Source organism: Marinoscillum luteum, from assembly GCF_044005705.1.
Lineage (GTDB): Bacteria > Bacteroidota > Bacteroidia > Cytophagales > Cyclobacteriaceae > Marinoscillum > Marinoscillum luteum.
In genome coordinates, this window is record NZ_JBIPKE010000018.1 from 288,358 (window position 1) to 346,028 (window position 57,671).

The 57,671-nt window shown below is 45.1% G+C and carries 54 protein-coding genes (2 of these 54 only partly in view); 38 read left to right on the top strand and 16 right to left on the bottom strand.

What is annotated here, in order from left to right; genetic code table 11:
• The 4 genes from ACHKAR_RS14765 to ACHKAR_RS14780 all read right to left on the bottom strand — a co-directional run.
• Positions 1-311, bottom strand: partial view of a hypothetical protein gene (locus tag ACHKAR_RS14765; protein WP_395418130.1) — the start only. The gene continues 1,048 nt to the left of window position 1, outside the view; 311 of the gene's 1,359 nt are visible here — the first part of the coding sequence; it begins with the start codon at positions 309-311; the stop codon falls past the left edge of the window.
• Between the two features lie 61 nt (positions 312-372).
• Entirely contained in the window at positions 373-861 is a 489-nt protein-coding gene (locus ACHKAR_RS14770) for a YkgJ family cysteine cluster protein (RefSeq protein WP_395418131.1), read from the bottom strand.
• A gap of 8 nt (positions 862-869) precedes the next feature.
• On the bottom strand, positions 870-1,466 hold the full coding sequence (locus ACHKAR_RS14775; protein ID WP_395418132.1) for a hypothetical protein: 597 nt from the start codon (positions 1,464-1,466) through the stop codon (positions 870-872).
• On the bottom strand, positions 1,387-1,842 hold the full coding sequence (locus ACHKAR_RS14780; RefSeq protein WP_395418134.1) for a DinB family protein: 456 nt from the start codon (positions 1,840-1,842) through the stop codon (positions 1,387-1,389). The genes ACHKAR_RS14775 and ACHKAR_RS14780 overlap by 80 nt, the downstream gene beginning before the upstream one ends.
• A gap of 520 nt (positions 1,843-2,362) precedes the next feature.
• On the opposite strand from ACHKAR_RS14780, the gene ACHKAR_RS14785 reads away from it, so the two are divergent.
• The 4 genes from ACHKAR_RS14785 (at position 2,363) to ACHKAR_RS14800 (ending at position 9,275) form a co-directional block, all read left to right on the top strand.
• Positions 2,363-5,401: a SusC/RagA family TonB-linked outer membrane protein gene (locus tag ACHKAR_RS14785; RefSeq protein WP_395418136.1), complete on the top strand. Its 3,039-nt coding sequence runs from the start codon at positions 2,363-2,365 to the stop codon at positions 5,399-5,401.
• Between the two features lie 12 nt (positions 5,402-5,413).
• Entirely contained in the window at positions 5,414-7,003 is a 1,590-nt protein-coding gene (locus tag ACHKAR_RS14790) for a RagB/SusD family nutrient uptake outer membrane protein (RefSeq protein ID WP_395418137.1), read from the top strand.
• 19 nt (positions 7,004-7,022) lie between these two features.
• On the top strand, positions 7,023-8,969 hold the full coding sequence (locus ACHKAR_RS14795) for a carbohydrate binding domain-containing protein (protein WP_395418139.1): 1,947 nt from the start codon (positions 7,023-7,025) through the stop codon (positions 8,967-8,969).
• Positions 8,970-9,086: 117 nt separating this feature from the next.
• Complete coding sequence (locus ACHKAR_RS14800; RefSeq protein ID WP_395418140.1) at positions 9,087-9,275, top strand: hypothetical protein; 189 nt, start codon at positions 9,087-9,089, stop codon at positions 9,273-9,275.
• 144 nt (positions 9,276-9,419) lie between these two features.
• On the opposite strand, the gene ACHKAR_RS14805 is transcribed toward ACHKAR_RS14800, so the two are convergent.
• The 5 genes from ACHKAR_RS14805 to ACHKAR_RS14825 form a co-directional block, all read right to left on the bottom strand.
• Positions 9,420-10,544 carry an endo-1,4-beta-xylanase gene (locus ACHKAR_RS14805; RefSeq protein WP_395418142.1) on the bottom strand — a complete coding sequence of 375 codons (1,125 nt, stop codon included), beginning with the start codon at positions 10,542-10,544 and terminating at the stop codon, positions 9,420-9,422.
• A gap of 80 nt (positions 10,545-10,624) precedes the next feature.
• Positions 10,625-13,375 carry a beta-galactosidase GalB gene (gene galB / locus ACHKAR_RS14810; RefSeq protein WP_395418143.1) on the bottom strand — a complete coding sequence of 917 codons (2,751 nt, stop codon included), beginning with the start codon at positions 13,373-13,375 and terminating at the stop codon, positions 10,625-10,627.
• Positions 13,376-13,633: 258 nt separating this feature from the next.
• Positions 13,634-14,239: a superoxide dismutase gene (locus tag ACHKAR_RS14815; RefSeq protein ID WP_395418144.1), complete on the bottom strand. Its 606-nt coding sequence runs from the start codon at positions 14,237-14,239 to the stop codon at positions 13,634-13,636.
• A gap of 59 nt (positions 14,240-14,298) precedes the next feature.
• Positions 14,299-14,760: a nucleoside deaminase gene (locus ACHKAR_RS14820; RefSeq protein ID WP_395418146.1), complete on the bottom strand. Its 462-nt coding sequence runs from the start codon at positions 14,758-14,760 to the stop codon at positions 14,299-14,301.
• Positions 14,757-15,326: a hypothetical protein gene (locus ACHKAR_RS14825; protein ID WP_395418148.1), complete on the bottom strand. Its 570-nt coding sequence runs from the start codon at positions 15,324-15,326 to the stop codon at positions 14,757-14,759. Before ACHKAR_RS14825 ends, ACHKAR_RS14820 begins: the two co-directional genes overlap by 4 nt.
• 86 nt (positions 15,327-15,412) lie before the next feature.
• Between ACHKAR_RS14825 and aspS the strand changes: the two genes are divergently transcribed.
• Together aspS and ACHKAR_RS14835 are read left to right on the top strand one after the other, a co-directional pair.
• A complete protein-coding gene (gene aspS, locus ACHKAR_RS14830) occupies positions 15,413-17,176 on the top strand; it encodes an aspartate--tRNA ligase (protein ID WP_395418150.1) in 1,764 nt (587 codons plus the stop codon).
• A 57-nt stretch (positions 17,177-17,233) separates the two neighbouring features.
• The gene (locus ACHKAR_RS14835) at positions 17,234-18,136 is read left to right on the top strand and encodes a glycerophosphodiester phosphodiesterase (RefSeq protein ID WP_395418151.1); all 903 of its coding nucleotides are present in this window, start codon (positions 17,234-17,236) and stop codon (positions 18,134-18,136) included.
• On the opposite strand, the gene ACHKAR_RS14840 is transcribed toward ACHKAR_RS14835, so the two are convergent.
• Both ACHKAR_RS14840 and ACHKAR_RS14845 read right to left on the bottom strand, forming a co-directional pair.
• A complete protein-coding gene (locus ACHKAR_RS14840) occupies positions 18,133-19,116 on the bottom strand; it encodes a tetratricopeptide repeat protein (RefSeq protein WP_395418153.1) in 984 nt (327 codons plus the stop codon). The two genes, ACHKAR_RS14835 and ACHKAR_RS14840, sit on opposite strands and share 4 nt — an antisense overlap.
• A 40-nt stretch (positions 19,117-19,156) precedes the next feature.
• Complete coding sequence (locus ACHKAR_RS14845) at positions 19,157-20,731, bottom strand: amidohydrolase family protein (protein WP_395418155.1); 1,575 nt, start codon at positions 20,729-20,731, stop codon at positions 19,157-19,159.
• 68 nt (positions 20,732-20,799) lie between these two features.
• Between ACHKAR_RS14845 and ACHKAR_RS14850 the strand changes: the two genes are divergently transcribed.
• The 4 genes from ACHKAR_RS14850 (at position 20,800) to ACHKAR_RS14865 (ending at position 25,426) form a co-directional block, all read left to right on the top strand.
• Complete coding sequence (locus ACHKAR_RS14850) at positions 20,800-21,354, top strand: thioredoxin family protein (protein WP_395418157.1); 555 nt, start codon at positions 20,800-20,802, stop codon at positions 21,352-21,354.
• A 94-nt stretch (positions 21,355-21,448) separates the two neighbouring features.
• A complete protein-coding gene (gene panB / locus ACHKAR_RS14855; protein WP_159583949.1) occupies positions 21,449-22,267 on the top strand; it encodes a 3-methyl-2-oxobutanoate hydroxymethyltransferase in 819 nt (272 codons plus the stop codon).
• 63 nt (positions 22,268-22,330) lie between these two features.
• A complete protein-coding gene (locus tag ACHKAR_RS14860) occupies positions 22,331-24,559 on the top strand; it encodes an NADP-dependent isocitrate dehydrogenase (RefSeq protein WP_395418159.1) in 2,229 nt (742 codons plus the stop codon).
• A gap of 12 nt (positions 24,560-24,571) precedes the next feature.
• The gene (locus ACHKAR_RS14865; protein WP_395418161.1) at positions 24,572-25,426 is read left to right on the top strand and encodes a sulfurtransferase; all 855 of its coding nucleotides are present in this window, start codon (positions 24,572-24,574) and stop codon (positions 25,424-25,426) included.
• Here ACHKAR_RS14865 and ACHKAR_RS14870 read toward each other — a convergent pair.
• Positions 25,423-26,289 carry a hydroxypyruvate isomerase family protein gene (locus tag ACHKAR_RS14870; RefSeq protein WP_395418163.1) on the bottom strand — a complete coding sequence of 289 codons (867 nt, stop codon included), beginning with the start codon at positions 26,287-26,289 and terminating at the stop codon, positions 25,423-25,425. The two genes, ACHKAR_RS14865 and ACHKAR_RS14870, sit on opposite strands and share 4 nt — an antisense overlap.
• Positions 26,290-26,426: 137 nt before the next feature.
• On the opposite strand from ACHKAR_RS14870, the gene ACHKAR_RS14875 reads away from it, so the two are divergent.
• Positions 26,427-28,127, top strand: coding sequence for a GMC oxidoreductase (locus ACHKAR_RS14875; protein WP_159583943.1), 1,701 nt, complete (start codon positions 26,427-26,429; stop codon positions 28,125-28,127).
• 2 nt (positions 28,128-28,129) lie between these two features.
• Positions 28,130-28,705 carry a gluconate 2-dehydrogenase subunit 3 family protein gene (locus ACHKAR_RS14880; RefSeq protein WP_395418164.1) on the top strand — a complete coding sequence of 192 codons (576 nt, stop codon included), beginning with the start codon at positions 28,130-28,132 and terminating at the stop codon, positions 28,703-28,705.
• Positions 28,706-28,737: 32 nt separating this feature from the next.
• On the opposite strand, the gene ACHKAR_RS14885 is transcribed toward ACHKAR_RS14880, so the two are convergent.
• Positions 28,738-29,232, bottom strand: a complete 495-nt coding sequence (locus ACHKAR_RS14885) for a hypothetical protein (protein ID WP_395418165.1) — start codon at positions 29,230-29,232, stop codon at positions 28,738-28,740.
• Positions 29,233-29,319: 87 nt separating this feature from the next.
• Between ACHKAR_RS14885 and ACHKAR_RS14890 the strand changes: the two genes are divergently transcribed.
• The 10 genes from ACHKAR_RS14890 (at position 29,320) to ACHKAR_RS14935 (ending at position 37,853) form a co-directional block, all read left to right on the top strand.
• On the top strand, positions 29,320-29,949 hold the full coding sequence (locus ACHKAR_RS14890; RefSeq protein WP_395418166.1) for an LON peptidase substrate-binding domain-containing protein: 630 nt from the start codon (positions 29,320-29,322) through the stop codon (positions 29,947-29,949).
• Between the two features lie 20 nt (positions 29,950-29,969).
• The gene (locus tag ACHKAR_RS14895; RefSeq protein ID WP_395418167.1) at positions 29,970-30,467 is read left to right on the top strand and encodes an NADH-quinone oxidoreductase subunit A; all 498 of its coding nucleotides are present in this window, start codon (positions 29,970-29,972) and stop codon (positions 30,465-30,467) included.
• The gene (nuoB, locus tag ACHKAR_RS14900) at positions 30,454-30,987 is read left to right on the top strand and encodes an NADH-quinone oxidoreductase subunit NuoB (protein WP_159583933.1); all 534 of its coding nucleotides are present in this window, start codon (positions 30,454-30,456) and stop codon (positions 30,985-30,987) included. Before ACHKAR_RS14895 ends, nuoB begins: the two co-directional genes overlap by 14 nt.
• Positions 30,984-31,487 carry an NADH-quinone oxidoreductase subunit C gene (locus ACHKAR_RS14905; protein ID WP_395418169.1) on the top strand — a complete coding sequence of 168 codons (504 nt, stop codon included), beginning with the start codon at positions 30,984-30,986 and terminating at the stop codon, positions 31,485-31,487. The genes nuoB and ACHKAR_RS14905 overlap by 4 nt, the downstream gene beginning before the upstream one ends.
• Before the next feature lie 52 nt (positions 31,488-31,539).
• Positions 31,540-32,751 (top strand): NADH-quinone oxidoreductase subunit D, encoded by a 1,212-nt coding sequence (locus ACHKAR_RS14910; RefSeq protein WP_395418170.1) that lies wholly within the window; start codon positions 31,540-31,542, stop codon positions 32,749-32,751.
• Between the two features lie 63 nt (positions 32,752-32,814).
• Positions 32,815-34,077, top strand: a complete 1,263-nt coding sequence (locus ACHKAR_RS14915; protein ID WP_395418171.1) for a hypothetical protein — start codon at positions 32,815-32,817, stop codon at positions 34,075-34,077.
• A gap of 41 nt (positions 34,078-34,118) precedes the next feature.
• Positions 34,119-34,685, top strand: a complete 567-nt coding sequence (locus tag ACHKAR_RS14920; protein WP_395418172.1) for an RNA polymerase sigma factor — start codon at positions 34,119-34,121, stop codon at positions 34,683-34,685.
• Positions 34,669-35,832: a hypothetical protein gene (locus ACHKAR_RS14925; protein WP_395418174.1), complete on the top strand. Its 1,164-nt coding sequence runs from the start codon at positions 34,669-34,671 to the stop codon at positions 35,830-35,832. The genes ACHKAR_RS14920 and ACHKAR_RS14925 overlap by 17 nt, the downstream gene beginning before the upstream one ends.
• Before the next feature lie 28 nt (positions 35,833-35,860).
• Positions 35,861-37,357 (top strand): NAD(P)H-hydrate dehydratase, encoded by a 1,497-nt coding sequence (locus tag ACHKAR_RS14930; protein ID WP_395418176.1) that lies wholly within the window; start codon positions 35,861-35,863, stop codon positions 37,355-37,357.
• Positions 37,358-37,478: 121 nt separating this feature from the next.
• Complete coding sequence (locus tag ACHKAR_RS14935; protein ID WP_395418177.1) at positions 37,479-37,853, top strand: T9SS type A sorting domain-containing protein; 375 nt, start codon at positions 37,479-37,481, stop codon at positions 37,851-37,853.
• Positions 37,854-38,113: 260 nt separating this feature from the next.
• Here the strand turns inward: ACHKAR_RS14935 and ACHKAR_RS14940 are convergent, their stop codons facing one another.
• Both ACHKAR_RS14940 and ACHKAR_RS14945 read right to left on the bottom strand, forming a co-directional pair.
• Positions 38,114-41,080, bottom strand: coding sequence for a glycosyltransferase family 117 protein (locus ACHKAR_RS14940; RefSeq protein WP_395418178.1), 2,967 nt, complete (start codon positions 41,078-41,080; stop codon positions 38,114-38,116).
• Positions 41,081-41,261: 181 nt separating this feature from the next.
• A complete protein-coding gene (locus ACHKAR_RS14945) occupies positions 41,262-41,909 on the bottom strand; it encodes a hypothetical protein (protein ID WP_395418179.1) in 648 nt (215 codons plus the stop codon).
• Positions 41,910-41,995: 86 nt separating this feature from the next.
• On the opposite strand from ACHKAR_RS14945, the gene ACHKAR_RS14950 reads away from it, so the two are divergent.
• Positions 41,996-43,168, top strand: a complete 1,173-nt coding sequence (locus ACHKAR_RS14950) for a tetratricopeptide repeat protein (RefSeq protein ID WP_159583915.1) — start codon at positions 41,996-41,998, stop codon at positions 43,166-43,168.
• A 3-nt stretch (positions 43,169-43,171) separates the two neighbouring features.
• Positions 43,172-44,128: an SDR family NAD(P)-dependent oxidoreductase gene (locus ACHKAR_RS14955; protein ID WP_395418180.1), complete on the top strand. Its 957-nt coding sequence runs from the start codon at positions 43,172-43,174 to the stop codon at positions 44,126-44,128.
• Here ACHKAR_RS14955 and ACHKAR_RS14960 read toward each other — a convergent pair.
• A complete protein-coding gene (locus ACHKAR_RS14960) occupies positions 44,112-45,182 on the bottom strand; it encodes a glycosyltransferase family 4 protein (RefSeq protein ID WP_395418181.1) in 1,071 nt (356 codons plus the stop codon). The genes ACHKAR_RS14955 and ACHKAR_RS14960 overlap by 17 nt on opposite strands.
• Positions 45,183-45,458: 276 nt before the next feature.
• Between ACHKAR_RS14960 and ACHKAR_RS14965 the strand changes: the two genes are divergently transcribed.
• The 14 genes from ACHKAR_RS14965 to ACHKAR_RS15030 form a co-directional block, all read left to right on the top strand.
• The gene (locus ACHKAR_RS14965) at positions 45,459-46,574 is read left to right on the top strand and encodes a hypothetical protein (protein ID WP_395418183.1); all 1,116 of its coding nucleotides are present in this window, start codon (positions 45,459-45,461) and stop codon (positions 46,572-46,574) included.
• A complete protein-coding gene (locus tag ACHKAR_RS14970; protein WP_395418185.1) occupies positions 46,567-47,415 on the top strand; it encodes a glycosyltransferase family 2 protein in 849 nt (282 codons plus the stop codon). The genes ACHKAR_RS14965 and ACHKAR_RS14970 overlap by 8 nt, the downstream gene beginning before the upstream one ends.
• The gene (locus ACHKAR_RS14975; RefSeq protein ID WP_395418186.1) at positions 47,412-48,368 is read left to right on the top strand and encodes a glycosyltransferase family 2 protein; all 957 of its coding nucleotides are present in this window, start codon (positions 47,412-47,414) and stop codon (positions 48,366-48,368) included. Before ACHKAR_RS14970 ends, ACHKAR_RS14975 begins: the two co-directional genes overlap by 4 nt.
• Before the next feature lie 26 nt (positions 48,369-48,394).
• Complete coding sequence (locus tag ACHKAR_RS14980) at positions 48,395-49,543, top strand: glycosyltransferase family 4 protein (RefSeq protein WP_255465492.1); 1,149 nt, start codon at positions 48,395-48,397, stop codon at positions 49,541-49,543.
• Positions 49,544-49,685: 142 nt separating this feature from the next.
• A complete protein-coding gene (locus ACHKAR_RS14985) occupies positions 49,686-50,288 on the top strand; it encodes a class I SAM-dependent methyltransferase (RefSeq protein ID WP_159583899.1) in 603 nt (200 codons plus the stop codon).
• On the top strand, positions 50,281-51,228 hold the full coding sequence (locus ACHKAR_RS14990; protein ID WP_395418187.1) for a glycosyltransferase family 2 protein: 948 nt from the start codon (positions 50,281-50,283) through the stop codon (positions 51,226-51,228). The genes ACHKAR_RS14985 and ACHKAR_RS14990 overlap by 8 nt, the downstream gene beginning before the upstream one ends.
• Positions 51,229-51,437: 209 nt before the next feature.
• Positions 51,438-52,076 (top strand): alpha-1,2-fucosyltransferase, encoded by a 639-nt coding sequence (locus tag ACHKAR_RS14995; protein WP_395418208.1) that lies wholly within the window; start codon positions 51,438-51,440, stop codon positions 52,074-52,076.
• A complete protein-coding gene (locus ACHKAR_RS15000; RefSeq protein ID WP_395418189.1) occupies positions 52,069-52,869 on the top strand; it encodes a sulfotransferase domain-containing protein in 801 nt (266 codons plus the stop codon). Before ACHKAR_RS14995 ends, ACHKAR_RS15000 begins: the two co-directional genes overlap by 8 nt.
• Before the next feature lie 14 nt (positions 52,870-52,883).
• On the top strand, positions 52,884-53,783 hold the full coding sequence (locus ACHKAR_RS15005) for a hypothetical protein (RefSeq protein ID WP_395418190.1): 900 nt from the start codon (positions 52,884-52,886) through the stop codon (positions 53,781-53,783).
• Positions 53,783-54,607, top strand: a complete 825-nt coding sequence (locus ACHKAR_RS15010; RefSeq protein ID WP_395418192.1) for a glycosyltransferase family 2 protein — start codon at positions 53,783-53,785, stop codon at positions 54,605-54,607. The genes ACHKAR_RS15005 and ACHKAR_RS15010 overlap by 1 nt, the downstream gene beginning before the upstream one ends.
• A gap of 1 nt (position 54,608) precedes the next feature.
• Entirely contained in the window at positions 54,609-55,502 is an 894-nt protein-coding gene (locus tag ACHKAR_RS15015) for a glycosyltransferase family 2 protein (protein WP_395418194.1), read from the top strand.
• On the top strand, positions 55,499-56,632 hold the full coding sequence (locus ACHKAR_RS15020; RefSeq protein ID WP_395418195.1) for a glycosyltransferase family 4 protein: 1,134 nt from the start codon (positions 55,499-55,501) through the stop codon (positions 56,630-56,632). The genes ACHKAR_RS15015 and ACHKAR_RS15020 overlap by 4 nt, the downstream gene beginning before the upstream one ends.
• The gene (locus tag ACHKAR_RS15025; protein WP_395418197.1) at positions 56,629-57,504 is read left to right on the top strand and encodes a glycosyltransferase; all 876 of its coding nucleotides are present in this window, start codon (positions 56,629-56,631) and stop codon (positions 57,502-57,504) included. Before ACHKAR_RS15020 ends, ACHKAR_RS15025 begins: the two co-directional genes overlap by 4 nt.
• A 7-nt stretch (positions 57,505-57,511) precedes the next feature.
• Positions 57,512-57,671, top strand: the 5' portion of a protein-coding gene (locus ACHKAR_RS15030; RefSeq protein ID WP_395418198.1) for a class I SAM-dependent methyltransferase. 800 nt of this gene lie beyond the right edge of the window; 160 of the gene's 960 nt are visible here — the first part of the coding sequence; its start codon is at positions 57,512-57,514; its stop codon lies beyond the right edge, outside the window.

A 57,671-nucleotide genomic window follows, 5' to 3' on the forward strand; every position in this document is an offset into this window, starting at 1 on the left:
AAACTTTCGTAAAGACTTTCCAGTCCCTTATCGCCTACGAGCATCAGGCCATCCTCTAGTGCCGCGGTGTTTTTAGGAGGGCGATTGATGAGCTGAGCGTAGGATACATCGGCAGTGAGGATCAGATCGGATTGTCGTGCAAAGGAAGATCCTGATACGTGGCAGCTGATACAGGTTTGGTCCCATATTTCCCCTTGAATGATCTCATAGCTGGAAGCATACGCTTTCAATGGATCCTCGGGCTTGTTTTCTTTTTCGCTACAACTGGCCAGTAGGAGGATAAGGAGTGTGAGGTATGCTTGAGCGCGCATCGTTTTTGGGGTTACGTGGACTTAATTTAAGCAATTTACCTCTAAGGATGCAGCAGAAGGACTATTGGTTGTACGATTCGCTTAGTTTCCTTACGATCTGACTTACGGCGGGACAAACCAGGGTGTTTTTGAAGGTGAGGTCTGTGATCTGATACATGCGTTTTCTGTCGGTATGGGGGTATTCACGGCAGGCCTTTGGACGGTTTTCGTAGACAATGCATTTATTGTCGGCACCCAGAAACGGACAGGGTGAGGATTTGAGGACATAATCCTTTTCTTCGTCCAGGTAAAGATATGTATCGATGAAAACCGGTACTTTCATTTTTACTGTGCGGGCGAGTCGCTCTATGTCTGCCATCTGAAAGATGGGCGAGGTGGTTTTGCAGCAGTTGGCACATTCGAGGCAATCTATCTCTTCGAAGGCTTCTTCGTGAAGGGTGTGAAATTGATTGTCCAGATTTTTAGGTTTAAGCCTTTTCAGGGTCTTCAGAAAAGCTTTATTGGCTTTTTGTTGGTCACGTGCCTGCTTCAGTGCTTCTTCATAGATCATGGTCAAAATTACCACTTAATCATTGGAAATGGCCTCAGGGGATGTCTGATGGCATGATTAAGGGCTTTGGATGAGATCATACGGGTGAAATTTTCCCTGGGGAAAGTGCGCTCAGTTTCTGAGATAATGCTTTCGGGGATATTGTACCGGATAAATCCGCTGGTCAGGTCTATCAGATCAGCTTTTCTAAAAGCCTCAGCTTCTATGTTTCCCTTGATGGGCCACAGTTTGTGATGGTTTTTGATGAAAAACGCTACCTCATCTGGCAGGTAATCAAAGTCGCTGTTTTTTAGGTAATCTCTGGCCAACTGCTCGGACCCTGGCAGGTAGTCCATACCATTAGATATCCATATATCCAGATCGTGAAATGCCGCGGCGATCGCCAGTTTTTTATTTTCCCGCATCAGCAGGAGGGTGGTGGCATAGGTGTACACTCTTTGTGCGTGATTGTGGTAGGCATGGTAGTCTGGTCCCAGTGCGTCCCGATATTTGTGGAGTATTTGCCCGATCAGTTTCAGAAAGAGATTATTTAGAAGATTTGAGCAAATAGATCTGACCCAGATGATAGATGTCGTGCTGAATGATGCCGCATAGTAGCTTTTCAAAGGTGATGGTGTGGTTTGGGACGGTCTTGCCCAGGAGTTCATCTGTATGCTCCGAGAGCAGGGCGTTCAGCCTTTTTTGTGTGGATTTAAACTTCGAATAAAGTTCGGTTTTATCAGCTGCTTCGAATTGCCGGGACTCCCAGTCATTCTCTCCACCCACCTCTATCTTGAGGTCTACCCCGGTTAGTTTTCCAATCACATATTCCCTCCAGGCAATCATATGAGAGATGATCTGGCCGATCGAATGTCCGGTACCCAGGTGTTTGCTGAGGAGCTCGGGTTCTATTTCCTGGAGGTAGGTCGAAATAGAGTTGCCAAACCATGGTTCCCCATCATATACTTCATTTAGCTGATCGATGATTTCCCTTAAGTTCATGAGTTGAATTTAAGAAATATTTCTGATTAGCAGCTTTTTGTAGAACAATCCGCTGCGCTATCAGGCCAGGGCGTCTGCTACTTGTGAGAAGTCTTTTCAGTTCATACCAGGCACCTGAGAATTTCCGGAATTCGAAGAGAAGCGAATGAGATTGGTGTTGGTCGGGTGTGAGCATATGCACCCGGTATTTCGTGAGCATTCAATTCCCTTTTTTTCTATGAGACCATGCGTTTTAGTAGTTATAAGGGACCACGTGAAATGCGCTGAATTTGGCTTTTTTTCGCAACCGATTTCAACCATATAAAGCTATCCCTATTGAAAATATGCTAATTTTTTCAAGAAATTAACACAATCGATTGCGTTTATTGAATATTACTACTACTTTCATTGTATGATTTGCCGATTTGCAGATTAAAGGGGATTTGAAGTGACTTCTTTTTGAAGGTGCTTTTTGACCTGATGAAAATGTGAAACCTAACAAAATGATGTATGTATTATGTGTACTAAAAAAATGAAAGTCATGGCTCACCAAACGGCGCGGTGGTCGTGGATAATGATGCTTCTGTTGACCTACTCATCCTATGCACAGATGACGGTCAGTGGTAGAGTTACAGATAACGAAACTGAGGAAGGACTTCCTGGTGTTACCGTTCTGATCAAAGGCAGTTCCACAGGAACGGTTACGGACATTGAGGGCAATTATCGCTTTTCGGTACCCGAAGCGAATGCCACCCTTGTATTTAGTTTTGTAGGCTTTGCTCCGCAGGAAGTGGAAATAAATGGTCGACAAATAGTGGATGTGGCATTATCTACTGATGTTCAGGCACTTAATGAAGTAGTGGTGGTGGGCTATGGTACGATGGAGCGGGCTAACGTTACGGGTGCGATCAGCACCGTAGATGTGCAGGAAATCACCAAGGCTTCCGTACCCAATGTAGTAGAAGCTATGAGGGGGCAAGTGGCTGGCCTCCAGATCGTGAGGACAGGTGGTCAACCGGGTTCAGGAGTGACTTTCAAAATACGAGGGAACAACTCCCTTGGCGCTTCGGCGAGTGGAGGTAGCAATATAGATGATGTGAACCAACCCATTATTGTGATTGACGGTGTACCTCTGGTTGGTGGAAATCTGGCAGAGCTCAATCCAGCGGATATAGAAAGCATTAACGTGCTGAAGGATGCAGCTTCGGCTTCCATTTATGGTTCGAGTGGTGCCAACGGAGTGATACTGATCACCACAAAAAACGGGCGGCCTGGTAGAACTCAAATCAAAGCCTCTGCGTCCACAGGTATTGTTAATATCGCTCAAAGACCTAATATTATGAATGGAGATGAATTTCTTCAATTCAAGTTTGACGCGTTTAAGGCTGGCGATGGGACAGTACCAGACCCTACTGTAACCAGTTTGTTGGACATGGTAGAGGAGCAAAACTACATCGCAGGGAATGAGGTGAACTGGTTGGATGAGGTACTGCGAACCGGAATTCAGAACAATATGGGAGTGGAAGTTTCAGGTGGATCTGCTCAGGGCAATTTCTACCTGAGTGGTAATTACTATGGTGAGAAGGGCCCCATTGAGGCCTCGGACTACAAGAGGTTTTCCACTCGATTTAATGCCAACTGGAACATCAATGATCGAATCACTGTGGGAGCAAATGTTCAGCTTTCAAAGAGCTTCTCGGATCAGCGAACACGTATTGTGGGATTTGAAAACAATGCCGTGCCATCACTTTCAGCACTCGTAGGCACCAGCCCTTTCGGAAATCTATATGATGCAGAGGGCAATTACAGCAAATTTGCTACAGAAGACTTGTTTGCCGTAAATCCATTGCACAAGTTCAATGAAAGTGAATTTGACGTCAATGTGACCAGAGCATATATCAATCCCAACATCAACATTGAGATTATAGATGGACTGACTTACACTTTGAACACTTTCGCGCAAACGAGAATGGAGTTTTTCGGCAGATACCAATCTGATAACTTCACAGATGATGCTCTCAACCTGGCGCAAGTCAGAGAGTCTGAGGAAGTGAACTATTTGTTGGACAACATCCTCAACTATACCAGAGAGTTTGGCGACCATGGAGTGAACGCCACCGTGATCTATGGGGGGCAGGTAAATAAATGGACAAGGTTTGAGATGAATGCTCGTAACATTGCCGCTGATGAGCTCGGTTATTACGGAATACACTCAGCACCTGCGGCCCAGCAAACCATAGGCACCAACACAAGTGATTGGGCGAAGTACTATGTGGCCACTAGACTTGGCTACAACTATCAGGGCAAGTATAGTGCAACATTTACGGTACGACGCGACGCTTCTTCGAGGTTTCTGGGGGATAATCGCTACGGAATATTCCCGTCTGCTTCATTGGCATGGAATGCTCAGGAGGAGAGTTGGTGGTTTGGTGGAAATAATTTCAACATGTTCAAGATGAGACTGAGCTACGGGGTAATGGGTAATGACAATATCAATCCATTCTCCTATCAGGCGGGCACTTACCCTACTTCTATACCTGGTACAGAGAACACAGGGTTTAGACCTGGAACCACGGCCGGGAACAAGAACTTGAAATGGGAAACGAGTAAGCAGTTCAACGTTGGAGCCGACTTTGGTTTATTGGCTAGTCGTATTACGGGATCGATAGAGGTATACAATACTGCCACTAAGGACGTATTACTTTATCAGCAGATACCAGCTCCTCTCAATAATGGCTACAGCCAGTTTCCATCTAACATTGGAGAAACAGCCAATAAGGGAATTGAATTGTCTCTAAAGGCTGTTGCCATGGAGTCAAATGATTTTAGCTGGACACCTAGTCTTAATCTGGCTGCTAATCGTAGCACAATCGAAAAGCTAAATGAGACTGGCCCTGACGGAGAGCCACTTGATGACATCTCAAATGGATGGTTCATAGGTCAGGATTTTAGAGAAATCTACGATTTTAAATACCTGGGCGTTTGGCAGGCTGATGAAGTGGCTGATGCTACTGTCACCACGTTCGGAAATGCTCCACAAGCCGGTGATGCCAAGATAGATGATGTAAATGGAGATGGAAATATCGATTTTGATGACAGAACATTCATTGGAAACCCTACTCCAAGCTGGTATGGTGGGATCAATAACGTGATTACCTACAAAGGATTTACGCTATCGGTGCTATTTGAGGCAGTGATGGGTGTAAAGCGATACAACAGTATATACGGCGGTTACAACTCTGCACGGGGCAATACTATCGCAATCAACTACTGGACTCCTGATAACCCTTCCAACGATTACCCAAGAGTGGGAGAGGGTTCCCCAATGTCCGGACCATTTGGGGCAGCTATCTTCACAGAGGATGCCAGTTTTGTTTCATTGCGGAACATTTCATTCTCCTATAACCTTCCGTCCAAGTGGGTTAAAAAGGCCTCATTGAAAGGGGTAACCTTATCTATCAGGGGAAATAACCTCAAGTACTGGACTGATTACACCAACGCTTATTCTCCGGAGATCACAAACACAGATCAGTACCCTGTGACTAAAAATTGGACAGCAGGATTAAATGTCACATTCTAAAAAACACTAAACATGAAAAAATATAGATATTTATTCATAGCACTGCTCCTTACTTTTACTACTTCATTTTGGGGTTGTGATAAGCTCCTTGATGATATAGAGCTAAGACATTCACTTTCTGCAGAGGAAGCAGCGCGGACGGCAAAAGGTAGTGATGCGATTCTTTCCGGGGCCCTGCTGGCAGTCAGGTCCACATTCAGGAATCCAGGAATCTCAGTGTACAAAGCCTGTGGTACCGATATAGTGAGAGATGGAACCAATCTGTCTGACGAGCCAGCCTCAGGTATGCCTGGGATGAATTCATACAATGGTTCATTTGCAGCTAATAGCACTCAGGTTTTATCCATTTGGGACACCTACTATAGCGGTATTACCTTTGCAAATACAGCAATAAACGGACTTGTTTCTTCCGGGTCAGTGGATGACTTGGATCCGGAAATCAAAGACAAACTCGGACAAGCCTATACCATGCGGGCATATTTGTATCTGGAGTTGGTTCGCCGGTTTGGCAATATTCCGATTATAGCAGCTGCGGATTTGGATCAGGGGCCGGTGTTCGAGGCAGAGCAGCGACAGGAATCAGAAGTATATGACCTGATCATTTCTGATCTGGAGACAGCTGTCCCGTTGATGTTTACCAGAAGTGAGATTGGTGACAGAGGAGTACTGATCCCTTCGAAAGGTTTGGCCAATCTTCTGTTGGCGGAAGCAGCGCTAGACAGGGGTTTGTATGAAAAAGCCGCCACTGCTGCAGAGGCAGTCATCACCGATCCTTCCTATTCATTGCAGCCACTGGATGGAATCTTTGGTCTGGATGGAGGCAAATCTGGAGAAGAAAACAATACGGAAATCATCTTTTCTATTGGGTTTACCAGTGATATTCCTGATGAGGTACAGTGGACCTCCCAACACTTCATGCCCCTGTATGATCGTGTGAATGGAGTAGCCAGAACGATGGAAGCAGGTGGAAGGCCATGGTCTAGGTTGTCCCCGTCAGACTACTACTGGACCCTGTTTGACGAGGCGGATGGTAGGTTAGAAGCCTGGCACAAAACCCACTGGGTATTTGATGATCCAGAGGCTTTGCCTGACGGAAGAAGTATCGGAGACCGGGTGGAGAGAGAAGATCTGGAAGCACAGTTTGGAGATGATCCCATAAGGTTGCGTTACGCTGATCCTACCACTTTCAAGTACTACGAAGATAATACTTACGGAAGGACCACCGCTCAGGCTGAGGGTTGGAGAAACATCATTCTCTTTAGATACTCTCATGCATACATCGCGGCAGCGGAGGCCTATTTTGGACAGGGTAATACAGGCCAGGCCATGACTTACCTGAATGTACTCAGAGAAAGAGCTTACGGCAATGTCACAGGCAATTTTTCAAGTATCACACTGGAGGACATTGTGGAAGAGCAGGCAAGAGAACTTGGGCATGAGGGACACCGTTGGGCGTTCTTAAAGCGCAATGACCTGCTGGTAGAAAGAGTACGTATGCACAATCCTGCAGCGGCACCGAATATTGAGTCAAAACATGTTCGCTGGCCCATTCCGCTGGAGTTCATTGATCAGACTGGCAGTACGCAGAACACGGGTTATTAAAATTTAAAAGAAAGAGACAATGAAAAATTTTAAACTTTTAATAGGATGCCTTACAGTAATGTTGCTTTCACTAGTGATTACAGGCTGTGAAGATGAGATGATGGCAGAGGTAAAGGTGGGTAGCATCAGTGCCGAAGCAGTGTTTCAGGGATCTCCGGTTTCTTTGACGGGGGAGGGTTTTGACCAGGTTCAGTTTGTTTTTGTCGGGAATATACAAGCGTCTTTTACGCTAGATGGAAATACGATCACCTTTACGGTTCCGGACGAAGCACCAGTGGGTGAAACGACTATCACCCTGGCAATGCCTCGAAACGTGCGTGCCACTTATGTATTTGAGGTGGTATTGAAACCTTCTCCTGTGATTACGTCCTTTGATGCTTATGTGCCGGTGGGTAGTGATTTGGTTATCAAGGGATCAAGTTTGAATAACAACACTTCAGTTACGGTAGATGGTATTAGTGCCACTGTGGTATCGGCAGGTGATTCTGAATTAGTAGTGACGGTGCCCTCAGGTGTGGATGAGACTTCAGCAATAGAATTTGAAATCACAACGACCTACGGGGTAGCCAAACCAACCACGGCATTCTATGCCCGGGAGAGTGTGATACCTAATTCCGATTTGGAGGCTGAAGGAGATGGTGTTCCATTTGCCGGATGGGAGCTGCTAAATGCCGGTGATGGAGCTATTACAGCCATCACAAGCGGATATGGTGGTTCCAGGTCCATGAGAGTGGTTCCGGCAGCCGGAAACCCCTGGGACAGACAAGTGGCTAGTACCGCAGTACCGCTGAATTTCGGGGATGTTTATACCGTCGTATTATGGGCTAAAGGTGAGACCGCAGGCGCACAAATGCGAGTATCAGTATCACAATATGATGGAAATGGTGCCGACTATTTTTATGGGGAAACCGTAGAGATGTCTACCAACTGGGAGCAATATACCTGGACCTTCACGGTCACAAATGACCTGCCTACTCATAGAGTGGTGTTGGATATGGGAATGGGAGCTGTTCCTTTTGCCATTGACCAAATAGGATTAGTCCCAGGTTCCATTGGAGCTTCAGGGCCGGTTGAGTTGCTTGCCAATTCGAGCTTCGAAACTGACCTGACCGGATGGACTGCTCTAAATGGAGCAGCTGAGGTCACTAGTGCCGAAGCTTATTGCGGTAGCCAGTCGATGACTGCTACAGGTGCAGGAGGTAACCCATGGGACGTTCAGATTGCTTCTGATGCTATGGAATTGGAAGTTGGCACAGACTATGAGATCGGCTTTTGGGCAAAAGCTGCGGGCCCCGATGGCGTGTTCAGGCTGTCTATGTCACAATTTGCCAGCGGCCAATCAGATGATTTCTTTTACTCTCCTGATCTTACTATTCCGGAGGAGTGGACGTATTTTTCGTTTGTCACAACTGCTCAGGCTACCTCCACTGGTAATCATAGATTACTTTTCGACATGGGGGCAAGTACCCAGACATTCTTTGTGGATGGTGTGAGTGTAAAGGAATATGAAGTTTCTTCATCAAGTGAATACTCTAATGGAGGTTTCGAAGATGGCCTGACCGGATGGACAGCACTGAACGGTGCAGCTGAGGCTTCTACTGATGCCCACTCAGGCTCAGGCTCGATGACCGCAACAGGTGCGGGTGGCAATCCATGGGATACCCAAATAGCATCAGATGCGGTAGCACTGACTGTGGGTAATCAATACAAGATCAGCTTCTGGGCTAAAGCTGCGGGCCCTGATGGAGTATTCAGGATTTCTATGTCGCAGTATGATGGAAATGGAGCAGATTTCTTCTACTCACGGGATTTAGAAATCCCCGAAGATTGGAGCTATTTCGCATTTGTTACCACCGCTCAGGCCACTGCTTCTGGTGATCATAGATTACTTTTTGACATGGGAGCAACTACACAGACCTTCTTCATAGATGATGTGTCAGTAGTGGAGCATGACGCATGTGAATAACGATTGACTTGTTACAAGATGAATATTATGATTAATTGAAATGTGAAAGCCACTTGCAAAAGCAAGTGGCTTTTTCGTGTTTTGGGTACCTTATTGGCATACATTAGACTTTATTTTATGAAATCATTGACCAAATTAGCGGCATTTATGACCTTCATGGTGTTGCTCGGTTGTACGGAGTCCTTCGATCAAAAGACCGGCACTTTCGAGAAACTTTTCACTGCCGTGCCTGCCTCCGTATCGGGAGTTTATTTTCAAAACACCATCGACCAGAACTTGAAGTTTAATGCCCTGACATATTCCTGATAATTCCTTTTTTACCAAAGGGACCATCAAAAACAGGAGGTCCCTTGAGATAGCAGGAAGCAAACACATCATTTTGGGAGCAAACAATTCTCCTGTAGAGCTATTTAAAGTAATTGACAGAGCCAATTAAAGCATTCAGGCACCTTAGGGTGCCTGACCATCCAGGCCATTTCTGAAGCCATCGTATGCTGGTTTGGGCTCAAAATTGTTGTCATATAAAAGTGGCCAGTCTGTGCCTCCTTCATATATCCAGCTATCCTGATCTCTGAATCCCCAAACGGTGATCCCGAATTGTTGATTTTTTGGTACGATTTCTCCGTAGTAAAAGGCCAACCGCTGAAATTGCACAGACTGGGATATCGCTCTTTCGGCGGTCAGTTCGGAAATATCGTCATTTGGGTTGACGGTGATGTCCAATTCTGAGGAATGTATCAGTAACCCGGTATTGGCAATTTCCTGAAAGCCATTCTGAATGTCAGTGATTGTGGGCCATTGATAGTTAATATGTACTTGTGCACCTATGCCATCTATTGGAATATTGTTGCTCTGAAAATCACTCACCATGCTAAGGATCGCACTCCTTTTGCTGGAGATTCCAATCACATTATAGTCATTGTAGAAGAGTTTTACATCAGAGTTGGCTTCCCGGGCCCATTGGAATAGCTTTTTATGAAAATCAGCTCCCATTCTCTGTGAGAATAGTGAAGATCTTACACTAGTGCCATCAAAGTACTCATTGAGCACATCCCAGCTGGCCACTACCGAATTGCCCAGACTGTCTTTTTCCTCTGCGAAATGGGCGACTGTTTGCTTGATGTAGTTCTCAATGAGTTTAGAAAATTCTTCGTCAGTGCCGGCGTAATTGGTGAGCCATCCGGGGATAGAGGAGTGCCAAACCAGCGCATGACCATGTACTCTGAGCCCATTGGCTTTTGCGTAGGCTACAATCGCATCTCCATCACTCCAGTCGTAATTATCAGGACCTCTGAATATATTGGCCATTTTCATGTCGTTTTCAGCGGTAATACTGTTGTAGTCATTGAGTAATATCTCTTTAAACTTGAGATTATCCTCTGAATTGGAGGCTAGCTTGCTGGCCGACACAATATTGCCAACCGGGAAGGCTGCGAATTCTGTGAGGTACTGTTTTGATGGAGTGCCATCTCCATCAGAGGGCCCACCAAAGCTTGGTTTAGGCATTTCTTCTGAGCTACAATGGATAAGGGTGATACTCAATATCAGTAGAACAATGGCCTTGATTATTTTCATTTGTGTATTCATAGGATAATCATGTGTATAAATCTTGCTTTTGCACAACCGGTTGTTTTTTATTGTGCGAAATAAAATATCTACTTGTTCACTCCTTTTAGAGGACCGTCTTTGGCGGACTCGATAGTAAGGGTATAAGGATCCAGTCCGGGCGATGTAGCTGTGATTCTGATCGGCACGGCTTGCCCCTTTTGGGACTGAATAATTGCCAATGCTTTTCCGCTAAAGGTCTTTCTCGTTGGTGACGAGAAGGATGTCAGATCTGTTGGGTCACCATTGTCAGTTGCCAGTATGTTACCTGGCCCCTCTATCGTGAATGATACCGAATGAGCAGCATTCGGGATTTCGAGATTATTTTCATCCAAAATCAGGGCAGTGATAAAGGCCAGATCTTTTCCATCTGAGTTGATTACACTTCTGTCAGCCATCAGCTTCAGCTTAGCAGGAGCACCTGTGGTCTTGATCATGTCTTCAGACCACTCTTTTCCTTCCTTATAAGCAATGGCTTTGAGGGTTCCGGGTTCATAGATCACATCATCCCATCTTAGCCTGTATTCAAATGGTTTTTTCTTTTTCCTTCCCAATGACTTTCCATTCAGAAAAAGCTCCACTTCATCTCCGGAAGTGAAAATGTGCACCGGGGTGATTTTCCCTATCCTGTCAGGCCAGTTCCAGTGAGGCAAAATATGAACCATGGGGAAATCGGGTCTCCATCTGGCCTGATATAGATAGAAGCGATCTTTCTTGAATCCTGCCAGGTCTATGAGCCCAAAATAGGAACTTCTGGAAAGGTAATAGGGGGTAGGCTCTCCCAAATAATCCCAACCACTCCAAACGAACCCGCCAGCTACATAGGGGTGCATATCTAAGGAGCTAAACACCTTATCAGCAGAAGAGCCGAAATTCGCGGTGTGAAGTTCGTATGCGCTGACGTAGCCTTGGGCAGGGTCTCCTCCAACCGAATCGCTGATCGGGGCACTTATTCCGTCTACCACAGGGAACAGGTAGGTGCCACGGCTACTAAGTGCAGCGGAATTTTCGCTGCTAATGATCATTTTGTCTGGAAATTTATCATGAAATTTTGGATACAATGGAGGAGTGTTGATCCCTTTCAGGTGAGCGTAAGCGGGCGCATTTCGAATCCCCTCACCCTGATAGTTGAGGTTGATCACTTCCACTTCAGCCGTGATGGGCATGTCGGGTTTTGCATAGTTGAATGAAGCAGATGTAGGTCTGGTGGGATCTTCGTCATTAGCTATTGCTCTGAGCTTGGCTGCTACTCGGGCCCCAGCCTCATCAGTGTACTGCTCGCCCACCTCGTTGCCAGTGCTCCACAGGATTACCGATGGGTGATTTTTGTCACGACGGATCATGGCTCTCAGGTCTTGCTCGTGCCACTCCGGGAATATCAGGTGAAAGTCCAATGGTGTTTTTTTGCGCTCCCAGCAATCATAAAGCTCGTCCACCACCAGAAAGCCCATGCGATCGGTCATATCTAGTAGTTCGGGGGCAGGTGGATTATGGGCGATTCTGATAGCATTGCATCCCAATTCTTTGAGCATTTCAAGCTGTCGTTCAGCGGCTCTGTCATTCCAGGCAGCGCCCAGGGCGCCGAGATCATGATGTTGGTTCACTCCCTTGATATAAACAGGTTCACCATTGACAATCAGACCTCTGTTTGCATCAAATTCGATGGACCTGATACCAAACTGGGTTTCATATTCATCCAGTATCTTGTGATCACGGATGACCTGAGTGACCGCCAAGTAGAGGTTAGGCTTTTGGGAAGGAGGTGGCCCCCAGAGTTTTGGGTTTTCCAAGATGACAGAGCTTTCGACAGAATGCCTCGCATTTGGCGAAAGGACAAGGGTTTTCCTGTCAAATTTCTTAACAAATGAGCGCTCGGAGGTGCCATTTTCTAGGGCGTAGATTGACGTCACTACCTCCACGTCATGGCTTGCGTCAGAATTATTGCTGATGTCTACCGTCAGACTAATTTCCGCTGATTTGCTTGAGACGTTGTTCGTTTTAATAAAAGTGCCCCAGTGTGCTACGTGAATTGGATCGGTTTTAACCAGCCACACATTTCGATAAATACCTCCACCAGGATACCACCTCGAGGAATTCGGCGGGTTATCAAGTCTTATAGCGAGCTGATTGTCTCCGCCAATTTCAAGATATGGTGTGAGGTTGATTCGCCAAGAGGAATATCCGTATGGCCAGCCACCTGCCAAATGACCATTTACCCACACCATGGCATAGGACATGGCTCCGTCCACATCCAGAAAAATCGATTTTCCTTCGTCTTCCTTCGGGATTTCGATCGTCTTGCGATACCATGCCACTCCGGGGCTTGGGAGTCTTCCCATTCCTCCACCTACCGGAGTGTTCCACCCTTCAAAGAATGGGCCCTGTATGGCCCAGTCATGAGGGAGGTCTATAAGCTCCCACGTATGGTCATCGTAGTCTCTTTGCACCAGCGGGTAGGTGCCTCCTGGGTTGCCATCCGGGCGGACACTTTTTTTTGAGGGATCGCTGATAAACTCATTACCTGTAGGCAGTATCCAGGGCTTAAGCACCGCCATATTGGTGGATACTTCTATCGCTTCCGTAGGCTTCGAGTCTGCAGCTTTGTCATCTTGTGTGTCAGTAACCTCTGGTCTTACATCATAGATGAGGCTGTCAGACTCATCCGATGATTGATATTTCATAAAGCGCCAATCATCGTTGATCGAGATGCGCTCACGTGCTGCGTTTTGAGTGTCCTCCTGCTTACAACTGATGCTGCTGAGCAGGATTAATGCAACCAGATAGCCGGGTAATTTTAGCATAGTTCCGAAATGTTAGACATCCATTGAGTTTGAGTAGAGTTATTGCTGGTTTGGTAAACTTAATAAATTTATGCAATCGGTTGTGTAAATATTAAAACTTAGAGTACTTTCTGGGCATGAACGGACGTGGGGCTGAATTTGGTAGGGGTGAAATGGGGTGAGTCAAGAGGGATGTTAACAGACCCAGGTTGTGAGCGAGAATCATAAAAAAAGGTCCATTCCTATGAGAAATGGACCTTTTCTGGGAAGGTGTGCTAACTACTTAGCAGCTTCGTAATTTTTATTCACTTCTGCCCAGTTGATTACACTGAAAAAAGCATCAATGTAGTCGGGCCTTTTGTTTTGATATTTCAGGTAATAGGCATGCTCCCATACGTCCAGTCCGAGGATGGGCCTTCCACCACATCCGGCCTCTGGCATCAGCGGATTGTCTTGATTGGCCGTAGAGCAGACCTCCAGTTTTCCGCCCGGGTGTACACATAGCCATGCCCAGCCCGATCCGAATCTGGTGGCTGCCGCGTTGCTGAATTTTTCTTTGAAGGCTTCAAAAGAACCAAACGAGTCGTGTATGGCGTCCATAATAGTGCCCGAAGGGTTTCCGCCACCATCTGGTCCCATGATGGTCCAGAACAATGAGTGATTCCAATGACCGCCACCGTTATTTCGTACTGCTCCGTTGCTACTGTGCTTGGTCAGCAGCTCTTCCAGTGAGAGGCCAGCCATGTCTGTGCCTTCGATCGCCGCGTTTAGCTTGGCTACATATCCTGCATGGTGCTTTCCATGATGAATTTCCATAGTCTGCTTGTCAATGTTTGGCTCAAGGTCATCATGTGCATAGGGTAAATCTGGTAGTTCGAATGCCATTTTGGTATATGTTTTTAGTTTAGAAATCTATTGATTAGTCAAATATAGAACATAGCAACCTATGAATTGTTCCCGCGCATCTTTCTAAAAAATGATTTGATCAATTCAGAGGACTCATCTGCCAGCAGCCCGGTGATGAGCGTGGTTTGTGGATGCAATATATTAGGGTTGGCCAGATGGTAGCCTCTTTTCTCATCTTTCGCCCCGTAGCACACCTTGGCTATCCGCGACCAGTACAGTGCTCCGGCACACATGGTGCATGGCTCGAGGGTTACATACAGTGTACATTGGTCCAGGTATTTGGAGCCCAGAAAATTCTGTGCCGCGGTGATGGCCAGCATCTCGGCATGGGCCGTGACATCATTGAGCCTTTGCACCTGGTTGTGTGCCCGAGCAATGATCCGGTTTTGGCAGGTGACCACTGCGCCTACAGGTATTTCCTGCTCCTCAAAGGCTGCCTCAGCTTCTTTCAGTGCCTGGCGCATATAGTGTTCATCGCTATGAATGCTCAGCGTATTCATGATTTGATCCTTACGCTTTCCATCATTCTTTGAGCGGTTTCCTGCCATTGGGGACGAGCTCTCAGCGGACAGGTGAAGTTGAAGAGTAGCACTTTATTATTTCGTAGGGTATATTGTATGTAGGTATACTTGGAGATGCTGCTGTTTCCCCCAAAGGTGCTCTCTTCGTCGGTGATTTTAGAGATAAATTCAAATACGATGAAGGGCCTTCCCCCGATTTCACGAATTTCTTCCTGTAAAAATTCCACTTCTGTGAAGAGGTTGGCAATGTTGGCTTTGTAAAAGGCCTGTAGAATGGGGAGGTCATCACCCGCCCAGGCACTGCTGGTTTCATTGATTCCCAGATCAATGTTTCGATCCTCACTGGTGTACATGGCAATGGGAGTGCGTGAGGACACATATTTGCCAATGAGTTCGGACTGGCTCATGGGAATGAACGATTCAGGCACTTCCATGGAAATATCTTTGGTGACTTTCTGGCGGGTCACGGAAATCTGAGCAGTAGCGAAATGGCTAAGGGTCAAAAGAAGTAAAATCATTATCCAGAGCTGTTTGGGTAGTTTCATCGGTTGTTGAGATTTATTATTTCAAAGCTAAAACTATTGTTAAATTTGCCGCTGTTTTAACAGGAAACGACGCAAAAAATAATAAAATGTTGAGAACACATACGTGCGGGGAGCTTAGAAGCAGTCACATCGGTCAGCAGGTGACCATGGCCGGCTGGGTACAGAAGATTAGAGACAAAGGTGGAATGATATGGGTAGACGTTCGGGATAAGTACGGCATCACTCAGCTCATCTTTGAGGAGGGGAAAACTGATGAGAAGACGCTAGAGCTGGCGAGAAGGGTAGGTCGCGAGTTTGTGATTTCAGCGACAGGAGAAGTGGTGGAGCGTGTGGCTAAAAACGATAAAATCCCGACAGGGGATGTGGAAATAAGGGTGAAAGAGCTGACGGTACTCAACGAGTCGAAGACCCCCCCATTCATTATCGATGATGAAACGGATGGTGGAGAAGACTTACGGGCAAAGTATCGATACCTCGATTTGAGGAGGGGGATTGTCAGGAAAAACCTGGAAATGCGCCACCAGCTGTTGCAAAAGACCAGAGCCTATCTGTCTGATCACTTATTTACCGAGGTAGAGACTCCTTACCTGATCAAAAGTACACCTGAGGGCGCGCGCGATTTTGTGGTGCCTTCACGTATGAATCCCAATCAGTTTTATGCTTTGCCTCAGTCTCCACAGACTTTTAAGCAGTTGCTGATGGTTTCGGGATTCGATCGGTATTTTCAGATCGTGAAGTGCTTTAGGGATGAGGATCTGCGCGCAGACCGTCAACCGGAGTTTACACAGATAGACTGTGAGATGTCATTTGTCACCCGAAAGGACATACTGGATACTTTCGAAGGACTGATCAAATATCTTTTCAAAGAAGTAAAAGGGGTGGATCTCGGTGAGCTGCCTCACATCTCCTATGCTGATGCCATGACCAAATATGGCTCTGATAAGCCTGACCTGAGGTTCGGAATGGAATTCAGGGAGCTCAACGACCTGACTCAGGGAAAAGGGTTTGTCGTATTTGACAGTGCGGAGTTGGTCGTAGGGATCAACGCGACTGGCTGTGGTGAGTACACCCGCAAGGAGTTGGATGGATTGACGGATTTTGTGAAGAAACCACAGATTGGGGCAAAGGGCCTGGTGTATGTGAAATGCAACGAGGATGGCTCCTTTAAGAGTTCTGTAGATAAATTTTATGATCAGGAGGCATTGAAATCCTGGGCTGAGCGTTTGGAGGCGAGCCCCGGTGATCTGCTGCTGATTTTGGCTGGGGAGGCCAATAAAACCAGGAAGGCGCTTTGCGAATTGCGTCTGGAGATGGGCTCAAGACTTGGACTCAGAGACCGCAGTAAGTTCACGGCCGCCTGGGTGGTTGATTTCCCGCTATTGGAGTGGGATGAAGATTCTCAGCGATACCACGCAATGCACCACCCATTTACCTCACCAAATCCGGAAGATTTGGACAAACTTTCCACAGATCCAGGAAGTGTGAGAGCCAATGCCTATGACATGGTGGTGAACGGAGTAGAACTTGGAGGTGGGTCTATCAGGATTCACGACCGAACCCTGCAGTCACAAATGTTTGATGCCCTCGGTTTTACCAAAGAGGAAGCTCAGGATCAGTTTGGCTTTTTGATGAGTGCTTTTGAATATGGCGCTCCTCCGCATGGTGGTATTGCATTTGGTTTTGACAGACTCTGCGCACTTTTCGGAGGACAGGACAGTATCAGAGATTTTATCGCGTTTCCTAAAAACACATCAGGCCGCGATGTTATGATCGATTCACCATCCCTGATTGACTCAGCACAGCTTCAGGAGCTTCACCTAAGTTTGACAAAACCGGCAAAAAGCGAGTGAACCACGTGGTAATGGATGGTTATTTTTATAACTTAATGCGACTATTCGACAACTGAAATGACTAAAAAATTTCTTCTTTATTCATCACCTGTCATGGTGTTGTTTTTGGCTGTCGCTTTATTCGAGCCTTATATCTATCTGCATTTCCTCACGAGTCCGGTGATTGATAAGTCCCTGAAGAAAGAACACTTTGACATCATCGCTCATAAAGGAGCTTCAGGGATTGCTCCTGAAAACACCATGGCGGCATTTCGTGCGGCCATCGAAATGGGTGTGGATATGATAGAACTGGATGTGAGAAACACCAAGGATGAGGAAATAGTGGTGTTTCATGATGAGTTTCTGGACAGGACTACCAACGGCACAGGGGCCGTGCATGATTACACATTGGAGGAAATCAGGCAGTTGGATGCGGGTTCATGGTTTGATCCCAAATTCAGAGATGAGCGTGTCCCAACACTCAAAGAGGTGCTGGACCTGATCAATGGAAGATGCAAGGTGCTTATAGAGATCAAGCACATGGATCACCCACATTATCATGATTTTGCTGAGAAACTTGTGGACGTGATCCGAGAGGAAAAGAACGGCTATGAATGGATCATCCTCCAGTCGGAAGAAGTAGAGTACATAGAAGCTGCTCATGAGTATGATGATCATGTGCAGACCAAAAAGCTCATGATCGGTGAAGATTCTGCGCCTTTGATTGCGTTTTATGTGGAAACAAAAATGCACCTGGGGCGGGCCAAGGAGGATGATCGAATGAAAGCACTCAATCCTGAATACCACACGCTATCTACCCGGCGGGTTTTCAGGATGCATGCCCGGGGATTTCAGGTATATACTTATTCACCTAATAATCGTGAGGACATGGTGAAAATGCTTCACATGGGGGTAGATGGTATCATTACCGATTATCCTCAAATCCTCATTCAGATCCGAAAGGATATCGAGGCACTCTAAAGATTGCCGAGAGAGACCTTATCTACTTCTGCAGCGATATACCCGAATCCGTCCCACTGTGGGTTGCGGAGTATCTTGTCAATAAGTTCTGTGGCGATATCTACCTGACCATTGTACAAATACCAGTTGGCCACCCCATACCCTATGGTGGGATCAATGCTGTCATTGTCACGATCTGCTTTATCCAGGAGGTCTTCTGGTTGGTAGTGGCCCTGATACATCATCAGTCGTTGATGGTAGGCATAATTTTCAACAATATTCATCCTTCTGGAAATGGGAGCGAGTAGCTCCTGAGCTGCCGGCAGGTTTCCGATTTTCCGGTAGGTCATATAAAACCAATCCGTGGTAGCCACTATCAGGTCATCATTGTCGGCGTAGGTGATGCATTTTTTGAAGGAGGAAATAGCTTTGTCATAGTTTCCTTTCAGATAATATGCAATGCCAAGGTGGTACCAGATGTTGAATTTATCGTTAGAAAGGGGCTTATTAAGCCTGTTTGGTAGTCCGTCAGGTTCTATTTTATTTTCGGCGGGTCGGGCATAGAAAGCCGCCCTCTGCAGGTCTTCGATGGCCGCATCAAATTTCCTCACGGTAATGTACCTATGGCCACGATGCCTCAGCAGCCTGTAGGAATTAGGATTAAGATCCAGCCCAATAGAGTAAATGCGAATGGCTTCCTGGTAGCGGCCCAGATAGGCCATGCGTCGCCCATACCAAATGATATTGTCCAGATTTTCCGGATCGCTTTCATATTTTTTCCGTGCATCCTCCAGCTGCTCCAGTCTTTTTCCCATGACTCTTTCTGAAAGTTGCTTGGGAGGCAGCACGGTACCCAGCAGTGAGACCATCCTGCCAGATGGATTCGTCGGAACCTGTGGTGCCGCGTTGGGCGTATCTTCCTGACCCTTGCTGGATTGAGTCTCAATGCAGGCAGAGAGCGCGATCAGTATGAGGAGGAATAGAAATCTGGGGTTGAGCATATTGATAGTTGGATTCTGCTAAAAGTAGGAATTTTGTACCTCAATCCCAATTGGGATATCCTGGTTGAGTGATTTCACCATCTGTTAATTTGGCTTCTTTCACCATTTCACGCACATCTTTCAGGAGTTTTTTGGCGTCATACACTATCCCGTCTTTGATGGTGTATTTTACGCCACCGGCACGTATTATTTCATTCTCTTCGGTCAGCCTGATGGCTCCCGTTCCATACAGCACCTTCAGGTCTGCAAGGGGGTTTTCCTCTACCAGCACCAGATCTGCCAGTTTGCCTACCTCTATGGTGCCAATCTGACTCTGAAGCCCAAGGGCTTCTGCGCCCATTAGGGTGGCGGATCGAATGACTTCCAGTGGATGAAAACCGGCTTCCCTAAGGAGCTCCAGCTCCCGGATATAAGCAAATCCATAAAGCTGATAGATGTAACCACTGTCTGATCCGGTGGTCACCCGCCCACCCCGATTTTTGTATTCATTCACAAATGTCATCCAGAGCAGATAATTCTTCTTCCAGGCTACTTCCTGCTCCGTGCCCCAGGCGTGCCAGTAAGATCCGTGAGATACTTTGCTGGGGGCATAAAAATCCCACTGTACAGGCAGGGTATAGTCCTTGTGCCAGTCAGCATTTCTGGCTCGCATGAGGTCCCGGTTGGCTTCATAGATGTTGAAGGTAGGATCCAGGGTGAAGTCCCGAGCCAGCAATGTATTCATTACCTCATTCCACTTCTCCGAGCCCGGAGCTGCGGCCTGCTCCCAGAGCTTGCCTGCTTCTTCAAAGCGCTGCTGTTCATTCTGGTAGTTGTAGTCTGCCGGGTAGTGCTGTACAGTACGATCATGAAACATGGCCTCAGGGAGGCCATACCAGTGTTCCATCGTGGTAAGTCCCCATTCCGAAGAGTTAAGGACATTTAACCAGGCCACGTTGGTTTGGGCGTGATGGCATGCAGCCCCCAGTCCCAGTTTTTTGTTTTCTTCCAGCGCTGCTTTCATGATCTCAGGCCGGGCACCGAAAAATTTTATGCCATCAGAACCGGCTTCAGCATTGGCGCGCACCCATTTTCGTGCTTCCTCTTCCGTATTGATGCCATCGGACCCCATTCCAAACCCCGTGTAGGAAATGATTCTTGGAGCGGTGATCTCGTTTTTGGAACTTCGCTTTTTGTGATCAAGCGTCCAGTCTCTGCCCTGAAAACTTCCGGGCTCACGTATGGTGGTAATGCCATGTGCCATCCACAATTTGAAGACATACTCCGCCGGAATCTCAGAGATAGATCCGATGTGGCCGTGCATATCTATAAACCCGGGGAGGACATACATGCCTTCAGCATCTATTTCATGATCGTTTTCGCCACTTCTGGGTCTTTTGCTGTTGTCAATCGACACACCAGGATAGCCCACTATACTGATCTGGCTAATCCTGTTTTTTGTGATCACAATATCTACCGGCCCCATAGGTGGTGCTCCATTTCCGTTAATCAGGGTAGCCCCACGGATAATCAGGCGATCATAGGGGCCGTCGCCCTCAGCACGCTCTGGGGCAGGTGTCTGGGCAAAGACCAATCCTGTAATGAAAACAAAAAGTAGGGCAAATGGGTATCTCATGGTGAAACTTCGTGATAATTTTGAAGTTCAATTTAATTCATTTTTTGTAGCAAAAAGTAAAGATCAAAATGTCACTCACCTTATCCAGCATGATGTCACTAGGCACACCGGCTCCAGATTTTAGGCTACCGGATGTCGTTTCAGGAAAATCAGTATCCTTATCCGAGGCAAGAGGAGCGAAAGGCACGGTGGTCATGTTCATCTGTGCGCATTGCCCTTATGTGATTCATATTCAGGAGGAGATAGCCAATATTGCTCATTATTATCAGGATAAAGGGGTTGACTTTGTGGCCATTTCAGCCAATGACGTCATCAAATACCCCGGAGATAGTCCGGAGGCCTTGAGGGAGCAGGCCCTCTCCGTGGGGTTTACCTTTCCGTATTTATATGATGAATCCCAACGTGTGGCCAGGGCTTACAAAGCTGAGTGTACTCCTGATTTTTTTGTGTTTGATGAAAACAATCTCTGTGTCTACAGGGGGAGAATGGATGAAGCCTCTCCAGGTAATGGGAAGCCGGTAAATGGTAAGGATTTGAGGGGTGCTTTGGATGCGTTGGTGTTGGGTGATCCTATTTCCGATGACCAACACCCGAGTATGGGATGTAATATCAAATGGAAGTGACAAAGAGTCGTTTCAGATGAAGTAGGTTTTTATTAATTTGCGCCTTCCCCGACGATTGGGCATTACCCCGATAAACAACCTGACCCCACAGAGTATGAGCACAGCGCAAGGACAATTTAAGAAAATCACCACCCACAGGCTTCAGGAGATGAAAGCGACCGGAGAGAAGATAGCTATGCTCACTGCATACGATTACTCCATGGCGCGTATTCTGGATGCCTCCGGTATCGATGTGATCCTGGTAGGAGATTCAGCGTCCAATGTCATGGCCGGAAATGAGACTACCCTGCCCATCACACTGGATCATATGATCTGGCATGCCACTTCGGTGGTCAAGGCCGTTCACCGTGCACTCGTGGTGGTGGATGTTCCTTTTGGGAGCTATCAGGGCAATTCTTCTGAGGCACTCAGATCAAGTATCCGTATTATGAAAGAATCCGGTGCACATGCGGTAAAGATGGAAGGTGGCATTGAGATCAAGGAAAGTATCTCCCGAGTGCTGTCAGCGGGGATTCCTGTTATGGGACATTTGGGGCTTACGCCTCAGTCTATTTATAAGTTTGGCACATATAGTGTGCGCGCCAAAGAGGAGGTAGAGGCCGAAAAATTGAAATCTGATGCACAGATTTTACAGGACATTGGGTGCTTTGGTATCGTACTGGAAAAAATCCCAGCCAGTCTGGCCAAAGAAGTATCAGAGTCCCTGCACATCCCGATTATTGGTATAGGAGCAGGACCGGATGTAGATGGTCAGGTGCTGGTGGTGCATGATATGTTGGGAATCACTCAGGATTTCAAGCCCAGGTTTTTAAGACAATATGCAGATTTGAATAAAATCATTGGTGAGGCTACCACCAATTTCATCAAGGACATTAGGTCCAAGGATTTTCCCAACAAGGAAGAAAGTTATTAAATACAAACTAAGTACAAATACGATTTGAGTCGTCAAACAATGGCTCAGGAAACTCAGGAACAAATGGCAAAACAAGGCACAATTATTTACACTATTACCGACGAAGCTCCGGCTCTGGCAACTCATTCTTTCCTACCTATCATCCAGGCATTTGCCGCGCCCGCAGGCATTCAGCTCGAAACCAGGGATATTTCTCTGGCAGGGAGGGTCATTGCCAGTTTTCCTGAAAGACTTACAGCAGACCAGCGAATCACTGATGACCTGGCTGAGTTGGGCAATCTGGCAAAAACGCCAGAAGCCAATATCATTAAACTGCCCAATATCAGCGCTTCAATTCCACAGCTGGTGGCGGTGATCAAAGAACTTCAAAGTAAAGGCTACAACCTGCCTGATTACCCGGCTGAAGCCACCACAGAGGACGAAAAAGACATCAAATCACGATACGACAAAGTAAAAGGGAGTGCAGTGAACCCTGTGCTGAGAGAGGGAAATTCTGATCGGAGAGCCCCCAGAGCCGTGAAAGAGTATGCCAGGAAAAACCCACATTCGATGGGTGCCTGGGGAGCAGATTCCAAATCAAACGTTGCCCACATGAAGGATGGCGATTTTTACGGAAGTGAAAAGTCTGTCAGCGTGAGTGAGCCCGGTGATGTGAAGATAGAACTGGTAGAAGCAAACGGAGCGGTGTCTGTATTGAAAGAAAAAACTTCATTGAAAGCAGGTGAGGTGATCGATGCATCAGTTTTGAGCAAGAAGGCACTGAGAGCTTTCTTCGAGCGTGAGATAGAGTCTGCCAAAAAGGAAGACGTCCTCCTTTCGGTACACCTGAAAGCTACTATGATGAAGGTGTCCGATCCCATTATTTTTGGACATGCGGTTTCAGTGTTTTTCAAGCCTGTTTTTGAAAAATATGAGGCGACCTTCAAAAGTCTGGGAGTAGATGCCAACAATGGAATGGCAGATCTGCTTGCAAAAATTGAAACCCTTCCTGCAGCTGAGAAGGCGAATATTGAAGCAGACATTGCTGCATGTTATGCTGCTCGTCCAGAATTGGCCATGGTCAACTCTGACAAAGGGATCACCAACCTGCATGTACCTAGTGATGTGATTATCGATGCCTCAATGCCTGCGGCTATCAGGACTTCTGGCCGTATGTGGGGCCCGGATGGAAAACTAAAAGACACCAAATTCATTATTCCTGACCGGTCATATGCGGGCGTTTACGCAGCGGTGATTGAGGACTGCAAGGCCAATGGAGCCTATGATCCTACTACTATGGGGAGTGTACCCAACGTGGGGCTCATGGCCCAAAAAGCAGAGGAATATGGCTCTCACGACAAGACTTTTGAAATCCCTGGAGATGGTGAAGTGCGAGTAGTGGATGCCGCTGGCAATATATTGATATCCCATCAAGTAGAGGCCGGAGACATTTGGAGAATGTGTCAGGTGAAGGATGCCCCGGTGCAGGATTGGGTGAAGCTTGCTGTTACCCGTGCGCGTGCTTCCAAAACCCCTGCTGTATTTTGGTTGGATGAGAACCGGGCGCACGATGCGCAGTTGATTCAAAAAGTGAATCAGTACCTGAAGGATCATGATACCAGTGGCCTGGAAATCCACATCATGTCACCAGTAGCGGCTACCAAGTTTACCGTAGAGCGAATCAGAAAGGGACTGGATACCATTTCGGTTACAGGCAATGTGCTCCGCGATTACCTGACGGATCTTTTCCCAATATTGGAGGTTGGTACCAGTGCCAAAATGCTTTCAATTGTACCATTGATGAATGGTGGTGGGCTGTTTGAAACTGGGGCAGGAGGATCAGCGCCTAAGCACGTACAGCAGTTCGTAGAGGAAGGCCATCTGAGGTGGGATTCCCTTGGAGAGTTTTTGGCCCTGGCAGCGTCTTTGGAGCACCTGAGTATTGCAGACAGCAACCCTCGCGCTCAGGTGTTGGCTGATGCGCTGGATGCAGCTACCGGTAAATTTTTGGAGGAAAATAAGTCTCCATCCAGAAGTGTGAATGAGCTGGATAACAGAGGTAGCCATTTTTACCTGGCCATGTATTGGGCAGAAGCCCTTGCAGCACAAGACAATGATGCAGCCCTCAGAGATCTTTTCACTGGGGTAGCTAAAGAGTTGAAAGAGCAAGAGTCTGTGATAAATGGAGAATTGCTTGCCGCTCAGGGAGCTCCTGTGGATATTGATGGGTATTACAAGCCTAGTGAAGAACTCACCTCCAAAGCCATGAGGCCGAGTGCTACGTTCAATACCATTCTTGATCGATTGAAATAAAAACAACAAACCATGGAAGTGAATTCGCTCGACTTGCCCGACGCACTGGTTTCAGTCAATTGGCTGGCTGAGCGAATTCACCATCCCGAGGTGATTGTATTGGATGCCAGTATCCCGCCGGTACAGGGCGAGGTGGATCCTGCCCTTGTCGGAATTCGGATTCCAGATGCCCGGTTTTTTGATATAAATGGTCGGTTTTCTGATCTCACCACAGACCTTCCACATATGATGTGTTCGGCAGAGGCCTTCACACGTGAAGCACAAGCCCTCGGAATCAATCAGAGCCATACCATCATTTTATACGACTATTTGGGAGTGTATGCCTCTCCCCGGGCCTGGTGGATGTTTCGGGCCATAGGTCATGAGCGCGTGGCCGTTCTCAATGGCGGCCTGCCAGCGTGGAAGGCAGCTGGTTTGCCCACGGAGCATATAGTAAGTGCTGAGTTTGAGAAAGGTGATTTCAGGGCCAACCCTCAGTCTGGGTTTTTCCGGAATGCTGATCAGGTATTGAACGCTATGGGAAATGAAATGGAATGTCTGATAGACGCGCGATCTGCGGGTCGCTTTCACGGGACCGCTCCTGAGCCCCGCAAGGGATTGAGAGGTGGGCACATTCCAAATTCTCTCAATCTTCCCTTTACAGAACTAATCAGAGCCAATCAGCTAATTCCTAAAGAAGAGCTCAAAGGGATTTTTGCAAAGCTGGAAATCAAGGATCAGCATGTTACCCTATCATGCGGGTCAGGTCTTACTGCTTGTATCCTTGCCTTAGGTGCACATGTCAGCGGTTATCAAAACCTATCTGTATATGATGGCTCCTGGAGTGAATGGGGTCAACCTTCAGAGCTTCCCGTGGTGATGGATTAAACATCACATATACGAACGCCCTGAGCCAGGGAAGCAAACACATCTTCATTTTTAGGAATAAATTCCTGGGCCACATATCCGGTAAACCCTGTAGCCACTATAGCTTCCATGATGGCTTTATAATTGAGCTCCTGAGTTTCATCAATTTCGTTTCGGCCAGGTACACCTCCGGTATGGTAGTGCGCGATGTAAGGATGATATTTCTGGATAGTAGCGATGATGTCACCCTCCATGATCTGCATGTGGTAGATGTCGTACAGGAGTTTGAAATTTTCCAGCCCCAGTTTTTCACAGAGCCCGGCACCCCATTCAGTATGGTCACATTGATAGTCAGGATGATTCACTTTGGAGTTGAGAAGCTCCATGCAAATGGTCAGACCATATTCCTGGGCTTTTTTCACCACAGGCTCCAGGCCTATGGCGCAGTTTTCCATGCCCTGATCATCCGGCATTCCATTTCTGTTACCAGAAAAACAAATGATATTTTTCAGGCCTGCATCCGCCACCTTTGGGATCAGATCAAAATAGTCCTTTTTCAATTGCTCATGCAGTTTGGGATCATTGAAGCCGTCTGTCAGGCTCAGAGGCACACAGTTGGCCATGGCGCAGGTCAGCCCATATTTTTGCACGATCGGCCATTCATCCGGGTTGAGTAATTCTATCGAAGAGATCCCTATTTCTTTGGCTGCTTCACAGAGTTCTTCCAGGGTGTTTTTACCATATGGCCAGCGACATACCGAATGATTGATTTTTCCCTTCATTTCTTTAATGCTTTGTGAATGACCAAACTCGGGAAAGCCAATGAACCCGAGGGCTGATAATCCGGCCATGTTTTTGAGTGCTTTTTTTCTGGAGATCTTCATGTGTTCAATGAGGGTATGTTATGTCTTTATTTTGACTGTAGCGCCAAAAGAAAACGTTTTCATTAAAAATACATCAAAAAGCCGTCTAAGATTTGGCTTCAGATTGATTAGTTTCGATTGTTCACAAATTAAGATCAATGAATTTTAATAATAAAGCAAAAGCGGAAAACACCTACGATGCGATAGTGGTAGGTACAGGCATCAGTGGAGGCTGGGCCGCTAAGGAATTAACCGAAAAGGGTCTGAAAACCCTGGTACTGGAGCGGGGACGAGATGTAAAGCATATCAAAGATTACCCCACCATGAATTTGAATCCCTGGGAGCTGCCTCATGACGATCAGGTTTCTGCAGAGGAGAAGAAAGATTATGATGTTCAGCTGAGAACTGGATACACCATCAAAGAATCTACCAAGCATTGGTGGGTAAAAGATACAGAGCATCCCTACACTGAGGTCAAGCGATTTGACTGGATTCGCGGTTATCACGTGGGAGGCAGGTCGCTTCTTTGGGGGCGTCAGTCCTACAGGTTGAGCGAAATGGATTTTGAGGCGAATGCGAAAGAAGGAATAGCTGTAGACTGGCCGATCCGATACAAAGACGTGGCACCCTGGTATGATCATGTTGAAACACATATAGGGGTAAGTGGTCGGAATGAAGGAGTACCACAGTTGCCAGACGGTAAATTTTTACCTCCCATGGAGTTCAACTGTCTGGAAGAGCATGTGCGTGATAGCATTTCAAAAAACTTTGAAGACCGCCTGCTGACGATTGGAAGGGTGGCCAATATCACTCAAAATCACAATGGCCGGGCGCATTGCCACTATAGAAACCTGTGCATGAGAGGATGTCCCTTCGGAGGTTACTTCAGTAGCCAATCCAGTACACTTCCGGCTGCAATGGCCACCGGAAACATGACCTTGCGGCCACAATCAATCGTGATGGAGGTGCTTTATGATCCTGAAACCCGTAAGGCTTCGGGTGTGCGTGTGAAGGACGCGGAAACGGGAGAGGTGCAGGAATATTACGCGAAGATCGTTTTTCTCAATGCATCAGCGTTGGGATCTACTTACATACTGATGAACTCCAAAAGTGAGTACTTCCCCGAAGGAATGGGGAATCAATCGGGCGAGTTGGGTCACAACCTGATGGACCATCACTTCAAAGCAGGAGCTGAAGGTGAGTTTGATGGCTTTGAGGATATGTATTACTCAGGACGAAGACCAAACGGTATTTATGTCCCCAGATTTAGGAATATCAATGAAAAACATCCTGATTTTATCAGAGGCTATGGCTACCAGGGTGGTGCCAGCCGTGAGTCATGGAGGTCATCTATTGCCGAGTTGGGGATAGGTGAGGAGTTGAAAGATGATATTCAGACCCCAGGAAAATGGAGAATGGGACTGATGGGCTTTGGTGAAATGCTCCCTTACCATGAGAATAAAGTGACCCTGAATCCAGATAAGCTGGATAAGCATGGCATGCCCACTTTTATTTTCGACTGTGAGTTTAAGGACAATGAACTAGCGATGCGAAAAGACATGCAGTCTTCGGCTGCCGAGATGTTGGAAAAGGCAGGGCTGAAGAATGTCAGTACTTATGATAACATAGGAGGACCGGGACTGGGTATCCACGAGATGGGTACCGCGCGTATGGGTAGGGATCCGAAAACTTCCGTATTGAATAAGTGGAATCAGGTGCATGAAGTGAAAAACGTGTTTGTGACCGATGGTGCTTGCATGACGTCCTCTGCTTGTCAGAATCCATCGCTTACCTATATGGCCCTCACGGCCAGGGCAGCAGATTTTGCAGTAAATGAATTGAAGAAAGGAAACCTCTGATCATGGAAAATATCAAACGAAGAGAAGCACTGAAACGTACCGCCTGGATAATGGGAGGGGTATTGAGTGTCCCCACTGTTGCGGGAATTTTGAATGGTTGTACGCCCAAGCCAGAGCTTACCTGGACACCTACATTTTTCTCGGAGGATCAGGCAAGATTGGTGATGCAGATAGCTGAGGGAATTTTGCCGGAGACGGATACCCCAGGAGCCAAGTCACTCGGCGTACCGGGGTTCATTGAGGAAATGGTGAGCGTAGTATACGATCAGGGGGCCCGTGAGGCGTTCATTAAAGGACTCGAGCAGTTCGAAGCGGATTGTAACTCGCAGATGGGGGATTCTTTTATTGCACTTGCTCCCGAAAAACAGACCGAATTCCTTCAAAAACAAAATTCAGAGCTGAAAAATTGGGAGAACGGGCGTCCATTCTTCTGGACCATAAAGGAGTTAACCATAGTGGGGTACTACACTACAGAATATGGGGCTACCGAGGCATTGCAGTATCAGGCCATTCCTGTAGAGTACCATGGCTGCTCTCCTTTGAGCGAGACTGGTAACGGTAAGGTCTGGGCTACCTAAGGAAGAATTGCCGACATGGGCGCCCACGGTGCCTATGTTTTTTCATAGTTTTCATGAATGTCGCATCCCAGTTTCTCTGAGATCGGAGTTAATCGTTTCATGAGATTGGCGGGGTCCGGATCACTGATCAGAAAGTATTTGTCTCCTTCTACAAGTTTTAGAAAGGCCATGTACTCATTGAATTTGGAAGTTCTCACCTGACCTGACCATGAGGTCATCCGTTGAGCCTTTTTGGTTTCATTGACGAAGATTTTCTCAACTTCCTGAAAGGATTTGGTTTTCCCATTCTTGAAACTAAGTACCCAGCTAAATACGGAGATGGTTTTCTGCTCAGGGTCTATTTCCAGAATGTAATAGGCAGACCACATGGCAGGGATCAGAAATGAAATGCCTATGCAGATGACTATAGCTGGAAATTCTGAAAGTTGAAGTAAAGAGAAGGCCATTGAGCCGAGCACAATGAGGGTTCCGACCATTCTGAATTGCCAGGGTAAAATGCGGCCTTGATTAATACGTATTTTGTTCACGGCGTACAAATGTGAGATGATTGGCTAAGGTCATCAATTTTTTAAAATTTATTCAAAACTCTCCGATTACTCTAGCGTTGTGTAGATATGGTGAAAGATATTCCTCTGTTTCCGTTGAATTTGGTGGTATTTCCGAGGGAAGAACTCAACCTTCATATTTTCGAACCCCGGTATAAGCAACTGATCAATGACTGCCTTCTTACAAAAACTACTTTTGGCATTCCCTCCTATGTGGAGACCCGAATAGAGTACGGTACCGAAGTAAAGATCGTGGAGGTATCTAAGTTGTATGAGGATGGGCGAATGGATATTAAGACCTCCGGACTGAGAATTTTCAAAGTGCTTGATTTTCAAAATCCATGGGATACCAAGCAATATGCCGGCGGTCCCGTGGAGTTGGTTGAGTGTATTGACGATACCGACGCCTCCAAAGCCATCAGGATAGTAGAGCTGTGCCGGGAGCTTTTTGAGTGGCTGCATATGCAAGAGGAAATCGGTTTAGGAGAAACAGCGGTGATGTATGATGTCATCCACAAAATAGGGCTGAAGCCAGAGGAGGAGTACCAATTGCTGAAGATGAGCTCTGAAAGTGAGCGGCAATCTTATGTGATCAATCACCTGGAAAACCTGATACCGGCACTCGAAAGAGCAGAGAAGGCCAAAGAAAAAATCAGAATGAACGGACACTTCAAGCACTTCGACCCGTTAAAATTCTAATCATTGTGTAATTTTCAGGGATGTTAGAGATTTCAGGATTTGGAGTTGCTCTGTTATTTATTATCGGGGGTGTAGGGTTTATCGTGACTACACTGCTGGTAGGAAAAGCATTGCGCCCTGTTCGCCCCAATGTGGAGAAGGAAACCACCTACGAATCGGGGGAGGACCCCGTGAAGTCTGCGTGGAGTATTTTCAACATACGATTTTACGTTGTTGCGCTTATTTTCCTCCTTTTCGAAACCGAGTTGGTTTTTTTGTTTCCCTGGGCTACGGTATTTGCAGACCCAGAGATGAATGTTGAGACTAACGGTCTGTGGGGCATGTTTTCCCTCATAGAGACTTTCATTTTCATAGGAATTTTGTTTTTGGGTCTGATCTATGTGTGGGCCAATGGAATGCTCGATTGGGTGAAACCAAAATCAAAAGCGGTAGAATTCAAATCGAAAATACCACTCAAGGCCTATGCGCACATCAATCAAAAAGAATATAAAGTAAGGAAGCAGGATGGGACTACTTGATCAGCAGTTTGGACAGGGGGGGATTATCGTCACCAAGGCAGATGACCTGCTCAACTGGGCACGACTTTCCAGTATATGGCCGATGGGATTTGGCCTGGCCTGCTGCGCCATAGAAATGATGGGGGCCTATGCTTCGGGTTATGATATGGACCGTTTCGGGGTGTTGCCGCGTGCTTCACCACGGCAGTCAGATGTGATGGTGGTGGCCGGTACTGTCACTTTTAAAATGGCCGACCGGGTAAGGAGGCTTTATGAGCAGATGGCTGAGCCTAGATATGTAATCTCCATGGGCAGCTGTTCCAATTGTGGCGGACCTTATTGGGAGCATGGTTACCATGTAGTGAAGGGTGTGGATAAAATCATTCCTGTGGATGTGTATGTACCAGGGTGTCCTCCCAGACCAGAGGCGTTGATCGGAGGCTTTATGAAACTTCAGGAGAAGATCAGAGGGGAGTCTCTGATGAAGCCGGAAGCTTTGAAAAAATTAATGGAGAAGAGGAAGAAAGCTACCGTATCATGACCTTTCAAGAACTCAAACAACTTGTAACCGACCAGTTTCCTGAGGCCATACTTGGTGAGGATTTGAATGCCACGCCGCAGGCCTTGCTGGTGGCACCGGAAGCCATTCATGCAGTTTGTGCCTGGCTGCATGCCGGAGAGAAGACTTATTTTGATTCGCTTTCGTGCCTCACCGGACTTGACAATGGTCCTGAAGCTGGCACCATGGAAGTAATTTACAACCTGTACAGCATTCCGTATGATCTGCATCTGATGCTAAAGGTTTCTTTGGAGAGAGCTAATCCTCATATTGATACCGTATCAGATATTTGGAAAACGGCCAACTGGCACGAACGGGAGGCGTATGACCTTTTGGGTATTCACTTTAATAATCACCCTGATTTGAGGAGAATTCTCTTACCCAAGGACTGGGAAGGCCACCCACTGAGGAAGGATTATGAGGAGCAGGAAAAATATCATGGCATGACAGTGAAATACGATAGGAAGGAAGCGCCTAACTAGACCCTCGAAAGTAAAATAAATCACGGTTTATCATCATCATTCCAACACTCACTTGAACATTCAATACACATACCACCCGGATCATCTGAAAAACTCGGAACCTTCAGTTTACACAGCTGAGAGTCTGAAAAAAGAGGAAATGCTGATCAATCTGGGACCGCAGCACCCCTCGACTCATGGGGTGCTCAGGCTGGAGGTAATCACCGATGGCGAAATGGTGAAGGATGTGGTGCCTCACCCTGGCTACCTGCATAGATGTTTTGAAAAGCATGCTGAGTCAGTCCCCTTTAATCAGGTGATTCCCTATGTGGATCGATTGGACTATGTGGCAGCCATGAACTCAGAACATGCCTACGCCATGGGTATAGAGCGCATGCTTGGCATCTCCGAGAAAATTCCCAAGCGCGTGGAATACATCAGGGTGTTGGTGGCAGAGTTAAATAGACTGGCCTCCCATTTTGTGGCCATTGGCACCTATGGCATGGATATCGGGGCATATACCCCTTTCCTCTGGATGATGCGCGATCGTGAGCATATTCTCAGACTTTTAGAATGGGCTTCTGGTGCCCGAATGCTCTATAATTATGTATGGATAGGTGGGTTGTTTTATGACTTGCCTGTGGGCTTCGAAGAGCGCTGTGTGAGCTTTTCAAAATACTTGAAGCCCAAACTCCGGGACCTGGAAAAGCTTTTGATTTCCAATAAGATCTTCATAGATCGTACTGCCAATGTGGGGACCCTCCCGCTTGACCTGGCCATTAACTATGGAGTGACAGGCCCAATGCTGCGTGGATCCGGCCTTAAGTTTGACCTCAGGCGGGTGGATGGATACAGTGTGTATCCCGAACTGGACTTTGAAATACCCATCGGTGAAGGACGCGTGGGAGAGGTAGGTGATTGCTGGGATCGCAATTGGGTTCGCTTTCGCGAATGCGAGGAATCCCTAAAAATTATTGATCAATGTCTGATTCAATTGACCTCAGATCATAAACGCACCCGGGAGTTTGATCCACGTGAGATGGTGCCGAAGAAGATCAGGCCGAAGGCTCAGGATTTTTACATTCGTGCAGAAAATCCAAAGGGCGAGTTGGGTTTCTTTTTCCGGACTGACGGACGAAGTGACCAGGCTTTACGTTGCAAGGCGCGTTCCTGCTGCTTCACGAACCTGTCTGTGCTTCCGGAGATCAGCCGGGGTTATATGCTCGCAGACCTTATTGCCATTGTTGGCTCCCTTGATTTTGTCATGGGGGAGGTAGATAGATAATATTTTTCAGAGCTTGCAGCGTTTTTGATACAGCTTCAGTCTTAGTACCAAACCCATGTTACTATGATCTGGAAAAATCAAACATTTCAAATACTGATTGTTGGCATTTTGCTGACTTCATGCGATGCTTTTCAGGAGGATGTAGCTCCTAAGGGAGAGCATGAACTGGTACTGACGGAAGGTATTTCTGCGTTACCCAACACCCCAGTTTTTATTGATCTGAAGAAGACCATCCGGTCCTCTGAGGCTGTCAGGTTTAGTATTGGCGCGGCGCCCAACAAAGGGAGCGCCACTATTTCGGACCAGGCGATTTTACAATATGTTCCTAACAGCGACTTCACCCATGGGCAGGATGTGGTGTCTATTCAACTTCTTAATGGAGTAGGGCAGCTTATTGATACTGACAGTTTACTCATCACCATGGCTACTTCTGCGGATAGTCTGCCATGCTTCAATGGTGCATTGAGTGATTACTATTCTGTATCCAAAAATTCATCATTGATTATCTATCCGATCGCCAACGATGGATATTGTGTGGAGAGCACTTCCGGGGCGGTGATTGATTTTATGGAAGAGCCAGCTCACGGTTCGCTGAGTCAGGTGGAGTTATTTACCTATCGGTACACTCCTGAGGCTGATTTTGTGGGCCGGGAGCAATTTATGTATGAACTCACCCTCATAGATAATGAAGGAGCAACGTTTTATTCCATCGGGCAAGTGAATATTGAGGTGACTGAGACTTCTTTTGGTTGTGATACCATGGTCTACCCGCTTACCTATGAGATGCCCGATTCCCTGAGTTATTTGGATGTATTGCCTTTTGCGCCCAGTCCGGTTTGTGAAGTCTTCACCTGGACTGTCCATTTGAAGAGCGTGACATCCGGGAGTGCCGAAGTGCTTAATAGTGGCCTTATAAGGTATTACCCGGGAACTGATTCCATTGATGTGATAGACTATAGCATCTCATTTGGAGATCAGACTTTCCATAATCAAATCACCATCATCATCGAAGGCAGAACCGATGATCAATGCCTTGAAGCCATTTATGACGAATATCAGCTTTCGATCACAAAGGATTCACTAGGTACCCGGGACCATCCGTATATCCTGAATGTAGCTGAAAATGACATTACGTGCTCAACAGACTATACCCTTCAGATTGTGATAGAGCCCGAGATAGGGGTCAGTTCCGTCAATGCCGAGCAAATGATTGAATACTATGTGGAGAATTTCGAATCGGATAGTACGGAAACGGCTTTTCTCTACCAAATATGTGCCGGAGGCACCTGTGATACGGCACACGTTGCTCTGATGTTGGAGTTTTGATTTAGACATCTCAAATAAAGAAAACGACCCGACATGGTTTCATGTCGGGTTGTGTCGGTTATCAAGTGAGTCAGTTGATCCAGGAAATATTGAAAGGAGACCGTCGGGCCCAGGGACGATTTTATGATGAGTTCAGTCCATTGGTGATGGGTATTTGCATGCGATATATGAAAAGTCATGAAGCAGCATCAGATGTGTTTCAGGAGGCCTTTATAAAAATATTCAACAACCTAGGTCAGGTAAAGAACATGCAGGCCGTAGCGGGATGGATCAAGAGAATCACTGTGAATACAGCCCTGGATCATCTCCGAGTGATTAGATACGATCATGATGTTTTTTTGGAAGCAAATGAACTCAGTGACCAGTTTTATAGCGACCTGATCGACAAGCTGTCTACAGAGGTCATTTTGCAGGCAGTCAATAATCTGGCTGAGGGTTACCGGGTGATTTTCAATATGAGCGTTATTGATGGATTTAGCCACAAGGAAATTGCCAATGAACTGGGTATTTCGGAGAGCACCAGCAGGTCGCAGCTCACGCATGCCCGGCATGTGTTGAAAAGATATTTGAATGAGCTAGGAATTACACGCTATGAACAAGTCATTTGAAGATAAAATAAGAGATCGATTGAGCGAATACCGTGTTGATCCACCGGCAGGTCTTCGTGATGCTATTCTTAATGCTCCGGGACCGGGTGAGGCCTGGCTTGTCCGTTTTTTTCACACGTTTGGAGCCGTGCTTATGCTGATTTCCCTATTCATGGTGGGGTATATCCCCATGAGGGAGCAGGCAGATTTAGGTTTGGGTGATGAGGGCAGGCTAAACAGCCAAGAGGTAGTTGACTTAAGAGATTCATTTTCTGAGCCAACAATAACTATGAATGATGAGGAAGCAACTCCAATGAAAACTTCGCCCAAGGCTCTGGAACCAAAGGAAGAATTAATTATGTCACAGACCCATGCTGAGATGAAGGATGCGGAGCGATATGATGCCCCTCACAGAGCTGTGTTTGACCCATGGGATTTGGAGAAATTAACTGGGGAGGATGCCATGGAACCTGCCTACCCGACCTTGGCAGATGGGTTGCAGACAAATGAGATTATTTTTAAAAGAACCAGACGAGCCTACAAGCTATACCTTGAAGGGGGGGCTTTCTTTTTATACAACAGGATCAGGCCAAACCTCGATGACGACATTTATGTGAGTGATTATGATGCCCCTTTCGGGCTGTCAGCTTCGCGGGTTGGCCTTTCCATGCATTGGGGACTGCAGCGGACATGGTCCGAGCATTTTAGTACCAGACTTGGTTTGGGATTTAATCATTACAATCAGGATTTCTCCTTCAACGTTCGTGGTACAACACCCCAAACGGTGGTAGTGGAATCGGATTTTGTTACTCCGATTTATGAGATCAGTACAGTTCAGATTAAAAAGCGAGTGTCTACTGTGGGGGTGAAAATCCAAAATACCTGGTCTTTCCCATCACGTTACAATTCTTTGTTTGCCTCTGTTGAATACCAAAGAATTATCAGTTCACTACCAACCTTGGAATATGAAGGAACCAGACATACGCTGGTTGACCCCAACCAATATTTTTTAGAACTGGGATTGAGAAAGTTACTTTTCGAGGGAAACCGTGGCCTCATTCATGTGACACCCGCTTTCAAGTATTCGGTGACTAAATTTAGAGAGATGGACATTATATCCATCAAGCCTTTTAGCGTGGGGGTTTCTGTATCGTATGGCTTGAAGTAAGAGCTTTTCTTGTGTAGCTTAGTCTGCTATGATACCCATCCTCACTGCTCAGCAAATACGTGATGCCGACCAATACACCATTGGGCATGAGCCAATCACTTCCATTAACCTTATGGAACGTGCTTCCAGAGCATTTGTAAGGAAATTTTCTACGCTGGTGCCAGGGGGTAGCCGGATTATGATATTCTGTGGTACTGGCAACAACGGAGGAGATGGTCTGGTCATCGCACGGGTGCTGATCCAGCAGGCACATGATGTCAGCATTTTTGTCGTGGGTTCCATGGAGAGAGCCACTGAAGATTTTAAGGTCAATTTCGAAAGACTTTCAGTTCTCACAGGGATTCATCAGGTTGCGAATGAAGATCAAATTCCCAATATCCCGGGCAATGCTGTGGTGATAGACGGACTGTTTGGTAGTGGTCTTTCCCGGCCTGTGAGTGGTCTGTTTGCCAATGTGATTGATCAAATAAATAAATCAGGTGCTGAGGTATACGCTATTGACATCTCTTCCGGCCTTTATCCTGATCAGCCACTGAGTGAGGGTGCAGTAGTGGAGGCTACACATACCATTTCTTTTCAGACACCCAAATTGATTTTTTTCCTTCCGGAAATGCGCAAGTACGTAGGGCAGTGGCATGTGGTGGATATTGGACTGGATGAGCCTTTCATACAGAGTTGCGAGACTGATGCTTTTTTTACCCAGGCCCGGGATATTGCGCTGCCCTCACGATCCACGTTTGACCACAAGGGAAGTGCTGGCAGATTGCTGCTGATTGCAGGTAGTAAGGGCAAGATGGGTGCGGCCACTTTGAGTGCCAGGGCAGCCATGCGTAGCGGATGCGGGTTGCTGTATATACACACGCCTTGCTGCGGGTTAAATATTCTTCAGGTGAATGTACCGGAGGCCATGGTGATTGAAGATGAGCATACTGAAGTAATCACGGAGGTCATGCCCGCCGACAATGTGGATGTGCTGGCAATGGGACCGGGTATCGGCACCAATTCGCTTACCCAAAAGGCGTTGGCTGATTTGATTCTTCATACCAGCGAACCCATGGTGTTGGATGCTGATGCACTTAATATCCTGGCACTCAACCCCGAGCTATTGAATGCATTGCCACCGGAAAGCATTCTTACACCGCATCCTGGAGAGTTTGCTCGTTTGGTAGGGGCCTGGAGGAGCGATTTTGAAAAATTGGAAAAACTCCGCTGGCTGGCGAAGACCTATCAACTAAATGTGGTGTTGAAGGGAGCCTATTCAGCAGTTTGCAGTTCCCGTGGGTACCTATATTTTAATCCCACCGGTAACCCGGGGATGGCTACTGCTGGCAGCGGCGATGTGCTCACGGGCATTGTGGCGGCTTTGCTGGCACAGGGGATGGCACCATTTGATGCGCTGAGGGCCGGAGTGTATCTCCATGGACAGGCCGGAGACGAAGCTGCCATTAACGTGGGGGAGATTTCATTAATGGCATCAGATTTGATAGAATATCTGCCTGCGGCTTTCAAAAAATTACATTTTTAGGGTGGTTTTTTTTAAGACATCATAAAAGATGTTAAAAACCGGACTTAACGAAGAATTCATGTAAAAATTTTGAGGTAATGCGGGAACTTTGGTATTTTTTTTGCGTACTTTGTATGTAACAATGCACAATAAACTCATCATAGCGTCGTTTGCCTGCCTCCTCTCCTTGGCCGCCTGGTCACAGAGTGGTACTGGTAGCGTGGTGAGTGCAGAAACTAATTTCTACAATCAGCCTCTTGATATTAGCAATAAGATTGAGATTTATCCTAATCCGGCTGTCGAGTATGTGATTGTGGAGATCTCCAATTCTACCCTTACTAATACTGAGTTTGAGATGCACAGTATCATAGGTAATGAGATTAAGATTTCTCCTGAGGAAATTGGAAATGGCCGATTCAGAGTGCCTGTGAAAGATTTTGCTACAGGGTATTATTTCCTTGTGGTAAAAGATGAGGTATTGAGGTTCAAAAAAGCCTATCGATTTTTGAAAAATTAGAATCTTCTTTCTGAAAGCAGATGCCACCAAGTTGAAAAGATTTTGGTGGCTTTTTTTTGTTCAATATTTGATGTCCTCTTAATGATCCCCCTCCATAGGGGTCAAACAATATTTGTGTGGGGTGACATTATATATTTATTGCTTGTAAAATCCAATCTAGATTGATTCATGAGTAATGGGGTCAGTCTTACCTCCGGTTGGAAAAACAAAAGGCCCCACGAGTTTCACTCGCGGGGCCTTTTAGAAATCCTTTGATCTAATTAGTTATTCTGAAAGGATTTGTAGTATTTATTGAACATCTCCTCATACTTTGCAGCCTCCTCATTCATCCGGTTGGCCCGATAGGCACGGGTGATGTTATTTAGCGAGTAGAGTTTTTGTTGGATTTCCGCACGGTTGTAGATACCCCTTTCTATATAGTAATCCAGCATTTCTACAGCATCTTTTGAGGTGGTTTCTGCCACATAGTTGGCCAGATCATTTTCGCCGACCTCAAGAAGCAGACCTACTTGCTGTACATTGAAGTAGTCAAATGGAATGGACTCATTGGGCATCACCTCCAGACACCTTACCAATACTTCCTTAGCTCGGTCATAGTCATTGGCTTCCATCAGTGAGATAGCCAGTGTGTTAAAAGCTGATCTGTGATTCAGACAGAAATTGCGATAATCCTCAGAATAATACACATCCGGATTATCCAGCTGTCTCCAGTGATATTTCTCCATCAGGTTTTGGTACATCACGTCGTTGTTCACCTGATATTCCTGGGCATTCGGGTTTTTTACCGGCAATAGTCGGTAAGCAATACCCTCCTGAACCACATAAGGTCTAAGGTTCATATTCAGTGAATTCATGGAGGTGGTATTGAAGTAGATAGGTCTCTCCCAATTAGAGTTGACCATGAGGTCAATCACTCCCAGGTCATTCTTTTCCAGTCCTCTTCCCTGTATACTCCAGGTCATTTTATCCACAATCCTGTTTTCCAGATTTTTAGGCACTACACCCATTGCTTTGATCTTCGCAGTGTCAATGTTTAGGAACATCTGTTTGGAAGGAACTGAGTTGTAGTAAGATCCAGTGCTCAGGGGTACCTGAAGACCTTTGTGCTCCTGTTTGATCAGATCCAGGAACCTATTGGCATTGATGGCCCCTTTGATGCTCTTATTCTCCATTACCGGCAGATAATCATTGAGCCCGCCCTGCTGATAATTCTTGAGAGACAAGCTGAATGGTAGCGGCGCTGACTCGTAGGCAGGGCGCATCATCTGGCTCACGTACCAGTCGGTATTGAAATAGCTCAATACGATCACACGCACGTCTGTTCTGTATCCTTCCACTTCCTGAACATACCAGAGAGGGAAGGTGTCATTGTCTCCACCAGTGAATAATATGGCATTGGGCGCACATGAGTCCAGGTAGTTTTTGGCTGCATCTACTGAGAAGTACCTGTTGGATCTGTCATGATCGTCCCAGTTTTCTTTTGCCATTACGCCCGGTATGGTAAGTCCCAATAGTAAGGAGAGTACGGCCAGGAGTTTCTTGTTTTTCACAATGGCCCCGAGCAAGTCGTAAATGGCCAGTACTCCGAAACCAATCCAAATAGCGAATACATAATAGGAGCCGGAATAAATGTAATCACGCTCACGAGGCTCAGACGGGGGAGAGTTCAGGTAAAGTACCAGAGCTATTCCTGTCAGGAAGAAGAGTAGCAGCGTGACCGAAAAATATTTTTTGTCCTTTTTGTACTGAATGAAAATCCCTAACAAGCCTAGCAAAAGGGGCAGAGAATAATAGATGTTCCTGCCCTTATTTTCCAGAAGAGACTCAGGAAGGTCTGTATCAAAAGCACCGTTGAGCCCTACCCAACCGGCATCCTGAATGTCTGAACTTCTGCCAGAGAAGTTCCATAGGAAATATCGCATGTACATAGTGCCCACCTGATAGTTGAGCATGAAGTAAATGTTGTCCGTAAAACTTGGTTTTTCATCGGGTTGCAGCCCGGTAATCTCTCGGTAGCGCTGCTTGTGTGCTTCCGTGTTGCTATACATTCTGGGTAGAATGGTGGTATGCTTGGGATTATAGACATACTCAAGTTTGTAATCTTTGATTTCGTACTTATCCTCACCACGCATGTAAGTAGGACTGCCCTGCTTTTGATCTACGATATCGGCTGTATAGTACTGACCTTTAAACAAAGGTCTGCTTCCATACTGCTCGCGTTTCAGGTAAGACACGAAAGACAGCACGTCTTCAGGGTTGTTTTCATCTATCGGCGGGTTGTAATTACTTCGTATGAGTACGATGGTATAGGAAGAATAACCGATGATGATGAAAGTGAAACAAAGGAGAATGGTATTGAGTGTAAGTTTCTGTTTTTTGATGGAGTAGTATATTCCATAAACCAACCCGCCAAGAAATGCAGTACCAAAGAAGATAACCCCCGATCCAAATGGAAGTCCCAGGCCATTGACAAAGAATATTTCCAGAGTACCCGCTACCGAAGGCAGGCCGGGGATTACACCCAGCATGACGATGAGTATAGCCGCTCCGGCGGCAGCTAGTGTAAGGATGATTCCTTTTTTGGTAATCTTTTCGTTGTTTTTAAAATAAATGATCAGTCCCATAGCCGGGATCGTCACGAGGTTGAGCAAGTGAACACCAATGGATAAGCCCATCATGTAGGCGATAAGGATCAGCCACTTGTTCCCATCTGAGTCGTTTTCAATGTTTTCCCATTTCAGGATGGCCCAAAATACAAAGGCGGTAAAAAACGCTGACATACCGTATACTTCTGCTTCCACAGCGCTGAACCAAAAGGAGTCAGAGAATGTACAAGACAAAGCGCCTACAAGGCCGGCACTCATAATCAGGATGGTCTGTTCAGTGGTTTCTTCACCTTTCTTGATTTTCAGCACTCTCTTGACAAGGTGAGTGATGGACCAAAACAAGAACAGGATAGAAAATGCACTGCTCATCACACTGAGCATATTGATCCAGAAGGCTACCTGAGTGACATCACCCAGAGCCAGTAGAGAGAATAATCTGCCTACCAAAAGGAAAAAAGGAGCTCCCGGAGGGTGGGGAACTTCCAGCTTGTAGGAGCAGGCGATAAACTCACCACAGTCCCAGAAACTGGCGGTGGGCTCCACGGTCAAGGTGTAGACCACCATTGAAATGATAAAAGTAGCCCATCCGGCTATTACGTTAGTCTTTTGATATCCCATCATGATTCTTTTGAGTCAACTTGGCGAAATTAGCAATAATGCGGTATAATGTCTGAGGATTCGATTCTTTATATGGGCTATTATAAAGCTTATTTACTCCGAAATGGAATTTTTGATTCTTTCATTACATATAAATTTTGTTAAAAAGGAGAGTTTGTTTCTGCCAGGATTTCAGGTGTAAAATTCATTTGTACACGATCACATAATAGATTAGCCACAAAAAGAAAAAAAGCACATATGAGCTAAGTGTAATGAAAATGGATATTTTCAGTTTTTTATTGCTCAACCAATAAATGCCGGCCACCAGCATTCCCCAGTATAGAATCTCAAAAAGATTGAGCGCTTTGAGGGGATATAGCCACATCGCATCCAGGCTTTCATAGTTGAAAAAATTTATGAGGCTCAATGGATAGTAGGCCACGAAATCATGGTAAGTAGGATCCGTTTCAAATACAGTAAACCAGACGACCTTCAAAAGTTCAGGGATAATAAAGACCAACTCCATGATCATCACCATTTTCCATAGCTGAGCGTAAGTGACCCTATACCCAAAGAGAAAGCAGCCTACCCATAGCAGGAAGGATGTGAGGGTAAATTTCCAGGCGATGAAGATGGGCACCGAGAGGTACTGCAGGCCAAAGAAGACATCCATGATCCACATTTCACCGCGATCCTGCAGGATTTCGAATGCGGCAATGCTATCAATGATAAACATCCTCTTGATGAGAAAGGCTGAAAAATAGAGCAGACATAAAACGAAGAAGAAGGCTTTTCCGTCTATGTTATACCAGTCGTCTAAAAATCGTTGGCGATACTTATTTAACCCGTTCATTGGCGCTAATTTCGTATGAAAATTCATAAGCCTTGCTCCGTTTGGAACAATAGTTGCCTACTAGCTCTTGCTAAAAGGATCACCACATGAAGAAACTCCTGATTTTTGCCTGTTGTCTCACCTGGATGTTTAGTGCCCGGGCGCAGTTCAATGCCAAAATACCCATAGATAGCAACTATAGCATACTCTCCAATCCATTCATTCAGATGGAGTCTACCGAGGCGATCAATGACATGTACAATTTTCGCTTTGAGCGATCTATGTCACACTTTAATTACCTGAGAAAGGAATATGGCTGGCACCCTCTTCCCTATTTTCTCATGGGACTGAACTATTGGTGGCGTATTCTGCCTAATTTCAACAACGAGGAGTATGACAAGGCCTTTCATGCCTATATGGACACCTCCATGATCCTGGCGGAGCGGCTCTACAAAGACCTGAATAAGGTAGAGGGAGCTTTTATGCTGGCAGCCACTTATGCTTTTCAGGGAAGATTGTATTCGGAAAGAAGAGAATGGGGGAAGGCGGCCTATGCTGGGAAGAATGCCTTGAAATATCTGGAGGAATGTAAAGGCTATGGAGATCTGAGCCCTGAGCTATTGTTTGGAGATGCGTTGTTCAATTATTATCGGGAGTGGGTGCCCGAGAATTATCCTTTTCTGAAACCTGTTATGGCCATTTTTCCAGACGGGGATAAGGAAAAAGGGATTGAGCAGCTAAAAATTGTGGCTAGAAATGCATTTTATACCCGCACGGAGGCGCAATACTATTTGATGCGAATCTCATATTATGAGGAAAATGATATTCAGGGATCGATGCAGCTGGCCGGGTATCTCCATAAGACTTTTCCGGGCAATGCCTATTTCCATAGATTTTATACCCGCCTTCTCTATCAGTCCGGCAACTATGGAGAAGCCACCAAAGAGTGCATATCCATTTTGAACCGGATAGACAGTGCTCAGGCTGGATATGAATACAATTCCGGCAGGTATGCTTCCTTTTTCCTTGGGCATATGAATGAGATTCACCGCAATTTTGAAGAGGCCAAGAAATACTTTAAACTAGCTATGGAATACGGTGAGGCCGCTGATGCTACAGATATGGGTTACTATATTTATGCCGTACTACATTTGGGCAGGATCGCAGAGAAAGAAGAAGATACTGAGGCTGCCAAAGCCTACTATAAGCAGGTTCGTAAGATTACAGGGAGGAGTCATTCTGCTAATAAGGAAGCTAAAATGAAGCTTAAGGAGCTCTAGATAATGGAAAATCATTCGCGTAAGAAAGTGTTGATCACCGGAGGTGCCGGATATTTGGGCTCATTCCGGGTAGGTGAGCTCCTCAAGCAAGAGGATACGCATGTTGTGGTATTTTCCAGAGATGAGCTGAAGCACTTCAATCTCAAGATGCAACTCGGAGATTTATCCCAGAGGGTGGATTTTGTGATCGGGGATGTGCGCGATGAAGACAGACTGGCCGAAGCCTGCAATGGGGTGGAGCTGGTGATACATGCTGCGGCCATGAAGCAGGTGGGTACGTGCGAGGATAATCCAACCGAATGCTACAAGACCAATGTGTTGGGTACGGAAAATGTGATTCACGCGGCCCGGCGTTCTGGTGTTCGACAACTGATCTTTGTGTCTACAGACAAGGCAGTAGAGCCAGTTTCTGTCTATGGCAATTCTAAACAAGCCGGTGAGCGGTTGGTGCTAAAATCCAATAGTCCAGAGTTTCAGGCTTCTGTAATTCGGTTTGGTAATCTGATAGGATCACCTGGCTCCATCGTGGATAAGTTGTCAAAATTGAATGCAGGAGAGACCATTACTCTATACAGCCAAGAACTGACTCGATTTGTGGATTCATTGGACAATGCCCGCCAATTGATCTATGCCCAAATGAGCAGAGATTTCGGGGGTGTCATCATGATTCCCAGGCTTCGATCTGTTAAAGTAGCGGATTTGGTAAGCGTTTGTGCTCCACTCATTCAGGTGAAGTTTGGCGGGGAGCGGGGATTTGAGAAAATTCATGAAAAACTGGCTACGAAGAACGAACTGAGCCGCATGTGTGAGACAGAGGATTTTTATCTGATCACCCAGGAAGCTCTAGCACAAGACGGTGCCCTGGATAAATTTGGAGCTCTTCCGGTACGGTTGCTCGCTTACGATTCAGAAACTGCAGAGGAATTTTCGACTTTTGAGGAGCTTAGGGCTGGTCGTTGAATAGATTGAAGAAAGTTTGCTTCTGGCTATTTACTGAGTACTTCTGCTCGATCAGTAGTCGGCCATTGTTTCCCAAAGTCCTTCTTTTCTGATGATCCTCAAGCAAGGTTGAAAGTCTGGACACCCAATCTTCTGTGGTTTGGGCAAAGTATCCGTTAAAATCTTCCTGAATGATTTCATTATTCACGCCTACGCGACTGGCGACTGCAGGTACGCCCAGAGATAGGTATTGGATCAGTTTGAATCCGCATTTCCCTTTCGACCATTCCGTGTCCTCCAAAGGCATCACCCCTATATCCATAAGACTCAGGTCATCAATCTCAGTTTGTTTGTTCCATGCCAGAAAGCGAAAGTGCTTGAGAGGTAGGTTTGGGTTTTTATTGGCAATGACTAAAAATTCAAATTCGAGCCGCTCCTGCAGCAGTGTAAGAGCCGGAAGAATAGTGTCCAGATAGAAGAGTGTGGAGTGCGAGCCTGTCCACCCGATGACTGGCATTGGGTGTTTGTGATGAATAGGGGGTGTGTGAATAGAAGTGTCCACGATGGTGGGCATTAGCACCACATCATCGCAATATTGCCTTGCAAAATCGCCGAGGTATTCATTCCCAACTGATACTTTCCAGCTCCATTTACAGATTGACGCTACTTTTGAGCGCCATTTCAGAGCTTTCCAGAGAAAGTTTTCCTGGTTCTGATCAGCCATCCAGATGGCGTCATCAAAGTCGTAGATCACTTTTTTCTTAAATACCCGGGTGATTAACCATTCAAAGACGGGCGGACCGAAGGGAGTGAGCTCTCGATGAATGAAGATAAAATCATACTTCCCTAATGTGAAAAGCATTTTTATTCTGGATAGATATCCTCCAATCACATAAAATGCCTTACTTACTAAATTACCCCGCTGGTAGGCTATGCCCCAGGCCTTTTCGGAAAGAAAAGAGCTAAAGTCATAAGTCAAATCCATTTCTTCCATAAATTTGAAAAAATGCTCGAACCTAAAGCGCTGTGATGGGGCTCTTTGAATTGGATATGGGGTGAGGAAGAGGAGTTTCATGAATGCATGATAAGACGGAATAAGTCACTAAAAAAATAGAATTAAGCGAAAGTAATAAACATGGGAGTTAGGGATTTGCTGTTTACACCATTTTACTTATTACTTATTTCTGTGGGCGCTTTTTTTCTGAGACCATACTTTACGAATCGCCAGACTCGAAGGTATTTTTTGCCTGCCTTATATCTGAAAATATTTGGAGCCGTAATGGTGGGTTTTATTTTTGAGTTTTACTACGGGTATGGTGGAGATACATTTAATTATTACTTTAAGCCTGGGGTGATTATTGCCAATAGTTTTTTTGAGTCCCCGGTGGCATGGTTCAGGCTTGTTTTCGGGCCAACAGAGTATCATCCCGATACCTATCAGTATGCTTCCAGAATTTTTACCTTTGGGGATGCCCCCACATACTTTATTGCTCGTATTGTGGGTTTTTTTGGGGTTGTTTGTGGTGGGTCCTACTATTCTATAGCCATTTTTTTTGCGGTGCTAAGTTTTAGCGGAGTGTGGGCATTGTTCAACGCATTCTGCACCCTTTATCCAGCTTTGGTCAAACAATTAGCTGTAGCTTGTTTATTTATTCCATCATTATGGTTTTGGGGATCTGGAATACTAAAGGACCCCATCACACTTTCTGCTTTGGGTTGGATAGTTTATGGGGTTTTTGGTGTGGTTTTTCAAAGGCGTTATTCGATTTCGATGGTATTAATTTTTATCGTGTCGTTTTATATCCTCTATACTATCAAGATTTATATTTTGATGTGTTTGATTCCGGGGATTATGGTAATGGTTGGATTTGCCAGCATGAAGAGAATTGACAATTGGGCCCTCAAACTATTAATTGTTCCATTTATAGTAATCATAGTAATTTTTGGAGGGTTTTTTTCCGTTCAGGAAATATCAGAAGATAATCAAAGGTATTCATTGGATGCAATAGCCTATACTGCCGAAGAGACTGCCAAATGGTTGGAGTATGTGGGCGAGCAACAGGCTGGGTCGGTATATACATTCGGAGATTATGATTTCTCCACGGGCGGGATGATAAGGAAGGCTCCAATGGCCGTGTTTACAGGGCTTTTTCGGCCAGTAATTTGGGAAGTACGCAATCCTGTCATGCTGTTGTCTGCATTGGAGAGTCTTTTTATGATCGTTCTGCTGATCAGGGTTATTTGGAAAATTGGTCTTTCGCGGTTTTTTAGTCAGATATTTTCCAACCCAGTGGTAGGGTTTTGTATGGTTTTTTCACTGGCTTTTGCATTCGCTATCGGAATTTCCACCTATAATTTCGGATCTTTGGTTAGGTACAGGATACCTCTAATCCCGTTTTTCATCATTGGCCTTTATCTTATTAGTGAGGGACAAAACTTCACGAAAAGGACTGATAGCCGTGCTTGATAAACCTACAATATCGATAATCATCCCTACTTTCAATGCGGAACTTACTCTGAGAAGTTGCTTGGATTCTGTTTGCCACCAATCCTATTCGTCTTATGAGGTACTGTTGATTGATGGGAACAGCACGGACCGAACGTTAGAAATCATAGAGGATTATAAGGGATATGGAGTTAAATGGATAAGTGAGAGCGATACGGGTATTTATGACGCCATGAATAAGGGCGTTGCCATGGCCAGTGGGGAGTGGTTGTATTTTCTGGGTTCGGATGATCAGTTGTGCGAGAATGCCCTCTCTGCAATTGCTGACCACCTTTATTACCCGAAAGTCCATTTTGTCTATGGAGATGTCTTTTTCAAGCATTCTGGGAGGAGATATGGATTTGAATATACGAATGAAAAGCTGGCGGAGCGAGTCATTTGTCATCAGGCTATATTTGCTCACAGGAGTTTGTTTGTGCGGTGCGGTTTATTTGATCAGCGCTATAAAAGTTGTGCGGATTATGCATTCATGATTAAGGCTTTTGGTTTGAATCCGAACCATAATTTCTATACGAATGAGCCAATTGCCGTTTTTGATGAAAGAGGCTTTAGTGCTGCTCATTTGGATTTACCGTTCCTTAGGATTAAGCACAAATTGTGTAAGACTCATTTGGGGATAGATTCTAATAATGAAGCTTATTTTGAACACTTAAGCAAAGAGGGCAATCATGAGATTGAAGCGGGCTCAATGATGACTGGTATTAAGATGAGCATTGTTTCAGTATTGTTGGGTAGAAATAAAATGAGGAAACTGCTTGATGTATTGTATGTTTTGGAGAAGAGGTTCTTTAGAAAATCATGAGTAAATATCCCTTGGTTTCAGTCATTATCCCTTGTTATAACTATGCGAGGTATCTCCCGGAGTGTCTGGATAGTGTGCTGGCACAGAGCTATCCCAGTTGGGAGTGCATTATAGTAGATGATGGCTCGGAGGATGACACCAGGGAAGTAGCACTGGAATACGCTAAAAAGGACTCAAGAATTAGCTATTTGTTCCAGAAAAATTCAGGACCCAATGCCGCCAGAAATCTGGGATTGGAAGTGTCAAAGGGGGATTTCATTCAATTACTGGATGCCGATGATATGCTGGAGCCTGACAAGATCCGTTATCAAGTTGAAATCCATCGTATCAATCCCCATGTTGATATTGTTTATTCACATCACCGGATTTTTGGTGAATCTTTCAACGGGCACAAAAACCAGGTAAGATCATTTGATACTCCCGAGGTATCAGGATCTGGGGTGGAGATTGGCCGAACTCTGCTCAAAGGACCCTTTACAATTAATTCCCCCTTGATACCGAAAGAACTTTTTAGGAAAGTCGGGTTGTTTAACCCGGATTTTCGATATAATGAAGACTGGATGTTTTGGTTATCTTGCCTGAATGCGGGATGTAAATTCATCTTCAATAGTCAACCCGGAGGGTTGGCCTTAGTGAGAAGACATGAAAATAACACAAGTAGTAATTTGTGGAATACCTATTATTATCGGATAGTGATGAGAAGGGAATTTAGCAAGCATTCCCCCTTTTTCGAGTTGGTCAATCTCAATTTGGAGTACCTGAATTCTGATATAGATTTTTTGATGAACATTGCTATCGATACGCTCAAACTAGACTACCAAAAAGGGGTAAAAAAGGTATTTCAAGCATTCTTGATCAAACCCGGTGTGAGGTATCTACTCTATCTGGTGGTTGCAGTTTTTAATGCGTACTGGTTAGCTAATATTCTAAGACAAAAGTCCTTTCGAAATTGAATAAATCTGGCACCCACAAAAAAATATTGATCTCGATTAGTACACTTGAAGTAGGAGGGGCTCAGACCTTTGCGCTCAAGTTGGCCTCAATATTGAGTGAGAATTCTCAGACGGAAGTTTACTTTTTTGTCTGGAATGGAGATAAGGTAGAGACTCAAATGTTGAATACGCTCCTCTCGAAAAAAGTTAGATATTATGACCTAAACCGCTTTCACCTAATTAATTACCTTGGGTGGAAATTGAATGCACTTGAAGAATCGAGTGGCAAATCACCTTCGATTCGCCAAAAGATGATTGGTCTTTTGTTTAAATATATCATTTGGAAACACCGGGTTGACGTGGTCCATTCTTTTTTATATCCTTCTGATTTGAATTGTGCGAAGCACTTGCATTCATCCGTTCCACTCGTGGTTACCGAAGAAGGGGACTATCTATTGAGAATGAGAAAGGGTGAGGAGATTGATGAGATTGTCATAGGGAGAGTGAATAGCTGGGTGGCTGTATCAGAGTTTGCTAAGAGGAAATTAGCCAGCTATTTAGCTTTGGATCCGAAAAGAATAAAGCTTATTTACAATGGTCTGCCATTTGTTCCAGTGAAAAATGAAGAACAAAAAGATAAGGATTCATTTGTAGTGGGGATGGTTGCCAGAGGGCATCAGAGCAAAGGTTGGGAGGCGCTGATTTTGGCATTTTTAGGTGCCAAAAAGAGAGTCCAGAGACAAATGAAGCTGGTTTTGGTGGGGGAGGGCACCTTTTTGGACCAGTTAGCCAAAACCTATGGTGATCAAGAAGGAATTGTTTTCACAGGCTATAGTTCAAATCCAGGGCTTTATATTGCTGGTTTTGATATCGGGGTGCTACCTTCCTTTTTTGAAGGAGAGACATTTGGTATTTCTGTGCTGGAGTATTTGTCCAATGGTAAGCCCGTGATTGTCACGGACTGGGGTGGGTTGCCAGAAGTAATGCAAGATGGTGAGCATTATGCAGGCTATGTGGTGGGATTTCACGATGATGGAAAACCAAATATTGGGGAAATTGAAGATGCCATTGTCAAAATGGCATCTGACCCAGAGGTTTATGCCGATTTAAGAAGAAATATCGACAAAGTGATCTCACGATTCGACTGGAAATTAATTAGTGCTGAATATCAGGAAACCTATCAAAAGTTAATTTAGTTGCACTATGTTCAATAGATTGAAGAAGTATCCAATAATCGTCCATGTGGTACGGAGTGTAAGGCTTTTATTGGGACAAACCCCGGAAAAATTGTCGCAGCGCTTTCACATAAGCCGTCAAGGCCAATTGATTCAAGATTACATGTCCTCAAGCAGTCCCAAAAAGCTACAAATTGGTGCGCAAGGCAATTCTATAAATGGCTGGCTCAATGCAGATATTGAGCCTAAGGCAAACCATGTGGTCTACATGGACGCAACCAAGACTTTTCCATTTGGGGACAATACGTTGGATTACGTTTTTGCTGAACACATGATCGAGCATATACCCTATGGGGACGCAGATTTTATGATCAAGGAGTGTTTTAGAGTTCTGAAGCCTCAAGGAAAAATCAGGATTGCAACCCCTAATCTGATGGGTGCCATCCAGGTTTTGCAAAATCCTGATACCCCTGAGCACAAAGAATATATAGACCATTATTATAATCTATTCATTGATCAGGGTGTTCCCAGAGATCCCGCATTTGTGGTGAATAAGCTGTTCTATGGCTTTAAGCATCGGTTCATTCACACTGAGTTCACATTAACTCATTTGCTTGAGACGAATGGATTCAATCATGTCAGGAAGTATGAGGTGGGAGAAAGTAATGACCCGGAGCTAACAGGTGTGGAGCAGCATATGAACGAAATGGGATTGGTGCCAAATAAGGTTGAAACAATTGTGATGCAGGCACAGAAGAATGGCTAAGGTTTCTATTTTAATTCCAGTTTACAATACTCAGGATTTCATTGCTGAGTCCATCGAATCTATATTGAATCAAACTTATGGAGATTTTGAATTGGTAATTGTAGACGACTGTTCTACGGATGATACATATAGCATTTGCCAGCGGTATGCCTCATCGGATTCCAGAATCAAGCTTTTCCGGAATGAGAAAAATCTTGGAATGATGCCAAACTGGAATTATGGGATGTCCCTCTGCACAGGGGATTACTGGGGTAAGTTGGATGCCGATGACTGGTGGGATCCGGAAATGATCGAAGTATGCGTCAATATATTAGATGTTCAACCGGAAGTGGGGTTGGTCTGTGCAGGTCATGATATTATTAATGAATCGGGAGAAACAATGAACGATCAACCCTTGCCAGCTCCTGATCAGTTTATGAATCAAGCATTTTCCTGCGTAGACTTGGTCAAACAGGGCCCCCATGGGTTTTTATCTTATCCCGTGATGAAGCAGGGTATTGGGTTGATGAGAAGGGGCTTGATTGAAAAAGTGGGTAATTTTATGGAGTTTCACTGGGGCGACACTGAAATGTGGTTTAGAATCGGAGCTCATTCGCAGACCTATTATGTAGACCGCATACTTCATCACCATCGTAAATGGTCGGACAGCGATACGGTGAAAATCATCTCTCAAAATATGAACACAATATATTCTGGGCTCTATAAGACACGGATGCAGGTGGTCAATTATTATTTTCAACACGGTCTTGTGTCAGAGCATGAACTTATGGATTTTAGGAAAATCACAATATTTGAGCATAACAAGTATTTGATCTCCAAGTTTCGCAAAGAATCAAGCTATCTTCATATGGGGAAGTGTCTGTTCTTATGCTTATTTAGTTTTCCTCGGCGTACCTTCTTAGAAATACTTCATTTGGATCGAATTTTCTTCTTCAGATGATCATAATCAATTCCAGAGGCCAGCTGGGTAATCAGCTTTTTCAATACGCATTTGGACTAGCCACTTCCAGACACTTGAAGACACCCTTTTTGATTACTAAAATTGATCTAAAGGATGACTTGCAATATTTTGTGGGTCCGTCAAGAAATTTGGGTTATTTGTTAAAACGAATATTACACCCGCGGTTGTACAATTTTATGCTTCGATGTATGTGGGGGGGAGTACTGAAAAAAGAGGTAAATGTTAGTAATTGGGATCACCCCGATTCGGCTAAACCCTTGCTTGAGCGTGGTGCATTTTTTATTGGCTATTTTCAATCAAGTTTGTTTTTTGAGTCGCATCGGAATCTTATTGTAGACAGTTTCAGAGTAAGACCAAAATATGTCATGGCGTTTGATAAACTATACGCCAATAAGTTAAGGAGAAGAAAACTTCTGGTCATTCATGTGAGGAGGGGAGACTACCAACACTCAGGCAATGAAAAGCTTGGGTACGATCTGAGTTTGCCAGTACAGTATTATGAAATGGCAAGGAGCTACATTGATGGAATTGATCAATACTACAAGGTGGTGGTCACAAATGATGTGGCCTATTGTGAGAAAAACCTGACAGGGTGGGGAGCACATGAGATTGTGCAAAATGAAGCGATTATTGATTTCCAGCTGATTCAATTTGCAGACGTAGCGATCATTTCAAATAGCACTTTTGCCTGGTGGGCAGCATATTTGAATAAGAAGGAAGACCGGCAAGTTATAGTTCCAAAGTACTGGCTGGGGTTCAAAGTGAAACGTGAGTACCCTGTGGCTGTCATTCCCGAGGGGTGGCATCAAATAGAAATTGATGGATAAAATTAAGTTGTACGTGATAGGGTATCCCAGATCAGGAAATACCTGGGTGACCAGGCTATTTGCTCATCTTTATAACTTGGAAGTAAAGGTGGTGATGGGAAACCACGAAATAGCGACAGAGATAAATGATCGAATTTCCTCAGACTCTAAAAACGGCTTTATAGGGAAGGGTCACTATACCATAGATAATTTTAGACAGATAGATTCTGACCCGGAAAGAGTGATTTATTTATCCAGAGATTTTCCATCAGTAGCCATTTCATCATTCTTTTATTTTTATGAGTCCCCTGATTTTCAGGAATACTATAGGCTGTTTAGATGGACTGACCTCCTTCTGAAGCCAAAGAAAATTTTCGTATACAGGAGAAATAGAAAAAGGTTAAATACATTTATTGAAGACTTATTACTCAATGGAGTCCCGTGGTTTGGAACCTGGACAAATCACCTTGAAGGGTGGAAATCTAATAGCCTGAAAGGAGCCTGTTGTTTTTCTGATTATAATCAACTTGTCTCGAATACCCGGAGTGAAGTTGAGCGAATAATTAAGGAACTTCAACTCCCCAAATTGGAGGAAGGAATCATTGATATGGCGATTGCAAGTGAGTCATTCGATTTAATGAAAAAGAGAAATTTGACCGATCAGCGGAAAGGAGAAGGCAGATTAATGTATAGAAAAGCAGACCCTACGGATTGGCGGAATTACTTAGATGATGAGTTGCTGGCACGCATCGAAGATCATCTGCGCGGGGATGCTTCACCAAATGCGCATTTTACTCCATCTGGGGCCATGTAATTTCAATCTGTACCATGATAAAGACCGGATTTTGTGTTTCTTATGACTGGGAGTTTCTCAAGAATTCTCTGCCTCGGGTTTATGAAAGCTCTGATGTGATTTGTTTGGCTATAGATAAGAACAGAAGATCCTGGTCTGGCGAAAAATATGATATCGAGGACGATAAATTTTATGCTTTTGTAGAGTCAATTGATAAAGATAAAAAGATTATTCTTTATGAAGATGACTTCTCTTTGAGCTCACTTGATTCAAGAGGAAACTGCAACAGACAGAGGATGATGATCGCTAATCGCCTGGGTATAGGGGGGTGGCATGTTCAGGTGGATAGTGATGAGTATTTTCTTGATTTTAAAGGATTCACGGAATATCTTATTCAGCTAAATCCCAATCCTTCTGGAGCTGAAAAGCCCTTTAATGTCTTGGCGAATTGGATACCACTTATCAAGAAACTTGATGAGGGCTTTCTGATGGTTGATTTCGGTGGGGAACTCCCGGAAATGGCTCCTTTTGCCACTACCTGCCCAAATTATGAAAGAGCTAGACACAATGGTTATTTTAATAGGTTGTCACCTTTTTATGTTCTCCATGAAACCTGGGCGAGGGGTGAAGCAGAACTGTGGTATAAGATTAATAACTGGGGACATGCATCAGAGGAGTTGTCTGCTCAGGAACAAAAAATGAGCTATTTCGAGTGGTGGAAATCACTTAATGTGTCGAATTACCAAATGGCCCAGAATGTGCACCCTGCCAATCCCCCGGAATGGCCTGCGTTAACTTTGGAGAAAGGTGCTAATATCGACGAACTTATTGATCATATGAAAGCCCCGATTTTCCCACTGTCTTCATTTCAATTGGCCGTCCGAAATAATAGAAATATCGCACGCATTATGCATTGGATTAAGAGGTTGTTTTAATGGATGTTTCTGTTATCATCGTTAATTATAATACACTAGACCTTACCAAAGGTGCTATTCAGAGCGTATACCAACGAACACTGGGGTGCTCATTTGAAATCATTGTGGTGGATAATCATTCAGACGAAGACCCATCCGATATTCCTAGAATATTTAAGGATGTTAAATTTATTCAGAGTCATAAAAATGTCGGGTTTGCAGCGGGTAATAATTTAGGAATAGAACAGGCTTCGGGCGATTACATATTGTTGCTCAATAGTGATACCCTACTCAAAAATGATGCGATTTCTTTGGTATTCAATTACCTTAGGTCGAATTCGGATGTGGCCGTGGCTTCAGCCAAACTTGAGTATCCCGATGGGGTAATCCAACATGTCTGTCAGCGATTTCCAGGGGTAAAGTATCAGATGATTGAACTTCTGCGGTTGCAGAAATTTTGGTCCAAAGAGAAACGAGCTACCGTCCTTTTAGGTGCTTTTTTTGATCATAAAACACCATGCTTTGCGGATTGGGTATGGGGAACCTTTTTTATGTTTAATAGGGAACTTCTCAAGCAGTTTCCCAATGGTAAATTACAAGAGACCTTCTTCATGTACCAGGAGGATGTGGAGTGGTGTCTTCACTTTAGTAGGCTGGGTTTTAAGATAGCCTATCGGCCAGAAGCTGAAGTGATTCACATGATGGGAGGCAGCAATGGACCTAAAAACGCGATGATGAAAAAGAATGAGGAGATCTTCTTAAAGATGCATTATAGCCCCTGGGAGATCTTTCTTATTCGTGGTTTGGAGAGAATGTTGAAACTGTCTAGGTTAACCAAAAGTTGAATTGGAAATAAGTGTCATCATACCTTCCTTTAATGGCTTGGCTAAACTCCCTGGCCTTCTGAGTTGTCTAATGAAGCAATCTGTCAGGAATTTTGAAGTGTGGGTGATAGTGGATGGCTCTACTGACGAAACCGAGGAGTATCTAAGCAGTCTGGAATTTGAAAACACGTTTAATTTGAACTACAAAGTTCAGCCCAACCGGGGACGATCTGCTACTAGAAATCAGGGTGCTCGACTGGCCAAGGGGAAGTTGCTTTTATTTCTGGATGATGATATGGAGCCAGATGCTCACTGTCTCGGAGCACATTTGGCTCACCATCAGAAATTTACCGGTTCTGTATTGGTGGGTAATCAAATGGAGGATTCTAGCATTTTGAAAACAGATGTTCAGAGGTATAAGGCGTTTTTAAGTCGCAAATGGTTGAATCAGCTTCATACAGATGCTAGCGGAAGATTAGTTCAGCCTTTTATTACGGCCGCTCATTTTTCTATTTCAAAAGAATTATTTCAAAGAATAGGTGGCTTTGATGAATCTCTAACGGATGCTGAAGACCGAGAACTGGCCGCTCGTTGTGTTCAGGATAATATTCCAATTCATTTTGATAAAAAAATCAACGCATGGCACAATGATTTAATCACAGCCAGATCCTACAGTAAGCGATTGCATGAATACGAAAAAGCTAATAGTCAGCTGCAATTATTACACCCCGAGTTTTTTACAAGTAAAGAGAAACGATTTAGCAGTCTTCAAAAAATTGTTTATGCTTTTTTCGGTCAATCAATATGGATATGGATGATCGACCATTTTAACGTGTTCATGGTACTCCCCTTGAAACTGCGCTATCTGGTTTATGATTGGGTTTTTACAGGGAGTTCATACCTTAAGAGCAGATGAGGATAGGTGTAACATACATTGTCTCTAACATCAACAAATCACTTGCTTTTGAGTGGATAGCTAAAGATCTGGATCATGACAAGTTCAAACTTTCCTTTATTCTTCTCAATGATCATTCCTCTGATCTGGAAAAGTATCTGATCTCCATTGGTATTCCTGTGAAAACCATGAAGATTTTGAGCTTCTGGTCTAAAATCCTGACCTTCCTGAGGCTAACCCTATATTTTCTAAAGCAAAAACCGGAAATCGTTCATGCTCACCTTTATGAGGCTGGATACATGGGAATCACAGCGGCCTGGTGTGCCGGTGTTAAATGCAGAATTTATACCAGACATTATTCTACACTGCATCATCATTATTTTCCCAAAGGGAAATTGGTAGACAGTTGGATCAATCGGAGGGCAACCAAGCTCATTGCTGTTTCAGAAAACGTCCGCCAGGTCCTTACAGGACTTGAAGGTGTGCCAGCATCTAAGGTGAAGGTGGTGCATCATGGCTTTGAATTATCTGGTTTTAGTGAGGTGTTGGAGCGCGATGTGGCGGCACTTCGTGAAAAGTACACTATTCCAAAAGAATCATTTCCGGTGGTGGGCATGATTAGCAGGTACACACACTGGAAGGGTATTCAATTCGCTATTCCGGCGTTCAGAAAATTGTTGCAGATTTACCCAGACGCGATTTTGATTTTGGCAAACGCAAATGGAGATTATAAGAAGGAAATAGAAGATATCCTGGACAAAACTCTTGAAGAAAGGAACTATAGGGAAATTGCTTTTGAGGCTGACATTCAGTCATTATATCAATTGTTTGATGTGTTTGTTCATGTGCCTATAGATAACCACTCAGAGGCTTTCGGGCAGATCTACGTGGAGGCCATGGCTGCCGGAGTGCCCTCTGTTTTCACTTTGTCCGGGGTGGCTGGAGAGTTTGTGATACATAAAGACAACGCACTGATCGTTGACTTTCAGTCTGAAGACGCCATTTTCGAAGCCTTAAAAGAGCTCCTTGGAAATTCAGAGTTGAGAAATCAAATAAGTATAAGTGGGAGCGCTACTGTGAAGGAAAGTTTTTCACTTAAGAAAATGATCAGTTCCTTGGAAACTACTTATCAGACCCAATTGGGAATATGAGCAACCTTTTGAACCCCGATGTTTCGGTAATCGTGCCATGTTATAACGGTGAGGATTATATTTCTGAAACCATTCAGTCCGTACTGGATCAGAGTTATGAGTCTCTCGAATTGATCATAGTGGATGATGGGTCATTGGATCGCACTGGGGATGTCATAGCGCAATGCAGTGATGCAAGATTGAGGTATTTCAGAACCAAAAACTGTGGGGTGAGTCATGCCCGGAATTTCGGTATAGGGATGGCGAGAGGGGAGTTCATCGCCTTTTTAGATGCAGATGATCTTTTCATGCCCGAAAACCTTTCGGTGAAGATTGGTTTTTTGAGGGAGCACCTTGATATGGATTTGGTACATGCTCCTGAAATCATTTTTGATGGTAATACTGGAGCGCACCAAAGGGTGTCGTCAGGACTGGGAGGTACAGTTCTTTCGGAATTACTTTTGTTGGAGAAAACGGTAATTCATAGTCCCTCTAGTGTCCTTGTGCGAAGGAAACTCCTTGCAGCGACTGGTCTGTTTGACGAACGACTTTCAGTATCTGCGGACTGGGATATGTGGGTGAGGATGGCTTTAGTAACTCCTTTTGGATTTCTGGGCTCGCCTTATACTAAATACAGACTTCATCAAAATCAGATGCATAGTAATATAGGTCAGATGGAGAAAGACATGAGTACTTCGTTTGATAAGTTACAAACTCTTGGAGTCTGGAGAAACAAAAAAGCGTTGAGGAGGAGTAAGGCTAAATTGTTTTTGACGCTTTGTCTTTGTTATATCAAGGATGAGCCACGTTTCTTAAGGTCACTCCATTTTCTTTTAAGGTCCTTGATTAATACACCGTCGGTGCTGTTTGTTTATCTTCGCAAGAGATTCTAATAATCAAATGCAATTAATAAACCCAAACACATCCGAAAGACTTACACTTCGGGAGAATCACCTGATTGATGAAACAGGAAAGGAATTTGAACTGGTAAGCGGAGCCTATAGATTTGTAGAACCGGAGAATTACACTAGTAATTTCGGCTTTCAATGGAACAAGTTTG

What these genes read in the sequence shown, in the direction of transcription:
- ACHKAR_RS14770 (WP_395418131.1), bottom strand. Translation starts at nt 861, where the DNA reads ATGATCTATGAAGAAGCACTGAAGCAGGCACGTGACCAACAAAAAGCC.
- ACHKAR_RS14780 (WP_395418134.1), bottom strand. Translation starts at nt 1,842, where the DNA reads ATGAACTTAAGGGAAATCATCGATCAGCTAAATGAAGTATATGATGGG.
- ACHKAR_RS14785 (WP_395418136.1), top strand. Translation starts at nt 2,363, where the DNA reads ATGGCTCACCAAACGGCGCGGTGGTCGTGGATAATGATGCTTCTGTTG.
- ACHKAR_RS14790 (WP_395418137.1), top strand. Translation starts at nt 5,414, where the DNA reads ATGAAAAAATATAGATATTTATTCATAGCACTGCTCCTTACTTTTACT.
- ACHKAR_RS14795 (WP_395418139.1), top strand. Translation starts at nt 7,023, where the DNA reads ATGAAAAATTTTAAACTTTTAATAGGATGCCTTACAGTAATGTTGCTT.
- ACHKAR_RS14800 (WP_395418140.1), top strand. Translation starts at nt 9,087, where the DNA reads ATGAAATCATTGACCAAATTAGCGGCATTTATGACCTTCATGGTGTTG.
- ACHKAR_RS14805 (WP_395418142.1), bottom strand. Translation starts at nt 10,544, where the DNA reads ATGAAAATAATCAAGGCCATTGTTCTACTGATATTGAGTATCACCCTT.
- galB (WP_395418143.1), bottom strand. Translation starts at nt 13,375, where the DNA reads ATGCTAAAATTACCCGGCTATCTGGTTGCATTAATCCTGCTCAGCAGC.
- ACHKAR_RS14815 (WP_395418144.1), bottom strand. Translation starts at nt 14,239, where the DNA reads ATGGCATTCGAACTACCAGATTTACCCTATGCACATGATGACCTTGAG.
- ACHKAR_RS14820 (WP_395418146.1), bottom strand. Translation starts at nt 14,760, where the DNA reads ATGAATACGCTGAGCATTCATAGCGATGAACACTATATGCGCCAGGCA.
- ACHKAR_RS14825 (WP_395418148.1), bottom strand. Translation starts at nt 15,326, where the DNA reads ATGAAACTACCCAAACAGCTCTGGATAATGATTTTACTTCTTTTGACC.
- aspS (WP_395418150.1), top strand. Translation starts at nt 15,413, where the DNA reads ATGTTGAGAACACATACGTGCGGGGAGCTTAGAAGCAGTCACATCGGT.
- ACHKAR_RS14835 (WP_395418151.1), top strand. Translation starts at nt 17,234, where the DNA reads ATGACTAAAAAATTTCTTCTTTATTCATCACCTGTCATGGTGTTGTTT.
- ACHKAR_RS14840 (WP_395418153.1), bottom strand. Translation starts at nt 19,116, where the DNA reads ATGCTCAACCCCAGATTTCTATTCCTCCTCATACTGATCGCGCTCTCT.
- ACHKAR_RS14845 (WP_395418155.1), bottom strand. Translation starts at nt 20,731, where the DNA reads ATGAGATACCCATTTGCCCTACTTTTTGTTTTCATTACAGGATTGGTC.
- ACHKAR_RS14850 (WP_395418157.1), top strand. Translation starts at nt 20,800, where the DNA reads ATGTCACTCACCTTATCCAGCATGATGTCACTAGGCACACCGGCTCCA.
- panB (WP_159583949.1), top strand. Translation starts at nt 21,449, where the DNA reads ATGAGCACAGCGCAAGGACAATTTAAGAAAATCACCACCCACAGGCTT.
- ACHKAR_RS14860 (WP_395418159.1), top strand. Translation starts at nt 22,331, where the DNA reads ATGGCAAAACAAGGCACAATTATTTACACTATTACCGACGAAGCTCCG.
- ACHKAR_RS14865 (WP_395418161.1), top strand. Translation starts at nt 24,572, where the DNA reads ATGGAAGTGAATTCGCTCGACTTGCCCGACGCACTGGTTTCAGTCAAT.
- ACHKAR_RS14870 (WP_395418163.1), bottom strand. Translation starts at nt 26,289, where the DNA reads ATGAAGATCTCCAGAAAAAAAGCACTCAAAAACATGGCCGGATTATCA.
- ACHKAR_RS14875 (WP_159583943.1), top strand. Translation starts at nt 26,427, where the DNA reads ATGAATTTTAATAATAAAGCAAAAGCGGAAAACACCTACGATGCGATA.
- ACHKAR_RS14880 (WP_395418164.1), top strand. Translation starts at nt 28,130, where the DNA reads ATGGAAAATATCAAACGAAGAGAAGCACTGAAACGTACCGCCTGGATA.
- ACHKAR_RS14890 (WP_395418166.1), top strand. Translation starts at nt 29,320, where the DNA reads ATGGTGAAAGATATTCCTCTGTTTCCGTTGAATTTGGTGGTATTTCCG.
- ACHKAR_RS14895 (WP_395418167.1), top strand. Translation starts at nt 29,970, where the DNA reads ATGTTAGAGATTTCAGGATTTGGAGTTGCTCTGTTATTTATTATCGGG.
- nuoB (WP_159583933.1), top strand. Translation starts at nt 30,454, where the DNA reads ATGGGACTACTTGATCAGCAGTTTGGACAGGGGGGGATTATCGTCACC.
- ACHKAR_RS14905 (WP_395418169.1), top strand. Translation starts at nt 30,984, where the DNA reads ATGACCTTTCAAGAACTCAAACAACTTGTAACCGACCAGTTTCCTGAG.
- ACHKAR_RS14915 (WP_395418171.1), top strand. Translation starts at nt 32,815, where the DNA reads ATGATCTGGAAAAATCAAACATTTCAAATACTGATTGTTGGCATTTTG.
- ACHKAR_RS14920 (WP_395418172.1), top strand. Translation starts at nt 34,119, where the DNA reads ATGTCGGGTTGTGTCGGTTATCAAGTGAGTCAGTTGATCCAGGAAATA.
- ACHKAR_RS14925 (WP_395418174.1), top strand. Translation starts at nt 34,669, where the DNA reads ATGAACAAGTCATTTGAAGATAAAATAAGAGATCGATTGAGCGAATAC.
- ACHKAR_RS14930 (WP_395418176.1), top strand. Translation starts at nt 35,861, where the DNA reads ATGATACCCATCCTCACTGCTCAGCAAATACGTGATGCCGACCAATAC.
- ACHKAR_RS14935 (WP_395418177.1), top strand. Translation starts at nt 37,479, where the DNA reads ATGCACAATAAACTCATCATAGCGTCGTTTGCCTGCCTCCTCTCCTTG.
- ACHKAR_RS14940 (WP_395418178.1), bottom strand. Translation starts at nt 41,080, where the DNA reads ATGATGGGATATCAAAAGACTAACGTAATAGCCGGATGGGCTACTTTT.
- ACHKAR_RS14945 (WP_395418179.1), bottom strand. Translation starts at nt 41,909, where the DNA reads ATGAACGGGTTAAATAAGTATCGCCAACGATTTTTAGACGACTGGTAT.
- ACHKAR_RS14950 (WP_159583915.1), top strand. Translation starts at nt 41,996, where the DNA reads ATGAAGAAACTCCTGATTTTTGCCTGTTGTCTCACCTGGATGTTTAGT.
- ACHKAR_RS14955 (WP_395418180.1), top strand. Translation starts at nt 43,172, where the DNA reads ATGGAAAATCATTCGCGTAAGAAAGTGTTGATCACCGGAGGTGCCGGA.
- ACHKAR_RS14960 (WP_395418181.1), bottom strand. Translation starts at nt 45,182, where the DNA reads ATGAAACTCCTCTTCCTCACCCCATATCCAATTCAAAGAGCCCCATCA.
- ACHKAR_RS14975 (WP_395418186.1), top strand. Translation starts at nt 47,412, where the DNA reads ATGAGTAAATATCCCTTGGTTTCAGTCATTATCCCTTGTTATAACTAT.
- ACHKAR_RS14985 (WP_159583899.1), top strand. Translation starts at nt 49,686, where the DNA reads ATGTCCTCAAGCAGTCCCAAAAAGCTACAAATTGGTGCGCAAGGCAAT.
- ACHKAR_RS14990 (WP_395418187.1), top strand. Translation starts at nt 50,281, where the DNA reads ATGGCTAAGGTTTCTATTTTAATTCCAGTTTACAATACTCAGGATTTC.
- ACHKAR_RS14995 (WP_395418208.1), top strand. Translation starts at nt 51,438, where the DNA reads ATGTGGGGGGGAGTACTGAAAAAAGAGGTAAATGTTAGTAATTGGGAT.
- ACHKAR_RS15000 (WP_395418189.1), top strand. Translation starts at nt 52,069, where the DNA reads ATGGATAAAATTAAGTTGTACGTGATAGGGTATCCCAGATCAGGAAAT.
- ACHKAR_RS15005 (WP_395418190.1), top strand. Translation starts at nt 52,884, where the DNA reads ATGATAAAGACCGGATTTTGTGTTTCTTATGACTGGGAGTTTCTCAAG.
- ACHKAR_RS15010 (WP_395418192.1), top strand. Translation starts at nt 53,783, where the DNA reads ATGGATGTTTCTGTTATCATCGTTAATTATAATACACTAGACCTTACC.
- ACHKAR_RS15020 (WP_395418195.1), top strand. Translation starts at nt 55,499, where the DNA reads ATGAGGATAGGTGTAACATACATTGTCTCTAACATCAACAAATCACTT.
- ACHKAR_RS15025 (WP_395418197.1), top strand. Translation starts at nt 56,629, where the DNA reads ATGAGCAACCTTTTGAACCCCGATGTTTCGGTAATCGTGCCATGTTAT.